The organism is Winogradskyella psychrotolerans RS-3, assembly GCF_000427335.1.
Lineage (GTDB): Bacteria > Bacteroidota > Bacteroidia > Flavobacteriales > Flavobacteriaceae > Winogradskyella > Winogradskyella psychrotolerans.
This window is the reverse complement of record NZ_ATMR01000124.1, coordinates 1-57,671: the sequence shown is the minus strand read 5'-3', so window position 1 is coordinate 57,671 and position 57,671 is coordinate 1. Positions and strand designations below refer to the sequence as shown.

The 57,671-nt window shown below is 33.6% G+C and carries 51 protein-coding genes, 1 tRNA gene and 3 pseudogenes (1 of these 55 running past the window's edge); 33 read left to right on the top strand and 22 right to left on the bottom strand.

Features of this window, described 5'->3' with window-relative positions:
* A protein-coding gene (locus ADIWIN_RS12035; protein ID WP_020897447.1) for a hybrid sensor histidine kinase/response regulator transcription factor crosses the window boundary here: on the bottom strand, positions 1-1,776 show its 5' end (the start). It extends 2,310 nt beyond the left edge of the window; 1,776 of the gene's 4,086 nt are visible here — the first part of the coding sequence; it begins with the start codon at positions 1,774-1,776; its stop codon lies beyond the left edge, outside the window.
* Between the two features lie 371 nt (positions 1,777-2,147).
* Here ADIWIN_RS12035 and ADIWIN_RS19655 point away from each other — a divergent pair, with 371 nt between their 5' ends.
* From ADIWIN_RS19655 to ADIWIN_RS12020, 3 genes are all read left to right on the top strand, one after another.
* A complete protein-coding gene (locus tag ADIWIN_RS19655; protein ID WP_051155457.1) occupies positions 2,148-3,848 on the top strand; it encodes a PKD domain-containing protein in 1,701 nt (566 codons plus the stop codon).
* Between the two features lie 111 nt (positions 3,849-3,959).
* Positions 3,960-6,161: a glycoside hydrolase family 3 N-terminal domain-containing protein gene (locus tag ADIWIN_RS12025; RefSeq protein WP_040757256.1), complete on the top strand. Its 2,202-nt coding sequence runs from the start codon at positions 3,960-3,962 to the stop codon at positions 6,159-6,161.
* A gap of 151 nt (positions 6,162-6,312) precedes the next feature.
* Complete coding sequence (locus ADIWIN_RS12020; protein ID WP_020897444.1) at positions 6,313-7,146, top strand: T9SS type A sorting domain-containing protein; 834 nt, start codon at positions 6,313-6,315, stop codon at positions 7,144-7,146.
* A 119-nt stretch (positions 7,147-7,265) separates the two neighbouring features.
* On the opposite strand, the gene ADIWIN_RS12015 is transcribed toward ADIWIN_RS12020, so the two are convergent.
* Complete coding sequence (locus ADIWIN_RS12015) at positions 7,266-8,327, bottom strand: LacI family DNA-binding transcriptional regulator (protein WP_020897443.1); 1,062 nt, start codon at positions 8,325-8,327, stop codon at positions 7,266-7,268.
* A 175-nt stretch (positions 8,328-8,502) separates the two neighbouring features.
* Here ADIWIN_RS12015 and ADIWIN_RS12010 point away from each other — a divergent pair, with 175 nt between their 5' ends.
* The 20 genes and pseudogenes from ADIWIN_RS12010 to ADIWIN_RS21400 form a co-directional block, all read left to right on the top strand.
* Entirely contained in the window at positions 8,503-9,330 is an 828-nt protein-coding gene (locus ADIWIN_RS12010; protein ID WP_020897442.1) for an SDR family oxidoreductase, read from the top strand.
* A gap of 11 nt (positions 9,331-9,341) precedes the next feature.
* The gene (uxuA, locus tag ADIWIN_RS12005) at positions 9,342-10,529 is read left to right on the top strand and encodes a mannonate dehydratase (protein WP_020897441.1); all 1,188 of its coding nucleotides are present in this window, start codon (positions 9,342-9,344) and stop codon (positions 10,527-10,529) included.
* 18 nt (positions 10,530-10,547) lie between these two features.
* The gene (gene uxaC, locus ADIWIN_RS12000) at positions 10,548-11,957 is read left to right on the top strand and encodes a glucuronate isomerase (RefSeq protein ID WP_020897440.1); all 1,410 of its coding nucleotides are present in this window, start codon (positions 10,548-10,550) and stop codon (positions 11,955-11,957) included.
* 4 nt (positions 11,958-11,961) lie between these two features.
* Positions 11,962-12,936, top strand: coding sequence for a TRAP transporter substrate-binding protein (locus tag ADIWIN_RS11995; protein ID WP_020897439.1), 975 nt, complete (start codon positions 11,962-11,964; stop codon positions 12,934-12,936).
* Between the two features lie 2 nt (positions 12,937-12,938).
* Positions 12,939-13,430 (top strand): TRAP transporter small permease, encoded by a 492-nt coding sequence (locus ADIWIN_RS11990; protein WP_020897438.1) that lies wholly within the window; start codon positions 12,939-12,941, stop codon positions 13,428-13,430.
* Positions 13,431-13,432: 2 nt separating this feature from the next.
* Positions 13,433-14,737: a TRAP transporter large permease gene (locus ADIWIN_RS11985; protein ID WP_020897437.1), complete on the top strand. Its 1,305-nt coding sequence runs from the start codon at positions 13,433-13,435 to the stop codon at positions 14,735-14,737.
* 86 nt (positions 14,738-14,823) lie between these two features.
* Positions 14,824-15,591, top strand: a complete 768-nt coding sequence (locus ADIWIN_RS11980) for a patatin-like phospholipase family protein (protein WP_020897436.1) — start codon at positions 14,824-14,826, stop codon at positions 15,589-15,591.
* A gap of 127 nt (positions 15,592-15,718) precedes the next feature.
* Positions 15,719-16,378, top strand: a complete 660-nt coding sequence (locus ADIWIN_RS11975) for a DUF6796 family protein (RefSeq protein ID WP_020897435.1) — start codon at positions 15,719-15,721, stop codon at positions 16,376-16,378.
* Positions 16,365-18,023, top strand: a complete 1,659-nt coding sequence (locus ADIWIN_RS11970; RefSeq protein WP_051155456.1) for an FG-GAP repeat domain-containing protein — start codon at positions 16,365-16,367, stop codon at positions 18,021-18,023. The genes ADIWIN_RS11975 and ADIWIN_RS11970 overlap by 14 nt, the downstream gene beginning before the upstream one ends.
* 198 nt (positions 18,024-18,221) lie before the next feature.
* Positions 18,222-18,602 carry a hypothetical protein gene (locus ADIWIN_RS11965; protein ID WP_040757195.1) on the top strand — a complete coding sequence of 127 codons (381 nt, stop codon included), beginning with the start codon at positions 18,222-18,224 and terminating at the stop codon, positions 18,600-18,602.
* Positions 18,599-20,209, top strand: coding sequence for a glutamate synthase-related protein (locus ADIWIN_RS11960; RefSeq protein ID WP_020897432.1), 1,611 nt, complete (start codon positions 18,599-18,601; stop codon positions 20,207-20,209). Before ADIWIN_RS11965 ends, ADIWIN_RS11960 begins: the two co-directional genes overlap by 4 nt.
* Before the next feature lie 10 nt (positions 20,210-20,219).
* The gene (locus ADIWIN_RS11955) at positions 20,220-20,963 is read left to right on the top strand and encodes a hypothetical protein (RefSeq protein ID WP_020897431.1); all 744 of its coding nucleotides are present in this window, start codon (positions 20,220-20,222) and stop codon (positions 20,961-20,963) included.
* A 208-nt stretch (positions 20,964-21,171) separates the two neighbouring features.
* Positions 21,172-23,115, top strand: coding sequence for a thiamine pyrophosphate-binding protein (locus ADIWIN_RS11950; protein WP_020897430.1), 1,944 nt, complete (start codon positions 21,172-21,174; stop codon positions 23,113-23,115).
* Between the two features lie 27 nt (positions 23,116-23,142).
* Entirely contained in the window at positions 23,143-23,520 is a 378-nt protein-coding gene (locus ADIWIN_RS11945) for a DoxX family protein (protein WP_020897429.1), read from the top strand.
* A gap of 477 nt (positions 23,521-23,997) precedes the next feature.
* Positions 23,998-25,035, top strand: coding sequence for a cation:proton antiporter (locus ADIWIN_RS11940; protein ID WP_262507764.1), 1,038 nt, complete (start codon positions 23,998-24,000; stop codon positions 25,033-25,035).
* A 163-nt stretch (positions 25,036-25,198) separates the two neighbouring features.
* A complete protein-coding gene (locus tag ADIWIN_RS20545; protein WP_020897427.1) occupies positions 25,199-25,342 on the top strand; it encodes a hypothetical protein in 144 nt (47 codons plus the stop codon).
* 76 nt (positions 25,343-25,418) lie between these two features.
* Positions 25,419-27,179, top strand: a complete 1,761-nt coding sequence (locus tag ADIWIN_RS11935) for a thiamine pyrophosphate-dependent enzyme (RefSeq protein WP_020897426.1) — start codon at positions 25,419-25,421, stop codon at positions 27,177-27,179.
* Between the two features lie 10 nt (positions 27,180-27,189).
* Positions 27,190-27,624: a DUF6789 family protein gene (locus tag ADIWIN_RS11930; protein ID WP_020897425.1), complete on the top strand. Its 435-nt coding sequence runs from the start codon at positions 27,190-27,192 to the stop codon at positions 27,622-27,624.
* 742 nt (positions 27,625-28,366) lie between these two features.
* Entirely contained in the window at positions 28,367-28,993 is a 627-nt protein-coding gene (locus ADIWIN_RS11925; RefSeq protein ID WP_020897423.1) for a Pycsar system effector family protein, read from the top strand.
* A 389-nt stretch (positions 28,994-29,382) separates the two neighbouring features.
* Positions 29,383-29,487 (top strand): annotated as a pseudogene (locus tag ADIWIN_RS21400) (thiol reductase thioredoxin); the annotation flags it as partial.
* 154 nt (positions 29,488-29,641) lie between these two features.
* Here the strand turns inward: ADIWIN_RS21400 and ADIWIN_RS21395 are convergent.
* Together ADIWIN_RS21395 and ADIWIN_RS11915 are read right to left on the bottom strand one after the other, a co-directional pair.
* Entirely contained in the window at positions 29,642-29,863 is a 222-nt protein-coding gene (locus tag ADIWIN_RS21395) for a hypothetical protein (RefSeq protein WP_020897422.1), read from the bottom strand.
* Between the two features lie 29 nt (positions 29,864-29,892).
* Positions 29,893-31,428, bottom strand: coding sequence for an APC family permease (locus ADIWIN_RS11915; protein ID WP_020897421.1), 1,536 nt, complete (start codon positions 31,426-31,428; stop codon positions 29,893-29,895).
* Positions 31,429-31,782: 354 nt separating this feature from the next.
* Between ADIWIN_RS11915 and ADIWIN_RS11910 the strand changes: the two genes are divergently transcribed.
* Positions 31,783-33,123: a dicarboxylate/amino acid:cation symporter gene (locus tag ADIWIN_RS11910; RefSeq protein ID WP_020897420.1), complete on the top strand. Its 1,341-nt coding sequence runs from the start codon at positions 31,783-31,785 to the stop codon at positions 33,121-33,123.
* Positions 33,124-33,293: 170 nt separating this feature from the next.
* On the opposite strand, the gene ADIWIN_RS11905 is transcribed toward ADIWIN_RS11910, so the two are convergent.
* The gene (locus ADIWIN_RS11905) at positions 33,294-33,584 is read right to left on the bottom strand and encodes a LapA family protein (protein WP_161624672.1); all 291 of its coding nucleotides are present in this window, start codon (positions 33,582-33,584) and stop codon (positions 33,294-33,296) included.
* Positions 33,585-33,874: 290 nt separating this feature from the next.
* Between ADIWIN_RS11905 and ADIWIN_RS19650 the strand changes: the two genes are divergently transcribed.
* The 3 genes from ADIWIN_RS19650 to ADIWIN_RS11890 all read left to right on the top strand — a co-directional run bounded on the left by ADIWIN_RS19650 (position 33,875) and on the right by ADIWIN_RS11890 (position 37,168).
* Positions 33,875-35,512 (top strand): sensor histidine kinase, encoded by a 1,638-nt coding sequence (locus ADIWIN_RS19650; protein ID WP_020897418.1) that lies wholly within the window; start codon positions 33,875-33,877, stop codon positions 35,510-35,512.
* Between the two features lie 6 nt (positions 35,513-35,518).
* Entirely contained in the window at positions 35,519-36,589 is a 1,071-nt protein-coding gene (locus ADIWIN_RS11895) for a response regulator (protein WP_020897417.1), read from the top strand.
* A gap of 87 nt (positions 36,590-36,676) precedes the next feature.
* Positions 36,677-37,168, top strand: a complete 492-nt coding sequence (locus ADIWIN_RS11890; RefSeq protein ID WP_020897416.1) for a hypothetical protein — start codon at positions 36,677-36,679, stop codon at positions 37,166-37,168.
* Between the two features lie 194 nt (positions 37,169-37,362).
* Here the strand turns inward: ADIWIN_RS11890 and ADIWIN_RS11885 are convergent, their stop codons facing one another.
* The 12 genes and pseudogenes from ADIWIN_RS11885 to ADIWIN_RS11835 all read right to left on the bottom strand — a co-directional run bounded on the left by ADIWIN_RS11885 (position 37,363) and on the right by ADIWIN_RS11835 (position 44,032).
* Positions 37,363-38,241, bottom strand: a complete 879-nt coding sequence (locus ADIWIN_RS11885) for an OmpA/MotB family protein (RefSeq protein WP_020897415.1) — start codon at positions 38,239-38,241, stop codon at positions 37,363-37,365.
* A 114-nt stretch (positions 38,242-38,355) separates the two neighbouring features.
* Positions 38,356-39,251: pseudogene (locus ADIWIN_RS11880) on the bottom strand (3-hydroxyacyl-CoA dehydrogenase).
* Positions 39,252-39,289: 38 nt separating this feature from the next.
* Entirely contained in the window at positions 39,290-39,766 is a 477-nt protein-coding gene (locus ADIWIN_RS11875; RefSeq protein ID WP_020897412.1) for a Dps family protein, read from the bottom strand.
* A gap of 143 nt (positions 39,767-39,909) precedes the next feature.
* The gene (locus ADIWIN_RS11870; RefSeq protein WP_020897411.1) at positions 39,910-40,509 is read right to left on the bottom strand and encodes a DUF2238 domain-containing protein; all 600 of its coding nucleotides are present in this window, start codon (positions 40,507-40,509) and stop codon (positions 39,910-39,912) included.
* 61 nt (positions 40,510-40,570) lie between these two features.
* Positions 40,571-40,879 (bottom strand): HdeD family acid-resistance protein, encoded by a 309-nt coding sequence (locus ADIWIN_RS20885; protein ID WP_200859807.1) that lies wholly within the window; start codon positions 40,877-40,879, stop codon positions 40,571-40,573.
* A 68-nt stretch (positions 40,880-40,947) separates the two neighbouring features.
* Complete coding sequence (locus ADIWIN_RS20880) at positions 40,948-41,121, bottom strand: hypothetical protein (RefSeq protein WP_200859806.1); 174 nt, start codon at positions 41,119-41,121, stop codon at positions 40,948-40,950.
* Positions 41,122-41,133: 12 nt separating this feature from the next.
* Complete coding sequence (locus ADIWIN_RS11860; RefSeq protein WP_040757192.1) at positions 41,134-41,679, bottom strand: hypothetical protein; 546 nt, start codon at positions 41,677-41,679, stop codon at positions 41,134-41,136.
* Positions 41,676-42,404: a 2,3-bisphosphoglycerate-dependent phosphoglycerate mutase gene (locus tag ADIWIN_RS11855; protein WP_020897408.1), complete on the bottom strand. Its 729-nt coding sequence runs from the start codon at positions 42,402-42,404 to the stop codon at positions 41,676-41,678. The genes ADIWIN_RS11860 and ADIWIN_RS11855 overlap by 4 nt, the downstream gene beginning before the upstream one ends.
* Positions 42,405-42,430: 26 nt before the next feature.
* Complete coding sequence (locus ADIWIN_RS11850; RefSeq protein WP_020897407.1) at positions 42,431-42,796, bottom strand: arsenate reductase family protein; 366 nt, start codon at positions 42,794-42,796, stop codon at positions 42,431-42,433.
* Between the two features lie 4 nt (positions 42,797-42,800).
* Positions 42,801-43,022: a hypothetical protein gene (locus ADIWIN_RS11845; RefSeq protein WP_020897406.1), complete on the bottom strand. Its 222-nt coding sequence runs from the start codon at positions 43,020-43,022 to the stop codon at positions 42,801-42,803.
* A gap of 41 nt (positions 43,023-43,063) precedes the next feature.
* Positions 43,064-43,522, bottom strand: a complete 459-nt coding sequence (locus ADIWIN_RS11840) for a hypothetical protein (RefSeq protein WP_020897405.1) — start codon at positions 43,520-43,522, stop codon at positions 43,064-43,066.
* A gap of 51 nt (positions 43,523-43,573) precedes the next feature.
* Positions 43,574-44,032 (bottom strand): OsmC family protein, encoded by a 459-nt coding sequence (locus ADIWIN_RS11835; RefSeq protein ID WP_020897404.1) that lies wholly within the window; start codon positions 44,030-44,032, stop codon positions 43,574-43,576.
* Positions 44,033-44,270: 238 nt separating this feature from the next.
* Between ADIWIN_RS11835 and ADIWIN_RS11830 the strand changes: the two genes are divergently transcribed.
* On the top strand, positions 44,271-45,089 hold the full coding sequence (locus ADIWIN_RS11830; protein ID WP_020897403.1) for a universal stress protein: 819 nt from the start codon (positions 44,271-44,273) through the stop codon (positions 45,087-45,089).
* 748 nt (positions 45,090-45,837) lie between these two features.
* On the opposite strand, the gene ADIWIN_RS11825 is transcribed toward ADIWIN_RS11830, so the two are convergent.
* Together ADIWIN_RS11825 and mce are read right to left on the bottom strand one after the other, a co-directional pair.
* Positions 45,838-45,911 (bottom strand) — tRNA-Ile (locus tag ADIWIN_RS11825).
* A 90-nt stretch (positions 45,912-46,001) separates the two neighbouring features.
* Positions 46,002-46,406, bottom strand: coding sequence for a methylmalonyl-CoA epimerase (gene mce / locus ADIWIN_RS11820; RefSeq protein ID WP_020897401.1), 405 nt, complete (start codon positions 46,404-46,406; stop codon positions 46,002-46,004).
* Between the two features lie 138 nt (positions 46,407-46,544).
* Between mce and rbfA the strand changes: the two genes are divergently transcribed.
* Together rbfA and ADIWIN_RS11810 are read left to right on the top strand one after the other, a co-directional pair.
* Positions 46,545-46,943, top strand: coding sequence for a 30S ribosome-binding factor RbfA (gene rbfA, locus ADIWIN_RS11815; RefSeq protein WP_020897400.1), 399 nt, complete (start codon positions 46,545-46,547; stop codon positions 46,941-46,943).
* Positions 46,944-48,146, top strand: a complete 1,203-nt coding sequence (locus tag ADIWIN_RS11810) for an ABC transporter permease (RefSeq protein ID WP_020897399.1) — start codon at positions 46,944-46,946, stop codon at positions 48,144-48,146.
* A 551-nt stretch (positions 48,147-48,697) separates the two neighbouring features.
* On the opposite strand, the gene dusB is transcribed toward ADIWIN_RS11810, so the two are convergent.
* Positions 48,698-49,690 carry a tRNA dihydrouridine synthase DusB gene (gene dusB / locus ADIWIN_RS11805; RefSeq protein WP_020897397.1) on the bottom strand — a complete coding sequence of 331 codons (993 nt, stop codon included), beginning with the start codon at positions 49,688-49,690 and terminating at the stop codon, positions 48,698-48,700.
* Positions 49,691-49,805: 115 nt separating this feature from the next.
* Between dusB and ADIWIN_RS11800 the strand changes: the two genes are divergently transcribed.
* The gene (locus ADIWIN_RS11800; protein ID WP_020897396.1) at positions 49,806-50,339 is read left to right on the top strand and encodes a hypothetical protein; all 534 of its coding nucleotides are present in this window, start codon (positions 49,806-49,808) and stop codon (positions 50,337-50,339) included.
* 116 nt (positions 50,340-50,455) lie between these two features.
* Here ADIWIN_RS11800 and ADIWIN_RS11795 read toward each other — a convergent pair whose 3' ends face one another.
* Positions 50,456-51,700 carry a M28 family peptidase gene (locus ADIWIN_RS11795; RefSeq protein ID WP_040757241.1) on the bottom strand — a complete coding sequence of 415 codons (1,245 nt, stop codon included), beginning with the start codon at positions 51,698-51,700 and terminating at the stop codon, positions 50,456-50,458.
* Between the two features lie 152 nt (positions 51,701-51,852).
* On the opposite strand from ADIWIN_RS11795, the gene ADIWIN_RS11790 reads away from it, so the two are divergent.
* Entirely contained in the window at positions 51,853-52,956 is a 1,104-nt protein-coding gene (locus tag ADIWIN_RS11790) for a TolB family protein (RefSeq protein ID WP_020897394.1), read from the top strand.
* A gap of 57 nt (positions 52,957-53,013) precedes the next feature.
* Here ADIWIN_RS11790 and ADIWIN_RS11785 read toward each other — a convergent pair whose 3' ends face one another.
* The gene (locus tag ADIWIN_RS11785; protein WP_040757189.1) at positions 53,014-55,431 is read right to left on the bottom strand and encodes a TonB-dependent receptor domain-containing protein; all 2,418 of its coding nucleotides are present in this window, start codon (positions 55,429-55,431) and stop codon (positions 53,014-53,016) included.
* Positions 55,432-55,580: 149 nt separating this feature from the next.
* On the opposite strand from ADIWIN_RS11785, the pseudogene lepA reads away from it, so the two are divergent.
* Positions 55,581-57,376, top strand: a pseudogene (gene lepA, locus ADIWIN_RS11780) (translation elongation factor 4).
* Positions 57,377-57,671: the final 295 nt, after the last annotated feature.

The following is a 57,671-nucleotide window of genomic DNA, read 5'->3' as shown; positions in this document are numbered from 1 at the left end:
AAAATCTTCTGAACTGACCCAAAGGTCCCCTTCCGAATCCTCAGAAATACTTTGAATAGTAGCATTAGTAAACCCTTTATCCTTATTAATAACACTAAAGCTTTCTGAAGATTCGTCAAAACAAAATAAGCCGTCAAAATCACCACCTATCCATAATCTACCCTTCGAGTCCGTAAATAGTGCCGTTAAGCTATTGTTGCCTATTGCTGGATTAGTTGATGTTTTATATAACTTAGTGACCTTTTTAAGAGATTTGTCAAAATAATTTAATCCATTTTGAGTTGTAATCCAAATACCATCTTTTCGGTTTTCAAGATCCATGATAAAATTATCTGACAATGAGGATGGTGATTTGTCAGCCATGTAATTTTCAATAGTGCCATCCGCAAGTACTTTTATCAAACCATTTCCATCCGTTCCTACCCATATGCTACCATTATCAACGATTAGAGATGTAATAGGGCGTTCATCTTCAGTGGAACCTTTGGCGGACAACTGAATAGGTGTGAATTTTTTATTGTTTTTATCAAAATCAAACAAGCCATTAAATGTGCCACATATAAGATGATGCTTATCTTTTTCAACTAAGGCAGTAACCAGATTTTTTGTTTTTCTTTCATCTCTCTCGTCAACCATATAATGGTTAGAAATATTTAAACTAAAATTGAGATGTGTTAATCCGCCTCCATACGTTCCGACCCATAATTCATTATCATTCTCTGGAAGCATAGCTGTGGCTAAAGGATGATTTAACCCAAAATTAGGAGCAATCGTCTCACCAATATTTGTAAAATTTGAATTTGCCTTATTATAAAAATTTATCTCGCCAGACATGGTACCTATCCAAACACAGTCATTTCTGTCTTTTAAAAAACATTGTAGATTATTATCCGTTAAGCTATAATTATTTAGGGCATTATGTTTATACCTATTAAATGTTTTGGTGTTTTTGTCATAAACATCTAGTCCATTTTGGGTGGCAAACCAAACGGTATCATCGTCTACTGTAATTATATCATTTATCCAATTAGAAGATATAGAATTAATATCTTCATAATTATGTTTAAATTGAGCTAAAGAATCATTACTCTTAGAATATAAAAAGACACCCATAGTCTCTGTTCCGAACCATAGGTCTCCATTAGCTTCTTTAACAATTTTCCAGATTTTAGCTTTTAAAAAATCTGGATGGTCCTCAAATACTTTTGGTAGTTTATTAAGTTCTTTTGTATCCGGATTAAAGGATTGTAAACCTTGAGCTGTTCCTGTTAAAATCCCGTAATCTTTATCGTAAAACAAAGACAACACTCTACTTTGGTTTAATTTAAAATTCAAATCATTTGAGATGTTTTCCAAAAGGTTTTCATTTTTATTCAACCGCTTCACTCCCCCAAAGGTACCAACCCACACATTGTTGTTGCTGTCCTCTGCAAATGAACTAATATAATTACGACCTCCTTTTGTCTGTGAAACATCGATAGCAGTAAAGGTGTTTGAGTTTTTATTAAATCGATTAACACCGTGATTTGTACCAATCCACAGATCACCTTCGTTATCCTCAAAAATGACATTAACATGATTATTACTTAGGCTTCCTTCAGTTTTATTTCTGACATACCTATAAAAGCTATAACCATCATACCTGAATAATCCATTTTCTGTACCTATCCAAATAAACCCTTTTTTGGTTTGCACCAAACTAGAAATCATGCTTGGAGAGAAATCTTCATCATAATTAATTTGTTCAAAATTTAATCTAGAAATCTGCGCTTGCACAAAAGATTGAAGGCAAATTAAAATGAAAAGACTTATTATATATTTTATAAAACGGTGCATAAATTGAAAAAAACGCAATTATTATTTTTTATTTAATTAAGATTAACAGCAAAGTAATATTATAATCATAAATAGTGTTCCTTAAAAATATCCTTTTAGGGGCATGAATGTACGCGACTTATAAGCGAACAACACATTACGCAATTAACTGACTCAAAAACAGTAAATTAAACGATTCTCTAATAATTTTTGAAATAATTTTATTTGTTAAATTAACACAAATGTACATTCAAACCCCTAAAGAGAAACAATTATAATCATTGGAGTGCATGTAATTTACAATCTTTGTAGCACCTTAATTATGGATTATTATGATGTTTAAAAAATTAAAATTCAGCAAACTCTATTATTTTATTATATGTTTCACAGTACTTAATCTATCTTGTGAAGATGATATTAGGGAAGTAACATTATACGATGCAGGAGAAACTACAGCTAGTGTTTCTAATTCTAGTTTAGAATTTGGTGCCTCTACTAATTTTACAAGTTCTTCTACCAAATCAATTACAACAGATTGGACATTTGAAGGTGGTACACCAGCAACATCAATAAATCCAAATGTAACGGTGACTTACAATTCTTCCGGAACATTTGAAGCACAACTTCTTGTTAAATATGTTGACAATACCACAGAGATATTTACATTTTCAATATTTGTTGAAGAAGATCCCAATTCAGGACCTGTGGATGTGCCTTGTGGCGAGTATGGAAATTTTGATGTTGTTTTGGTAACAGATAATATTAGTGCAGATCAAGGATTTATTTCGGTACTCGAAGACGCTGGGCACTCAGTGCAAGCCATAGAAGGGCAATATAATAACCTAACCTCTACGGGAGCCAACCAATTAAATAACTTCGATTTGGTTATTATCTCTAGAAACACAAACAGTGTAAGTATTGGTGGAGATAATAGTGCGTTAGCAACAATATGGGCAACCGTTGAAACTCCTGTATTAAATATGAATGCTTTTACAGCTAGAAGTTCTAGGCTACAACTCTTTAATAGTACTGAAGTAGATGAAAGTGGAGGCAACAGTTTGGATGCAAATATCCCTGAACACCCTATATTTAGTGGAATTACTTTAACAGGAAATAATACCGGAACCATTCTTACTGGTAGTGGACTTCATACCGTTATAGTTTCTGACGTTGGTAACGGCACATTAATCGCTTCTGATGGCAGCAAAGTTGCAATCGTTGAATGGGAGGCAAATGTTGAATTTTATGATGGTGCCATTCCTGCATTAGGAAAAAGAATGTTTATGTCTTCACCAACAGGTTATATGTTAAACGAAGTCGGAGACGCCATCTTATTAAATGCGGTACAATACCTTGTTGCTGGTGCGATACCAGAACCGTGTAATTCTGGAGGACCTTTTGATGTGGTTTTAGTTACTGATAGTGTGGATGGAGATCAAGGTTTTATCACTATTCTTGAAGAAGCTGGACATACTGTACAAGCCATAAACGGACAATTTAATAATCTAGATGCTGGTGGCGCCAATCAATTAAATAATTTTGATGTTGTTATAATCACCAGAAACACAAACAGTGTTAATATTGGTGGAGACAACAGTGCTCTTGCAAACGTTTGGGCAACCGTGTCAACACCTGTACTTAACATGAATGCCTATACGGCCAGAAGTTCTAGGTTACAACTCTTTAATAGTACAGATGTCGATGAAGGTGGAGGTAATAGTTTAGATGCTAATTTACCTGAACACCCAATTTTTACAGATGTAACCTTAACATCAGACAACACGGGATCTATTCTTACTGCTGGTGGTTTTCATTCTGTTTTAGTCTCTGATGTAGGGAATGGTACGCTTTTAGCTTCTGACGGAACAAAGGTTGCCATTGTAGAATGGGAAGCAAATACAGAATGCTATGATGGAGCGATTCCTGCCTCAGGAAAAAGAATGTTTATGTCTTCTCCAACCGGTTATATGCTTAACGAAACAGGTAATACCATATTTGTTAATGCGGTTGAATATCTCGGCGCTGGTAATTAATAACTAATGATAAAACCATTATTAAAACCTATGAAAATAAAACTTCATAGGTTTTTCAATTATAGGTTAAACATCTTAGACCCTATATCTAAATCTATAAAAATTACTCAAATGAAAAAAATAATTTTTGCTTTATCGGCAATAATAATGATCACTTGTGCTGAAAATACTAAAAATAACACCTCTGATTATAAAGATAAAAACGCACCTATAGAAGACCGTATTGAACACCTTATTAGTCTAATGACCTTAGACGAAAAGATTATGCAAATGAATCAGTGGACATACGGTAAAAACGCAAACCCAAATAATATTGGGGAAAAAATGCGAGAAGTTAGCCCTGAGATTGGCTCTTTACTTTATAGAAGTACGAATCCTGAATACCGAAATCAAATTCAGAAAAAAGCCATGACAGAATCCCGATTAGGAATTCCTATCATATTTGGTTTTGACGCTATCCACGGTTACCGTACCATCTTTCCGATTCCGTTAGCACAAGCGTCTTCTTGGAATACAGAACTCGTTAGAGAATCTAGTGCCATAACAGCTAAAGAAAGTTGGCTTTCTGGCTTAGATTGGACCTTTTCACCTATGGTAGATGTTGCTAGAGATGCACGTTGGGGACGCGTCTCAGAAGGTTATGGCGAAGATACGTATGCCAATTCTGCATTCGCTGTTGCTGCAGTTCAAGGCTATCAAGGTTCTAATTTGAATGAAAAATATACAATAGCAGCTTGCTTAAAACATTTTATAGGCTACAGTTTATCTGAAGGAGGACGCGATTATCATTATAGCGACGTTTCAAATCAAACCTTATGGGAAACTTTTATGCCACCTTTTGAAGCAGGAGTTAATGCTGGTGCAGCCACTTTAATGAGTGGTTTTAATGATATTTCTGGTATTCCGGCTTCTGCAAATCATTATACTTTAACAGAAGTATTAAAAGAAAAATGGAAACATGATGGATTTGTGGTTTCGGATTGGGGTTCGGTACGTAACCTCGTAGAACAAAGTGTTGCTAAAGATTTAAAAGAAGCAACGCAAAAGGCATTTATGGCAGGAATAGAAATGGATATGGTAGATAATGCCTATGTAGACTATTTACCAGAACTTGTTGCAGAAGGAAAAGTACCAATGGAGTCCATCGATGAGGCTGTAAGACGCATATTAAGAGTGAAGATGAAACTAGGCTTGTTTGAAAACCCTTACGTCGATGTGGTTTCAGAAGAAGAGCGTTACCTTCTTCCTGAATATTTAGAAGTGGCAGAAGAACTCGCCTCTGAATCTTTTGTATTACTTAAGAATGAAAATGAAACACTTCCTATTACATCTAAGTATAAAAATTTGGCCATAATAGGCCCAATGGTTAAAGACTCTGTTCATATTATGGGATTTTGGGAAGGTATGGGACGACCAGAAGATGTAAAAACCATATATGAAGGCTTAGAAAAAGAGTTTAAAAATAAAGCTACTTTAAACTACGCCTTAGGTTGTGATTACGATGGAGATGACACAAGTGGTTTCGATGCTGCACTACAAGCCGCAAATAATTCGGATGCTATCGTTTTATTTTTAGGAGAAAAAAGACATTGGAGTGGAGAAAATGGTTCTCGTTCTACAATTGCTCTGCCTAAAATTCAAGAAGATTTAGTTGCAGCACTGCGCAAAACAAACAAACCCATTATTCTAATGCTTTCTAGCGGAAGACCTTTAGAATTAATTCGGTTAGAGAAAATGGCAGATGCTATTGTCGAAATTTGGCAACCAGGAACAATGGCAGGACCTGCTGTTGCTGGTCTACTTTCAGGACGACACAATCCATCAGGAAAACTCCCGATGACGTTTCCACAAACAACAGGTCAAATTCCTATTTATTATAATATGCGTCAAGCTGCTAGACCAACATTAGGGCATTATCAAGATATTCCTAGAGATCCATTGTATTGGTTTGGCCATGGTCTAAGTTATACAACATACGATTATAGTGCTATTAAATTATCTTCTAAAAAAATCACTAAAGACCAAACTCTAATAGCCGAAGTCGAAGTTACTAATTCTGGAAATCTTGATGGAAAAGAATCCGTATTATGGTTTTTAAAAGATCCTTTTGCATCTATTTCTAGACCTATAAAAGAGTTAAAGCATTTTGAAAAAAAGAGTATTAAGGCTGGCGAAAAAGTAGTCTATCGTTTTGAAATTAAACCTGAAAGAGATTTGAGTTTTGTAGATAGCCAAGGAAATAGACATTTAGAGTCTGGTGATTTCTATGTTATTATTAATGATCAAAAAGTTCATTTTGAACTTGTAGAATAATAAATGACTTGATTATAAATTGATATTAATCACATTTATAAATTTAAAAAGAGAAACACATAAGACACCCCAAAGACGTATAATTAGAAGACCAAATAGTAATTTTAAAGGCTAATTTTCAGGATATAAATAATCAATAAAAATATTCATTATGAAAAAAATTACATTTATTACAATCCTTTTAATCTCTGCATTTTTACATGCTCAAAGTACGTATGCAATTTACACTGAAGACGGAAGTATTGGTGCCGGTGTTAACTCTTTAAGGTATGTTAATGCATCTGGTGCATTATCTGTATCGCAGCCGACAACAGCACCTTATGAAGGCACTGAAAACTATCTACTTTCTTATGACGGGAGCACGAGCTATTTACATAGTATTTTCTTTCCAAGAAATGCAGCTAATACAGATGATACCATAGTTGATCTCTCTGCTTTTACTCATTATAATATTGCAATGAAAACTACTTCTGGTACTTCTTTTTATTTAAGAATGAGAGGTAACGGAGTAACATCAAAAGTACTTATAGATCCGGCATCTAATATCTATGGTTTTAGTAATGATGGTCAATGGCATTTCATGTCTATTCCATTTGCTGATTTTGTACCAGACTCAGGGAGTTTTAGTTTAACAACTATTAGTGAAATCTTTGTATTTAGAAGCGTAGACCCTTTACCTGACTCAGAAAATGATTTCGAGTTAGACAACATCTACGTATCAGACTCAGAAGTACTTAGTGTTTCTCAAAATAATTTTGCAGATTTTAAACTCTATCCAAATCCTGCGACTAATAATCTAACCGTTAAATCTTCTGAAATTTTAGATTCAATAAAGTTCTATAATGTTTTAGGACAAGAGGTTTTATTTGTTACCCCTAACAGAAATGACCAAACAATTGATATTACTGATTTAAAAAGTGGTGTATATATTGTTAAGTTGAAAGCAAATGGAAAAACGACTAGCACTAAATTTATAAAGGAATAAGTCTAGTGTAAGATTTAAAAGATTGTTTGAATAATAGTTATCATTATTCAAACAATCTTTTATCATTAAATCCACTATTCAATGTAGAATAGTAAGATCTTTTTTATTGAGATGTCATCTTAAGAAATAAATTCATCACGCCCATTATATTCAACATTTTCCTTGATTAAAATATCTATGGGAAGATAAATTTTCTGCTCTGGTAGGTTATTCTGAACTAAATACTCCGTTAATAATCTTACAGATTTATAACCTTGGTCAAACGGCTTTTGAGAGATTAAAAACGAAACCGAATCATTCAGTAAACACGCTGTATTTTGAGGTGTATTATCAAACCCTATAAGTTCTAAATGCTGTAAACGATTTTTTTGAATACAATCTACTACTTTATAAATTCTACTCGATGGTACAAATACACCCTTAATTTGAGGATGCGTTTGCAAATATGAATTAATGACTTCCTTTGCCTCAAGCACGTTATTGATATCTTCAATTTTTAAAGTCTGCGGAATTGAATTAATTTCATTTTTCAAAAAATAATCGTTAAAGCCTTTAACCCTATTAGATATCGCGTTGTTTTTAGTGATATTTTGGCTCGATTGAATAATTAAAAACCCACAAGGTTGCGGATTATTAAAATGCATTAATTTTCCGGCAATATAACCAGCAGTATAAGAATCTTGACCAACATAAGCCATATTATTAAAGCCCTCTATATCAATATTTAGAAATAGATATGGAATATTAAGTGCTTCTAATCGGTTTATAATTTGCTTCGTTTCATCAGAAAAATTAGGTACCATAATAACAGCTGAAGGCTCTGTTTCTAATACATCTTCAAATGCGCTTAAATAAGATTTCGCGTCAGATTGATTAAATGTGAAACTATTTACCTGAACACCAAAATTCTTAACATCATCAGCAGCCTTAATTACCCCTAAGTATGGTGATTTCCAAAATAAATCAGAATCATTATGCTCAGGAATTAACACTGAAATTTGATGCTTCTTTTTCATGGCAAGCGCACTTGCTACAGGATTTACTTTAAAATTATGACGCTCTAAAACCTTTTTAACCTTGGCCTCGGTTTTTTTAGAAACACCACTTCTGTTATGTATAACGCGATCCACAGTTCCCTCTGAAACATTGGCCTCTTTCGCTATATCCTTAATTGTAATCATATTTTAAAATATCTCAATCTATCTGATGCAAACTTATACATTAAATATGCTGCTTTAAATCATGGCAATTTAATAAAAACAAATACATTTTTGTGTACGCACACAAAATACTATCATTATATTTGTGTGTGCGTACACGAAAAAATAATTTAAGAACAAACTAAGACGTTTAATAATGAATAAAGTAATCGTATTAACAGGAGCAGGCGGTGTGTTATGTAGCACTTTAGCTATGGCTCTTGCAAAACAAGGAAACAGAATTGCTGTTTTAGATTTAAGAAAAGAGGCAGCGGATAAAGTAGCAGATGAAATTAATGCTTCTGGAGGAACAGCTATTGGAGTTATGGCTAATGTTTTAGAGAAAGACTCTTTAGAAGCCGCCAAGAAAATTGTGAATGATACTTTTGGTAAAGTTGACATCTTATTAAATGGAGCAGGTGGAAATCATCCTTTAGGAACAACTTCTAATCCCTTTTTAGAATTAGAAGATTTAGCAAATAAAACAGAAGGCTTTAAAACTTTTTTCGATTTAGATCCAAAAGGAATAGAATTTACATTCAACCTTAACTTCTTAGGAACTTTAATTCCTACACAAGTTTTTGCAACAGATATGGTTGGCAGAGACGAGTGTTCTGTTTTAAATATTTCTTCTATGAATGCGTTTACACCCTTAACAAAAATACCTGCTTACAGTGGAGCAAAAGCCGCTGTATCTAACTTTACGCAATGGTTAGCGGTGCACTTTTCTAAAGTTGGCATCCGCGTTAACGCCTTAGCACCAGGATTTTTCTTAACCGATCAAAACAGAACATTACTAACCAATACAGACGGAAGTTTAACACAACGAGGGCAACAAATTATTGACCAAACACCAATGGGTCGCTACGGAGAACCTGAAGATTTAATAGGCACAACATTGTGGCTATGTGGTGAAGGTGCAAAGTTTGTAACAGGAGTTGTAGTACCAATTGACGGTGGATTTTTAGCCTATAGTGGCGTTTAAAAAATAATAAAATGAGACAAAATTTAGAACAAACATGGCGTTGGTACGGACCAAATGACCCTGTTTCTTTAGCAGACATAAAACAAGCAGGAGCCACAGGAATTGTTTCGGCATTACATCATATTCCAAATGGAGAGGTTTGGACGGTTAAAGAGATCAACAAAAGAAAAGAAGTTATAGAAAACATTGGACTTACATGGTCTGTTGTAGAGTCTGTGCCTATCCACGAAAACATTAAAACAAAGTCGGGCGATTATCAGTTATATTTTGATAATTACAAACAAACCTTATTAAATTTAGGTGCCTGTGGCATTGATACCGTATGCTATAATTTTATGCCCGTTTTAGATTGGACACGTACCAATTTAGATTATGAAGTTTCTGATGGTTCTACTGCCCTACGTTTTGAAGCAGCAGCTTTTGCAGCTTTTGAATTGTATTTATTAAAAAGACCTGGTGCAGAACATGACTATTCGGATGTTCAAAAACAAACTGCTGCTGAATTTTTGAAGCAGGCTTCTGCTGATGAACAAAAAACTTTAATCCGGAATATTATTGCAGGTTTACCTGGTGCTGAAGAAGGTTATACTTTAGAAGAATTCAATGCTATTTTAGCGACCTACAATAACATCGGTCCGAAAGAATTAAAAGCAAATCTGTTTTCATTTCTTTCAGAAATTATTCCGGCTGCAGAACAAGCTGGTGTGCTAATGTGTATTCACCCAGATGATCCACCGTTTCCAATTTTAGGCTTACCAAGAGTGGTTTCAACAGAACAAGATATCGTGGATTTATACGAGGCGGTTCCTTCTCACAACAACGGACTAACATTCTGTACAGGTTCTTTCGGTGTAAGAGCTGATAATGATTTAGCAGGAATGGTAGAACGCCTTGGTGAGCGTATTCACTTTATTCATTTACGGGCTACTAAACGTGATGCTGAAGGTAATTTTCATGAAGCCGATCATTTAGATGGCGATGTAGATATGTATGCCGTGATGAAAGCGCTAATTAAAGAACAACAAAAGCGTATTGAGGAAGGACGAACAGACCTTAGAATGCCGTTTAGACCCGATCATGGTCATAAAATGTTAGATGATTTAAAAAAGAAAACCAATCCAGGATATTCAGGCATTGGGCGTTTACGTGGTTTGGCTGAATTACGTGGTTTAGAACTCGGTATTAGACGTTCGTTATAACATAGAAAACTTTTCAAAATGACTAGTAAATCACCTTTTATAGGAGCTAATTTCCTATTACAATCTGACATTGCAGAAACGCTATATCATCAGTATGCTAAAGACTTACCGATTATTGATTATCATAATCATTTATCGCCACAACGCATTGCTGAAGACCAACCTATAAAAAATATAACGGAAGCTTGGTTAAATGGCGACCATTACAAATGGCGTGGTATGCGTGCTAATGGTATTGGAGAAGCTTTTATAACAGGTGATAAAACAACACAGAAAGAAAAATTTTTAAAATGGGCAGAAACGGTTCCTTACACCTTAAGGAACCCTCTGTTTCATTGGACGCATTTAGAACTCAAACGGTATTTTAATATTGTTAATCTTTTACAACCATCGACAGCAGAAGCTATTTATGAAAAAGCAAATTCAATCTTAGAAAATAAAACTCCTGCACAGTTATTAGAACAAATGAACGTTGAGGTTATCTGTACTACTGATGATCCTACAGATAACTTAGAACATCATAAAACAATTAGAAAAAAAGAATTCTTTACCAAAGTTTTACCAACTTTTAGACCCGATAATTTAATTTTAATTGAAGCGGATAGCTATATCAGTTATATTGAAAAACTAGCCTCAACAGTTGGATTTCCAATTTCAAACTTAACTGAATTATTAGAAGCTATTCAACATCGCGTTGACTTTTTTAACACCTTAGGATGTCGACTTTCAGATTATGGCTTAGAGCAAATTTATGCTTTCGATTTTACGAATGAAGCTGCAGATGCAATCTTTCAAAAACGTTTATCTCAAACAGAAATCACTAAAGACGAAGCCAATGTTTTTGCATCGTGTATCTTATTTGAATTGTGTAAAATGTATCATGCCAAAGGTTGGGTACAACAGTTTCATTTAGGCGCATTGAGAAACAATAACAGTAAATTATTAGATCAAATAGGCTTAGATGCAGGTGTCGATTCTATTGGCGATTTTAATCAGGCACAAGCCATGTCTAAATTATTTAATCAATTAGATGCTGAAAATTCATTATCAAAAACCATTACCTATAACTTAAATCCCTCTCAAAACGAAGTATTTGCCACCATGATGGGAAATTATAGCGAAGCAGGCATTCCCGGAAAAATGCAATGGGGTTCTGGTTGGTGGTTTTTAGACCAGAAAGATGGTATGGAAAAACAGTTAAACACACTTTCAAATATGGGCTTATTAAGTCGGTTTGTGGGTATGTTAACGGATAGTCGTAGCTTTTTATCTTTCCCAAGACACGAATATTTTAGACGAATTCTATGTAACTTAATTGCAGAGGATGTTAAAAACGGACTTGTCCCTAATGATATTGAATTTCTTGGTAAAATGATTCAAGATATCTGTTATTACAACGCTGTCAACTATTTCAATTTTGAAAATTAACACCATGAAAAACCGTCTGTTTTTTATCTTAACATTCTTCTTCTTTCTACAAAGTTGTAAAGATGATAAAGCTATTGCAACCTTGTATTTGGCGCATAATATGCCACAGACCCATTCTGTACATAAAGGTATTTTAGAATTTCAAAAATCATTACGATTAAAATCTGGCGGCAAATTAGATGTCAAGATATTTCCAGATGGTCAACTCGGTTCAGAACGAGAAGTGCTGGAATTATTACAAATAGGAAGTGTGGCTATTACCAAAGTGAGCGCAGCTACCTTATCTAACTTTGTACCAGAATATCACGTATTTGGCATTCCTTATTTATTTGAAGACAAACAACATCAATTTGATATTTTAGAAGGTGACGTTGGAAAATCGATTTTAGAAAAAGGAAGTCAATTTTGGTTACGAGGCTTATGTTATTACGATGCAGGAAGCCGGAATTTTTACACAACAAAAAAAGCCATTAGAACACCTGAAGATTTAGAAGGATTGAAAATACGGGTGATGAACAATCAAATGGCTATAAATATGATAAATAGTATGGGAGGCTCTGCAACACCAATGGCTTTTGGAGAACTCTATACTGCCATGCAACAAGGAGTGGTTGATGGTGCCGAAAATAATGCGCCATCCTTTGTGTCTTCTAATCATTATGAAGTTAGCAAATATTATACAATAGACCAACACGCTTCTATTCCTGATGTGTTACTTATTGGCACTAAGTTTTGGAACAAATTATCGGACCAAGAAAAGCAATGGGTTCAAGAAGCTGCTGAAGTATCGGCTCAAGCTCAAAAAGTATTTTGGAATGCATCAGTTGAAGAATCTATGGCCATTGCAAAAGCCGCTGGCGTAGAAATTATAATTCCAGAAAAATCGTTGTTTCAAGTACATTCAAAATCGGTTTTAGAAAACTTTATGAAAGACCATCCTGAAATGCGTTCCATTGTAAATAACATTCAAAAGCAATAAGTATGAAAACAGCAGATATTCTTTTCACTAAAGTATGCAAATTCATAGAAATTGTATTGATTTCTATTTTCGGATTATTAGTTGTTGATGTGCTACTACAAGTGTTTTCACGCTATATTTTAAATACCTCATTTACATTTACGGAAGAATTGGCGCGCTTTTCACTGATTTGGATATCTATATTAGGTGCCGCTTATCTCAGTGCAAAACGAGAGCACTTATCCATGGATTTTCTTTATCAGAAAATGGGCGTTAAATCTCAAAAGAAAACGCTCATATTTATTGAAATCTGCGTCTTCTTATTTGCGCTTTTTATTATGGTTATCGGTGGTTTAAATTTAGTTTACACCACTTTGCATTTAGGACAATTATCAGGAACCTTACGCATTCCCCTAGGCTACATTTACGCCATTTTACCTCTAAGCGGCATGCTTATGATGTGTTTTTCAATTTATCATTTTGCAAAAATCAGAACTAACGACATAACCGATTAATTATGAGTATAGAAGTCATCAGCATCCTCGTTTTATTTGTCAGCTTTTTTGTGTTGTTAATGTTAAAAGTTCCTGTGGCTTACAGTATTGGTATTTCCACGACATTGAGTTTATTGCTTAATATTGATAAAATGCCAGGCTTAACAACTATTGCCCAACGAATGACTACCGGAATTGATAGTTTTGCGTTATTAGCAATCCCATTCTTTGTACTTGCAGGTGAAATAATGAAACAAGGAGGTATTGCCAACCGACTTATTAATTTTGCGAAGTCTTTAGTAGCCAGTTTACCTGGTGGTTTAGCTTATGTTAATGTTTTATCATCTATGTTATTTGGTGCCATTTCGGGCTCAGCCATTGCTGCAACCTCAGCCATAGGAAGTATTATGACAGATAGTATGGAAGAGGAAGGTTATCCGAGAGAATTTAGTGCCGCTGTAAACATCACCTCATCGACCACAGGATTATTGATACCACCTAGTAATATTCTAATTGTTTATGCTTTAGCAAGTGGAGGAACAGCTTCTGTAGCTGCGTTATTTATAGCCGGATATTTACCTGGTATTTTGCTAGGTGTAGCCTTGATGGCTTACATTGCTTTTGTAGCCATAACAAGAAAATTCGCTAAGGGTGAGCGTGTGCCTTTAGCTTTAATTTGGACCTATTTTAGAAAAGCTTTTTTTAGTTTACTGTTATTGGTTATTGTAGTAGGTGGCATTGTTTCAGGCATATTCACTGCTACTGAAGCTTCTGCTATTGCCGTTTTATATGCTGGTGTATTAGCCTTAATTTATGGTGACGTTAACTTAAAAGATTTCCCAGCCATATTGTTAACAAGCGCAAAAACAACAGCTGTTATTATGTTCTTAATTTGCACGTCTATGGCGATGTCTTGGTTGTTCTCTTTTGAAGGGATTCCAGAGCTAATAAGTGGTTTTTTAATAGAGTCATTCAGTAATAAAATCGTCATTTTTTTAGTCATTAACCTCGTCTTATTAATCATAGGAACTTTTATGGATATGACACCCGCTGTACTCATATTTACCCCTATTTTTTTACCTGTAGTTGTTGCGTTAGGAATGGATCCTGTGCATTTTGGAATTATTTTAGTATTAAATCTTTGTATTGGTTTATGTACACCACCCGTAGGAACTATACTTTTTGTAGGTAGTGGTGTCGCCAAAGTCTCAGTTTCTAAAGTTATAAAACCGCTACTTCCATTTTTATTAATAATGATTATTGTTTTGCTATTAATAACCTATATCCCAGAAATATCAATGTTTTTACCTAATTTATTTGATTTGTAATAAGACGTTATCCCTAACATTCTCTGTTTTATATTGAAATAACAAAAATCACTATACATTTACAACCAACCGTGTACCTTTGTAACATGAATATAGGATTAGTACTTTCTGGTGGTGGTGCTCGTGGAGCAGCACATATAGGCGTCATTAAGGCACTAGAAGAACACGGCATCTTTCCTACACATATTGCAGGCACAAGTTCTGGTGCTATTGTAGGAGCCCTTTATGCCGCTGGTGTACCTTGGTCAGAAATATTAACGTTCTTTAAAACTATACCGCTTTTTCACACTAAAAGGTATGCGCGAAATAAGCCTGGATTTTTAAATTCTGACAATTTTTATGAAGACCTCAAAACATATTTTCCGAAAGATAATTTTAATGATTTAAAAAAGCCTTTATTCATTCCTGCAGCAAATATTATTGATGGAACGTCTAAGATGTTTAGCAAAGGACAACTCATAAAACCTATTATAGCTTCCGCCTCATTTCCGGGTGTTTTTACACCAACCGAAATTAATGGACAATTTTATGTCGATGGAGGAACTTTAAATAATTTTCCTGTAGAACCCTTAAAAAAAGACTGTGATAGAATTATAGGTGTATTTGTTAATCCTTTAAAAGAGATTAGCATAAAGGACTTAAAACACTCTTACTCAGTAATAGAACGCGCTTATAAAATTAAAGTTACAGCAGAATCTACGAGTAAATTTACAGATTGTGATTTGGTAATAAGTCCTAAAGACTTAGTGAATTATGGCACTTTTGGAATGAGCAATGTAGATGCTATTTTTAATTTAGGATACACGTCCACACTTACAGCACTGAAAGACAACCCAAGTCTTTTTACACCATAAATTAAAAGTACTTCTTCTACCGTGGATTAAAACTACCCACAACCAACTTATATACAGACATTTATTTTTTTTGAAAGGAATTTTAACAGTTCTCGACAAATTCAAAAACCAACCCATTAAAAACTAAATGCAACTAACCAAAATTTTAGGCTACCTAGGTCTTATCGCCTCTATTCTTGTAGGATTAGGCGAATATTTTCTACACTATTCACCTTCCATTTTAGAACATTCTGAGGATTATGAGTTTTTCAAATTTGTAGCTTTAGAGCATCTTACCACTGGACATTTCTTAGCGGTTATTGGACTGCCTTTCTATTTTGCTGGATACATACATATATATAGAATGCTAAAATCGGGTAACGAAACCTTAGCAAGACTGGTTTTAGCTATTGGTTTTATTGCTTTTGCTGTTGGTGGAGTTTGGATAGGCTCTAGAGCCTCAATAGGTAATATTGTGCAATTAAAGGATACTATAGATCCTTCAACATACCAAAACCTATTAGCACATTACACGGATCATATGGAAGTATTAGTAAAAGCGCTTCGTATAATTATAGCTACACTTTCTGTTGTTTTTGCTATTGCTATTCTAAAAGGTGGCACGTATTATAAAAAATGGATGGCCATTTTCAACCCCATTGTCATACTTGTTTTATTGGTAGTTATAGGAAAACTAATCCCTTCAGTAGGTAAGCATATGTTACCCATACTAATGAATGTAACTCACTTTATTTTATTTGCACTATCACTCTACCAACTAAAAACTATATCAAATGAAACTCATTAAGAAATTTTTAAAACTATTAAGTATTGTCATACTACTGCTCCTTCTAGTGTTGGTTGGTTTTTTCTGGAGAGATTCAGTTTCTGATAAATACGATATAACTATTGCGGAAAATGAAATCCCAAAATTCACATCAATTCCTTTAGATTTTGTGCATCAATATAATGGCAAAAAATCATTGCCTATTGCTCCTTCTGCGTTAATTGATATTAATAATGATAATATAGATGAAGTATTTTTTGGAGGTGGTATGGAACAAGAAGATGCAATTTTTGCGTATAGGAATAATGAATTTGTAGATATTTCTTCGGAAGTCAATTTGCCTAAAAAAGGAACTACAACGACGACCGTTGGTGTGGTTTCTGCCGATTTTGATAATAACGGATTTACGGATATTATTTTAGGCCGAGAAGACGGACTTCACATTTATTATAATAGTAATGGAACGTTTACAGAAACTATTATTGATACTCCAATTAATGAAAAATCTAATCCTGCCGGAATTACAGTAAGCGACATCGATAAAGATGGAGATTTAGACATATTTCTAGCTACCTACCTTAAAAAAGAATTTATGGAAGGGCAAAATATTTTTGAAGATTATAATTACGGTTCTACAAGCGAATTGTTACTTAATAATGGAGATAACACTTTTAAAAGTATTACTAAATCTGCTGGTTTAGAATATGTGCATAATACATTTCAAGGTGTTTTTGTTGATATCGATGATGATAGTTGGCAAGATTTAGTGGTGGTACATGATACTGGTGAGGTACGTACCTATAAAAACAATGGAGACTTAACTTTTACCATGAAAGCCAATCCTTTGACTAAGAAATTTGCGTATCCAATGGGACTCGCTGTGGGTGATTACAACAATGATGGTTTGGTAGATTTTATGTTCTCTAATACAGGAAGTACACTTCCAAATATGATTGCACAAGGAGATATAAAAGACACCTCTTTATTTACTGATAAATGGATGTTATTTGAAAACGAAGGCGATTTTAAATTTACTGATGTAGCAGAAAAAGCTAAAATAGCAGATTACGAATTTGCTTGGGGTTGTACTTTTGCAGACCTTAATAACGACGGTTTACAAGATTTAATGGTCGCCGAAAATTATGTAGACTTCCCTCCAAGTAAATTATTCAAATTACCGAGTCGTGTTCTTATTCAAAAAGAAAACGGAACATTTGCACCTACCGAAGAAGCGAGTGGACTTACAAATCCCCACTTTGCTATTACGTCATTAGTAAGTGACTTTAATCAAGATGGCTATTTAGATATGATTTGGGTAAATATTGATACACCAGCATTAGCCTATATAAATAAAGGTGGAACTAATAATTATCTACAAGTAGATTTAGGAGAGTCTGTTAACGTACAAGGTGCTAAAGTAACCGTAACTACTCCAACAAAAACGCTGACCGAATGGTTAGTAACAGGAGAAGGTTTGGCCAGTGATCAAACCGCATTACTTCAATTTGGATTAGGTAAAGAATCGAGAGTTTTAAACATAAAAGTTTGGTTGGCTAACGATAATGAGATTAGTATCGATAATCCAAAAATCAATACAATTATCAATTTAAAAGCCGAAGTTGAAAAGCAAAAGTCAACTTTACAGACGCTTAAAGAAGAGTTATAAGATATAAGTAACGCAGAAATTTTGTAGCACGCCTTACCTAATAACTACTTGATATTTAAGTTTTTTCTGTATTTTACAGAAGATTTAACTTACCTATTATAACTATTATCAATAACCTTAAATAGTATTAACACTATTTTGAAGGCTAATATGCTTTTGTTTTTTTAACGAAAACAGTATCGTATCAATTAAAAACTAATGTCAAACAAAATCACATATTACAGTATTCTGGGGATCCTTATAATAGGATTATTTGGTGCTGGAGGATTAGTAATTGAAGAATTTAAAACAGGGGAAGGTTGTCCTAAAATAATGCATATACCAATGTGTTTAGTTGTTCTAATCTGTTTTATTATTCCACTAATATCACATCTCTTTAAAAAGGGTAATGTCTTGTATTTTTTATTTACAGGGCTTGCTGGTAGCATTGCTTTAGTGGCTTCAATCATGCAATTCACAGGACATGCCGAATGCCCAAAAACAGCTTCAGGTACACCAATGTGTTACTACTCCTTATTGCTCTTTAGCAGTTTAATTATTCTAAAAATATTATACATTAAATCAAAACCTAAATCATGAAAAAACCAGTAGTCATTGCTCAAGTCAGTACTTTAGAAAATAAGCAACCAGAACACGCACTCGTTAACGGATTAGACTTAGTCATCGTGAAATTTGATGATGATATTTCTGTACTCTACGGAAGGTGTTTGCACAGAGGAGCACTAATGTCCGACGGTCATGTAGATGGTCATAATTTAATTTGCGGAGTTCATGGATGGGATTATCGTGTAGATTCTGGAGTTTCAGAATATAATAATAAAGAAGTTCTTCATAAGTTTTCTACCAAAATTGAAGGTGATGATTTATTTGTAGATGCCTTCGAAATTGATGCTTATTTAGTAAATAGTCCACAACCTTTTAATCGCGATGCCTATTTAGGAGCTTACGCAGATACGCATCCAGAAGACACAGAACCCTACACAGGTTATATAAAAGAATTGGCTCAAAATGGTTTAAAAAATATTGGACATCATGGGTTTTCTGCTTCTATGGGAGTCGATAGAGATACACTTCCTAAATGGAACGATATTCAGTTTTTACCGGCACAATTAGCATCAAGACCTTTATTAGATCATGAAGCGGTTGCTACTAAAGTAGTGATTGGGCCAAAGGCAAAAAAGCCATTAGAACTAGATATGCCTCTTTTTGTAAGTGATATGAGTTTTGGAGCCTTATCTCGTGAAGCTAAAATAGCCTTATCAAAAGGAGCACAATTAGCAGGAACAGGAATTTGCTCTGGTGAAGGCGGCATGTTACCCGAGGAACAAGCGAGTAATTCTAAATATTTTTACGAATTAGCATCCGCTCAATTTGGTTTCTCTTGGGATAAATTAGATAACGTACAAGCCTTTCATTTTAAAGGCGGTCAAGGAGCAAAAACAGGAACAGGAGGACATTTACCAGGCAATAAAGTAAGTGCTGAAATTGCAGCAGTTCGCGGACTTAAAGAAGGAGAAACAGCAATTTCACCAGCTGCAAACCCAAATTTTCATACCGTTGAAGATTTTAAAGTATTTGCAGATAAAGTAAGAGCACGTACAGGAGGCATTCCTATCGGGTTTAAAATTGCAGCAAGTCATATTGAAAAAGACATTCAATTTGCACTCGATGTTGGTGTCGATTATATTATTCTCGATGGTCGTGGTGGAGGAACAGGCTCTGCTCCTACAATTTTAAGAGATCATATTAACGTCCCAACCATCCCGGCATTAGCGAGAGCAAGAGCTTATATGGATAAAGTTGGTGCAACGGATGTCACTTTAGTTATTACAGGAGGTCTACGTGTAGCTGAAGATTTTGCAAAAGCCATGATGTTGGGAGCAGATGCCATTGCAGTATCTAATTCGGCGTTACAGGCTATTGGGTGTTTAGGGATGCGTGCTTGTGGCAGTAATAACTGTCCTGTCGGGATTGCGACTCAAAAAGAATCTTTACGTAGCAGATTGATTATCGATTCTTCAGCTAAACAATTACAAAACTACTTTGAAGCAAGCAACGATTTAATTAGAGTTATTGCACGTGCTTGTGGTTATGATAATGTTACAAAATTTAACCAAGAAGATTTGTCAACATACGATAGAGATTTACATCAACTTACAGGAATTAATTACGCAGGAATAAAATAAAAAACAGACTATGGAAAAACAAATGCATTTAGCGGCTCAATATTTAGCTGCAGCAGGAATAAGCTTTTTAGAAAAACAACCAGACGATAGCCATACTAACTTAGGGTTTGATAAAGAGAATGGAAGTCTTTGTACACATATACTTTCAGACAAAGGCGATCAATTATGTTTAGATTATGAAAAGTTCGCATTACAATGGAAATCTAATAAAGGAACTACAACTTTTGAGTTAGATGGTGCTATGCATGCTGAAGTTTTAAGTTGGCTGACGGACACGTCTAAAGCCCATTTAAATAAAACATATCACTATGGGTTTCACTACGATTTACCTTACACCATAGACAATTCTTTTACGTTTGAATTGTTAGATTCTGACCAATTGAATGCACTCAAAAACCTACGTGTTTTAGCGCAATCAGTTCTTGAAAAAATAAATCAAAACTATAATCTTAATACATCAATTAGAGTTTGGCCACATCACTTTGATTCTGGCATTTATAATGCATTACCTGATTCTGATGTTACTATTGGATTAGGTTTGGCAATTCCTGATGCTATTAGCGACAAACATTATTTATATATCTCTGGATACAAAAATGGTGGTACAATAGACACTTCACAATTACCGAAATTACCATCTGGAGAATGGAAATCTGGTGACTTTAAAGGTGCGGTTCTTAATGCAGATACAATCGTAGAATCTGAAGGTGTCGCATTTTTTGAAGAAGCAATAAATGTGCTAAAAAACAGCTAACGATAAATACAAAAGTAGTACCGGTTATAACTCTCAATAGGAGTAATAACCGGTAGTAATGACATTTACAATATTTCAACATCTTTGGAAATTTCAGTCATAGTTGTATCCATGTTTGGGCTTATTTTATTGATTATATATTCCGTTAGATCTGTGAATATTCATCAAATTCAGTTTTAAAATCAGATCTAATTAAATCAATTTTATTATGAAAAAACAAAAATGGTATAAGGTTCTAGACGACAGAAAAATGCTTCCAGACGGTCGTGTACAAACAGTAACTGCTGGTCACCAAGGTATTTGTTTAACACATTATAAAGGAAAATTTTCAGCATTAGATAATAAATGTCCACATCAAGGAGGACCTCTAGGCGAAGGTTCTATTGAAAACGGCATGTTGCGTTGTCCTTGGCACGGTTGGGATTTTGACCCTTGCAACGGACAGTCACCTGGAGGGTTTGATGATGGAATTAAAAACTTTGAAGTAAAGGAAGAAGGAGAGGCTATTTACGTAGCGATTCCAGAAGAGGAGCCACACAAAGAAACGATCTCAGATGTAATGATAGAGACAATGGTGAATTGGGGAGTCGATACCGTTTTTGGAATGGTAGGTCATAGTAATCTAGCAGTAGCAGATGCCATGAGAAGGCAAGAGGAAAAAGGAAAACTACAATTTTTTGGAATTAGGCACGAAGGTGCAGCTGCATTTGCAGCATCTGGCTATGCTAAGTTAACTGGGAAGCCCGCAGCCTGCTTTGGTATCGCTGGTCCAGGTGCGACAAATATGTTTACAGGAATGTGGGATGCAAAGGTTGACAGAGCACCACTCTTAGCACTTTCAGGACAAATTAATACGCAAGTAGTAGGAACAGGCGCTTTTCAAGAAGTAGACTTAGTAAAAGCTTTTGATAGTGTTACCCAATTTAATCACGCGGTGCATTTAAACTCTAACCATAGTGAATTGATGTCTCTTGCCATTAAAACTGCTTTAATAAAAAGAGATGTGGTTCATTTAACATTTCCAGATGAGGTAGCCTTTACTGAAAAACCAGAAAATGCGAAAGCACAAACACCGGAAAATAGAATCACACCTTTCAATATTTCACCTCCAAAAGAGATGGTTGATGAGGCAGTGAATTTATTAAACAAAGCCAAACGCCCTGTCATTATTGTAGGTCACGGAGCCCGTTTTCAAATGGATGCTATAATCGCTTACGCCGAATTATTAAACTGCCCAATTATTACAACATTTAAAGGAAAAGGATTAATAGCAGATAATCACCCTTTAGGCTGTGGTGTACTCGGAAGAAGCGGAACACCAATAGCTTCTTGGTTTATGAATGAAAGTGATTTATTGTTAGTTTTTGGCGCATCCTTCTCTAACCATACAGGTATAACACCCAAAAAACCAATTATTCAAGTTGATTTTGATCCAATGGCGTTAAGCAAGCACCATAAAGTTGATGTTGCACTTTGGGGTGAAATTTCAGAAACGCTTAAGGTAATTATAGCGCAAACAAAGCATACGATTAATACTACAAACCAACGTATAGAAATTGAAGAAAGATGGTCCCTTTGGAAAGAAGAAAAAGTGAGTAGACTGAAAGATTGTGGTGATGGACTAAGTTCAATTTCTGTGTTTGATGCAATGAATAAAATTACACCTAAAGATGCAGTTATCGCTGTAGATGTAGGAAACAATACCTATTCCTTCGGAAGATATTTTGAGCCTACAAGTCAATCCATATTAATGTCTGGATATTTAGGATCTATTGGTTTCGCTTTGCCTGCGGCAATGGGTGCCTGGGCAGCAGAAGGTGATAAAAGACCTATTTGGTCTGTTTCTGGAGATGCTGGATTAGGTCAGTATTTAGCTGAAATAAATACGCTCGTAAAATACAATATGAATATTAAACACATTGTACTTAATAATTCTGAACTAGGAAAAATTTCAAAAGAGCAACGTGCAGCAGAAGTTGACGTGTGGCAAACATCACTAACCAATCCAAGCTTTGCAAAATATGCAGAAAATTGTGGTGCTTTAGGAATTCGTGTAGAAAAGCTGGAAGATTTAATACCAGCAATGAAAAAACTCAATGAACATAATGGACCTGCACTTTTAGAGGTCATTACAGATGTAAATTTAATTTAAGAATAAAACATATTAAACAAACTAAAAATGAAAACAATGAATAAAGCAAGTAATTTAATAGCCGCTGCGCTTATGCTATTTTTTGCAATTCCAAAATTAGTAGGAATTGAAAAAAGCGTCAAAGGATTTGAACAGTTTAAATCGTTAGTACCGATAGATCCAGATATTTTTAGAGTATTTACAGGTAGCGTGGAACTCGTAATTGCGATTCTTCTCATCATATATACTATTAAGAACACAAATAACTTAGGAAAATTGGCCTATTTTTTATTATTGGCAACAATGATTGGCGGTTTAACAATGGAGTTCTTTGCAAGACCAGAACCAGTAATGATGCTTGTTGTTATTGCAGTACTTCTTTCTGTACTTTCTATATATAAACTCAAAATATTAGTCAAAAAGTAGTACAAGTATCCAAAATAAAATACAGCACTTTTAAAATGAAAGTGTTTTAATTTAAACAATAGATAGATACAGTAAATAAGGTTAATGCGGAATTACAAATAGTTAATCTCCCTTTTAAATATTTGTAATTTTCTCTTAACGCCTATTCATTTTATGTTAAGTGATTTTAACTCTGCTTATGTTGCAGTTATAAATTAACATCATAGGCAATTTTACCTTGCCATTGTTATCGGTGTTTTTGTTGGGAAATATATTAATACAAAATCAAAATAACATGTTCGAATCTTTCAGTATTGTATTTACAATCGCAGCACTTTTTAACTACATCAATTATAAGTGGTTAAAACTTCCAACAACTATTGGGTTGATGATTTTAAGCTTACTCTTAATCATTCCTATAATGTTAAGCGAATCTATTTTTCCGGAATTTTATAGATTCTTTTGTGATATTATTGTTAACGCCGATTTTAAAACACTATTACTCAATGGTATTTTAAGTTTTTATTGTTCGCAGGTGCACTGCATGTTAACCTCGCCGCACTCGAAAAAGAGAAAAAATCAATTTTGTTGTTTGCAACGTTAGGTGTTCTCATATCTACATTTATAGTTGGTGGTTTAGTATTTTTTGGCGCACAATGGATTGGTTTAGAATTACCTTTTCTACACGCACTTTTATTTGGTGCTTTAATTTCACCTACCGATCCAATTGCCGTGATGGCTATTTTGAAAGAAGCTAATATCGCTGAAAGTTTAGGTATAAAAATAGAAGGAGAATCCTTGTTCAATGATGGCATTGGTGTTGTTGTTTTTTCTGGTATATTATTAATTGCTACAGCAACAGGCGAACACAGTTCAGCTGAAATAGGGACAGAAATAGGAACATTATTTCTAGAAGAAGCAGTAGGCGGATTACTTTACGGATTACTCATCGGTTTTCTAGGCTTAAAATGCATTCAATCATTGAACGAAAACCCACAGTTAGCAGTAATGATCACACTTGCTGTAGTAATGGGAGGAACAGCAGGCACATTTATGCTGCATATATCGGCACCGTTAGCGATGGTTGTTGCCGGTTTATTAATAGGAAACAAAATCCACGTCAATGAAGATAAAAACGCTGTACAAAAAGCCATCAATTCTTTTTGGGAAATTTTAGATGATGTTTTTAACGGCATCTTATTCGTACTTATCGGATTGGCTATTCATTTGCTGAAATTTGACCTCACACATTTGCTATTGGGTGTTCTTACTATTGTCATTGTATTGGTAGCCCGTTTTATTTCTGTTTTACTTCCTTATTCACTTCTGAAACACAACGCAGAGAAGCCAATAAAAACAGTCGCTGTATTAACATGGGGAGGATTACGTGGAGGAATATCAATTGCCCTTGCCTTAAGCTTATCAAATGATCTATCAAGCGAGCTGATTTTATATATTACTTATGTAGTCGTCTTATTTTCAATAATTATTCAAGGCTTAAGCATAGGTGCATTTGTAAAGAAATTGTATCGATAGAGATGCTGTTTGAATCATTTAATGAGGACAATGCAATACAGCTCTTTTCTTTCTGATATGCGTCAATAAGATGAGTTACTAAACATTACATTGATTTGATATAATTTTAAACAAATCAATTCTATAAAATTTATTAGATAATCTAACAGTAAAAAGTCGCATTATGGAACTAATAGATGTCACCTTTTTAAGTCCTGTAGCACTTTCATTACTTCGAATTAGTGTTGGAGTGGTGTTTTTTAGTAGCGGCAAGAGCCACGCAACCAATCCTAAAGAACGTGGAGAAAGGTTTTGGTTGGCCTTATGACGTTATATTTTTTATTGCAGCCTTTATAATATTAACTACAAATGGTGGCTTGTATACCATTTATTAAAATAAAACTATGTCTAAAAACGTATCAGAACAATTATTGGAAATATTAATAGCTACTGGAGTTAAGAACATCTATGGTGTTACTGGCGATGCCCTCAACTTTTTTGTGAAAGCTATCGAAAAAAGGGATGATGTTAATTGGATTGGCTTTAAACATGAAGGCAATGCATCATTTGCAGCGTTTGGAGATAGTGAATCTACAGGTTCGCTTGCTGTCTGTGCCGGAACCGTAGGACCTGGAGCCTTACATCTAATTAATGGACTTTATAATGCTAAAAAAGCACGAACACCAGTAATTGCCATCACAGGACAAGTTCCCCAAATACAACAGGGAACAAATTATTTCCAAGAAGTCGATCTTACAAAAGTATATGACGATGTTTGTGATTATCAAGCGATTATTAAAACACCAGAAATGGCACCACGTGTCATTTTACGTGCTATTCAGATTGCGGTTTCCCGGAAAACAGTTTGCCGAATTGAGCTTCCTGCAGATGTTGCTGGAATGGAAGCAGAAAACGAACAAATGTTGCGCCCTATTTATAATTCTGATGCTATTTTAATGCCTGGTAACGACTCCATCAAGAAAGCCGTAGAAGCCATTAATAATGCCAAGACGGTTGCTATTCTTGCAGGTCATGGTTGTAGAGAAGCCAGAAGCGAAATCCTTGAACTTTCTAGAAAATTAAAAGCACCCATTACACATACGCTAAAAGCAACCGACATATTTGACCACGATACCGAAAATACGGTTGGACTTACAGGACTAATTGGTAACCCAACGGGCTATAATGCGGTGATGAAATGCGATTTGTTACTCATGCTCGCTACTGATTTTCCGTACACTGATTTTTTACCTCACGATACAGAGACTATTCAGGTTGACATAAGAGAAGAAAATATAGGAAATAGAACAAGTGTAAACATTGGTGTACACAGTGATGTAAATACTTTTGTGAAAGCAATAACTCCATTAGTTGAAGAAAAAACTGATTACCTATTCCTTTCAACATTAAACGAAAAATTCACCAAATGGAAAAAGAGTAAATTAGAGGAAGCTTCGCCAGACCGCAATAACGAACCGTTACATCCACAAATATTTACACGTTATATTAATGAATATGCTTCAGACGATGCCATTTTTACTGTTGAAACAGGCACCTCGGCCATTTGGGCTGCACACCACATTTCATTTCATACCAATAGAAGAATTATGGGCTCATTTAATCATGGCTCTATGGCTGTCGGACTTCCTGCAGCTATGGGCGCTTCCATGGCCAATCCTGGCAGAGAAGTATGGTGTATCTCCGGAGATGGCGCCTTCAATATGGCAATGCAAGATTTTATTACGGCTGTAAGATATAATCTTCCTGTTAAAATCCTTATTCTCAATAATTCTCAGTTAAGTTTTGTGAAATTGGAAATGGAAGAAGTTGGACTCGCACCTGCTTTGGATGCTCTAGAGCAACAGAATGTCAATTTTGCAGACTACGCTCGTTTGTGCGGTGGTGAAGGCGTCCGAGTAGAAAAAGCTAAAGACATAGAAAATGCCATAAAGATGGCAAAAGTAAGTACCAAGCCATTTATTATTGATGCAGTTGTAAGTAGTGGAGACTTATCTCTACCACCACATATCGGACTGAAGGAAGCTGTTGGCTTTGGAACTTCAAAATTAAAAGAAGTTAGCCAAATCATTTCTGGAGATGCTGACCAATGGGACAACCTTAAAAAGAACTTAAGGCCTTTTTCGATTAATATTTTAACCTTTTAAAACTAAAATTATGAATAACAAATTTTTAATAAGTATTGTTGCCGGAATAGTAGCAACAATAGCAATGACCGCTATGATGATGATAGCAGCACAACTAGGAATGCCTAAAATGGAACCTCCAAAAATGTTAGCGACAACAATGGGCGCTTCGGTGGCCATCGGTTGGATTATGCATTTTATGATTGGAATTATTTTTGCCTTAATATATAGTTTTATTATCAAAGACTGGCTAACGAAAATCTCTTCAAGTTTAGGAAAAGGGGTTGTATTTGGAATAATTGCCTTTGTCATGGCTCAAATTAGTATGGGTCTAATGATGCAAATATTCCCTACAATGCCAACTCCTTCTGGTAATATGATATTGATACTAATGGGAGGTTTAATAGGGCATATTCTTTTCGGAATTGTAGTTGCTGCAATAGTGAATAAGAAAATTACGTCATAATCATACATAGATAACAGATTGGTGTTTACAAATCCAAAGTAAAAATAATTTGAGGCTTTAGATAAATAGAGTAGAATCGGTTCCTACGCTCAAAGTTCTCTACCCTAGTTTTATAATCCCTTCACCTTTATCTAAGGACTAGTTTGTACTTTTTCATCATGGCCATTTTGCAGAAAACACCTATCATTTTGTTATAAAAGTCGTGAAGGCCTTGTGTCCAGAACTGAAATCACCAGATAGCACCTGCGCACTTGAGCATCAGAATGGTAGTTGAATTGATTTTGCGTTTAGTTAATTAGGAAGAAGTGGAGACGTAGCAAGCTCTTTTGAAGAGTTTATGGCAACGATGAGCAGGAAAGAAAAGTTAGAAAAGCATCACGATGAATTAACTCATAACATTGCTGAAAATGTTGATTTTCTTTATTTACTTTTTATTGGATGGAAAAGTACTTATCCAAAAAATTGATTACTAATATTGCAGATAAAGTAATTCTGCAGTTTGAAAAGGATAAGAAAATTAGGTAAATGAACTTAGGTTTGAATCATTCAATATCACTTTTACTAAAATAATTGTACCGATTTTACGCTTTATTTATGTTTTGCTTTCTTATCCATTATAAAAATTATACATCATATAACTGAGCAATTCTGTTATTTCAATTATTGATTAAGAATTAAGTAGTGGTAAATTTGTAAAAAGACTATATTCATAAATATGGTTTAAATTATAACACATCCAACTATGGGAGATAAATCAAAAGTAAAGGCAGAGGATAAATATTTAATGGAAGAATTAAATATTGATAAAGACGCCTTAAAGCAATTAAAAAAGAAATTGGCAAAAGTTGCACCAAGGTCTGAAAGAGGAGTAGAAACATTATTTAGATTATTATCTAAAAATCAGTATACTCTAAACACGATGATAGATACTAAATCAAATATTTTAATATCTATAAACGCTTTAATTTTATCATTAATTCTAGGTACGGTAATGAGTCAATTAAGTACAGACCCTCACCTAATCTTTCCGGTAGTAATGATTTTGTTCACGAATTTAGCTTCAATCGCCTTTGCAATTTTTGCAACACGCCCAGAATTAGTGCATGGAAAAAGTGAGACAAAAAACTTAATGTTTTATGGGAATTTTCATGAGATGGAAGAAGATGAGTACGTAAATAACATTACCAACTTAATGAATGAAGGAGATGAGTTATATAAAACAATTGCAACAGACACTTACCATTTAGGTAAAACAATTGACCGTAAATTTAAGTTACTTCGTAAATCCTTTAATATTTTTTTAGTGGGTATTATTTTATCCGTAATCGCATTTATAGGGTGTCATGTTTTATTTGGAGGGATGATTTAGTTTTTAAGCAAAGCCTTTACTTTTGAAGTAATTTATAATCTATAGAAAAAGCCCTACATCTCTGTAAGGCTTTATTTTACTAATGGTCTCACTTGGAATACTGTAAAGTATCGCAATAAATTGTTATACAGAGTTTAAATGTCGATTTATTATTCATAATACAGCCATATGGATTACAAAGAGTGTATAAAGGTTTGAGCATTGATTAATATTTTGCTTATTTAAAATTTTTAATAATCTCATCTTATTCAACAATAGTCTTCAAAAGTCTGATATTGCTAAGCTTCTATAAGAATCTACAACAGTCACTCTACTTCACTTCCCTGTGGCTTTTGAAAAAAAAACAGCATCAAACCCAATATTTATCAGTTGATCTTCAATACAATTTAAAATGTGTCCCTACACTACTATTATTTAAAAATGGACCGCAAGTTTGGCGTCAATCTGGTGTACTGCAAAAACAGGATATTATTACTAAAATTAAAAGTATGTAATAATTGAACTGACCTTCATCATTTTGAAAAATGAAAATGCGTCACAGCTTTACTTAAACAAATAATTAAATTATGAGAAACTTAAGTTGGTTATTTATTCAGTAGTAATCTGCAAAAATTACTTTTTATAATTTAGTTCAATGTCGATTTTTTATCAAATTATTAATCGTACACCACCCAGTTCTTGTAACTTATAAGGAAAATGATCACCAGGTGAACCCATAAACATAAAGTTGATAGGAATACTCCATTCATTTGATAATCTATTAATTAGTTCAGGTCCAAAATAATCATCTACTTCAATAAAATCAATTTTAATGGAAGGGTACTCTCTATCAATTACATTTATATCGTTCCTAAATTGTTCTGTAATCACATTTCCATTTTTACTTGCAGTTACAACTTTTATTTTTTAGTATGCTCATTTCTTTGAATATACAACAACACCTTATTCAAGGTTTCAACATTATCATCTTTGGTGAAATAGACAAATTCTTGAGAATTAATAGCATCGATAACAGAAAGAATTTTCTTGTCAGTTTTCATTACAAAACTTCTAAAAGGATCAAAAACAGAGTGAATTAATTTCAGTAAAAATTTTAATAATACCGTCCTGTTTAGCATTACGGTAATAAAAACAATGGCAGGAACAAAATATTCTAGAAAGACCGTAAAATTACTTGGAAAACCTACTCTTTGTTCCATTATAATATTTCCTATTAAAGCAATAATTACAGCAATGATTGCAAATAATATAGCCAACCAACTTGCTTTTTCAGGTCTTGGTAAACTATTTCGTTTAACTTTTAGGAGTACATTTCCGATACCGAACAGTATCATGACTAATAAAAAGGATATGGTATAAACGCCTGCTAGGAGTTTAACATCCCCTCTTGTTATTAGTAATACAGATATAGTTAGGACTAAAAAAATTAGAATGATACGGTAAGAACTTCCACGATTGTTTTTCTTTAAAAAATATTGAGGCAATATTCTATCTAAAGCCATTCGCTCCAATAAACCTGAAACCCCAATAAAACTTGTTAGTACTGCTCCACTCAATACTAAGAAAGCATCAATTCCAATTAATATAGCCAACCAATTGCCCCCTACATGCGACGCCATTTCTATTAAAAGCGTGTTTTGATAAGAATCACTTTGTAACAAAGGCAATGCAAATAGCGAAAGGGCAAATAAGGCTGTTAATGGATTAATAATACTAACTACAACCCACATGTTTTTAAGTGTTTTAGGAAAAACACCTTTTTGTTGTTCTTCTACAAAGTTTGCAGAACTTTCAAAACCAGAAACGCCTAACATTGAAGCAGCAAAGCCAAGAAAAATAGCATTTGTTATACTTCCGCCTTCGGTAGGCATGTGCCAGTTCTCAATAAACAATCCAATGCCATTATTAAAAAGAAAATAGGTGATAAATACGCTTAATATTACAAAAGAAGATAAATGAAAAAGAAAGATCGCGATGGCAACTTTTGATGATTCTGAAACACCTCCAATAGTTAAAGCACTAAAAAATACAAGCAGAATTATGGTTGTAATTATAATAGGAATTGCTGGTACTATATGATGAAGATAATGAATGGCTTCATTAGCAGAAATAACAGCAGTAGCCATGTAAGACAATATAGTTAGTGTAGCAGCAAAAGAGGCCACAGATTTACTGGTAGTATTTAGTAATGCATTATAAGCACCACCATTTAATGGTAAAGCACCTACTACTTCTCCGTATATTTTTCTAAATAGAAATAAAACAAGAGATACAATAAGCAACGTAATCCATGCGTATTGACCTGCAAAAGCTATAGCTAAAGCCGAGACGTATAATACAGATGAACTGATATCATTCCCACAGATTGCAGTAGCGGCTAAAACGGACAGTTTTTTACTGTCTTTAATTGTTGTTTTGACTTTGTTTTGTTTCAATTTTTTCTTTATAAAAAGTAACTAAGCATGTGATTGTAAAGTCCTTATATTTCTACGTCAATTTTCATAGAATTAAATGATCTAACAACAAAATTATGTGAGAAGAAATAAATAACAGATGACTTGGGTCATTCATAGATAAGATTAAACAACTAACCTTTATCCTTAGGTTTATTAGAGATAACGTTTATTAAAGCGCATAGAAAATAAAATCATCAAAATGATATTAATCAAACTATTTTCTCAACAACTTCAAAAATTCTAGAAAAATATCCTGAATTAATGAAACATTGAAAGACTATCTAGATTCCTTAAACAATTTATTAGAAACTTATGCAAAAGGCATAAAAAACTATGATAGAATTCAAATCTCTTAATAGGTTATCAGTTCATTTAGACCACCTTATCAAAGGTCGCTTATGGCTTAAAGTAATTATTGGGCTTCTTTTGGGTGCTGGAATAGGAGTATTGTTGAATCCATCTACAGGATTACTTTCAGAAAGTATGAGTTTAAAAATTGCGGATTGGCTTGATCTACCAGGTCAAATTTTTATGAGGTTGGTTCAAATGATTATGATTCCATTGATATTCACATCGATTATTACAGGAATTGTAGGAAACACATCTGAAAACCTAAAAACCTTTGGACTTAAGCTATTATTATATTTTGTTTTTACAACAACTGTTGCCATAGCAATTGGTTTGGTCGTTACACTAATTTTAAAACCTGGTCAATATATTTTTGAGTTAGGAGGATTTCCTAATAGTAGTGAAAGCCAAATAGTACCAGATGAGCAAACTGACCTTATAGGAAACATTCCAAATTCAATATCAAACCTTATCCCTAATAATCCGCTAGAGTCTATTTTAACAGGGGAAATGTTAGGCGTGGTCATTTTCACAATCATCATTGGTGTTGCAATTACACAACTCAATCAGAAAACAGCAACTCCTATTATTCGTTTTTCTGAAGCCATTCAAAAAATCTGTATGATCGTTGTCTCGTGGGCAATGATACTTGTTCCTTATGCCGTATTTGGCTTAATGGCAGCATTATTATCCAGAACAAGCATTGAAGTATTTCTCGGTTTAGGCTATTATATGGCGGTCGTTATTCTAGGCCTCATTCTATTATTGACATTTTATTTAATTATAGTCTTTGTCATTACTAGGAGAAATCCTTTCAAATTTCTAAAAGCAATTAGAGACCCTCAATTATTAGCTTTTTCTACTGCCAGTTCAGCAGCCGTTATGCCACTTTCTATGAAAACAGCAGATGAAAAATTAGGAGTATCTTCCAATATTAGTGATTTTGTTATTCCAGTAGGAGCTACCATCAATATGGACGGAACAGCATTATTTCAATGCGTAACTACTTTATTTATGGCACAAGCCTACGGTATTGACTTATCTATAATGAGTATTCTTCTAATTACATTTACGGTTGTAGCTGCTTCTATAGGAACACCTGCTATTCCTGGAGGTGGTGTTATTATTCTTACATCTGTATTGCAAAGCTCAGGAATTCCTATTGAAGGTCTGATTATTATTATAGGCATAGACCGTATTCTCGGAATGTTTAGAACTGCAGTGAATGTTACAGGAGATTTAACAGCATGTGTTGTATTTAATAAATTTTATGGAAGCAAAGCAAAACCCGAGACACTTGCTGATAATAGCAAAAGTTCATTCTGATAAATTCTTTCATTTGAGATAATTCTTAGAAGGATAGGTTTTTATTAGTTCATAAATTTTCGATAGGTAGGCATAGTCAATCCCGTTCTTAAACTTGAATTGACAATCATATAATAATGCACTTACTCACTTATCTAGAAAATTAATTACATCACGTCTTGCACTAATCACTATTCGGTTTCTACTTTCCTATCAGGATTTAAGTCATTAGGTTCTTGCAATGCAGAAATAATTTTTTCATCTTTTCTTAATGTAGATTTAAGCGCAATAATTATTAGTGTTAGGATAAAAATGGCAGTTAGAACACCTAAAGCGAATAAAGAAAAAATTAATAGAGCTAAGGATGTTTTAATATCCCAAAATAATAGAGAAATACGTACTTCGCTAGTGTTTTGAAGCGTGAATACAACAATAAATATAAGTGTTACAATTGTTAATATGATATAAGTAGTTTGTTTCATTTTTAAGTCAATTTCATTAGTAGGTGATTCTTTCTTCTGCGACACCATAAGATTCAGAGGATTAAGCACTTATATCATCACTAGGATGTCGATGTACTAGTGTGGTTATTTTATTTACATCAGTAGTTTGTATGGCAATAAGTGATTTATAAATCTTATCTAGGTTAAGGGAGCAAACTATATATTAAAAGGACTTAAATCATGATTATTAAATAATTAAAAGATGACCCAAGTCCGTTTAAATAGGTTACATTGTTATTTAATTTATATAGTGTAACTACATACCAATATTGAGTAAAGAATTACAAGACATAGAACTCTTTCAGGGCATTTTTCAATCCTCTGTGGAAGGTATTATAGTGGTTGATGCTAATGGCATCATTATAAAAGCCAACCCAGCAAGCGAACAATTGTTTGGCTATCAATCAGGTAAGCTTATAACTCAAAAAGTAGAACACCTTATCCCTAATAAATTCAAAAAAAAACATAAAGGTCATAGAGAAGGATACATCGTAAAACCTAAAGCACGACGAATGGGTCGTAATTTAGATCTGTGGGGATTAAAAAAAGATGGTTCTCAATTTCCAATTGAAATAAGCTTAAGTCCAACGACCATAGAGCAAAAACAGGTTGTAATAGCTTTTATTATAGATATCTCAGAGCGCGAAAACATAGAAAAGCAACTAAACATTAGTCAAGTCAAACTAAAAAGCTACGCTGAAGAATTAGAGAATGAAGTAGCCCGTAGAACGAGTGAACTAACCACTACAGTTCAAAAATTGGTGGCATCTAATTTAAGTCTCGAAGATCAAATACAAGAAACGCAAGAAGCAGAGAAAAGGGCTATTGCAAATAAATCCTTATCCTCGGCAATTGCTAAAAATTTCCCTAATGGATTTATCATTGTTTTTGACCCAAATTTTGAAATGCAACTTATAGAAGGTGAGGCTATAATAAAATTAGGACTAGATAAATTGATTTTTGAAGATACCACAGTTGATGACATCACCATATTTTCCGAAAGACAAAAAATAAAACTAAAAAAGGATATATTGAAAACTATTGCTGGAAAACACCTTGGTTTTGAAATAATCTACAAAGACCAATACTTCTCGGTAAATACAATTCCATTACTCGATGAAAACACTATTATTTCTAGTGCATTATTTGTGTACAGTGATATCACGATACAAAAGAAAATTGAAAGGGTTGCAAAAAGTGCATTAAAAAAAGAACAAGAGCTTAACGAATTAAAATCAAGATTTGTTTCCATGGCATCGCACGAATTTAGAACACCTTTGAGCGCCATACAAACCTCAGCTATCCTTATTGGCAAACAAAATGAAGCTGGGAAGGAAGAAAAACGTAAAAAGTATGTGGCTCAAATCAAGAAGAATGTAAAGCATTTGGTTGTTATTTTGAATGATTTCTTATCTCTTAGTAAGCTAGAAGAAGGAAAGGTTAAAGCAGATAAGGAACTGTTTGATTTTGTTCACTTTTCTAAACTATTGGTTAAAGAAGTGTCCACAACTAAAAAAACAGGAAAGAACATCATTTTAGTAGCACCAAACCACGCTATTTTACTCAACCTTGATTCTAAACTAGTACGTACCATCCTGATGAATTTATTATCTAATGCCATTAAGTATTCCCCAAAAAATACAGATATCCATATTAAAATTGAAGAAAGTGACGCATTTTTTACGCTTCAAGTCCAAGACCAAGGTATAGGCATTCCGGAAGACGAGCAGGAAAAACTATTCGAGCGTTTTTTTAGAGCAAAAAATGCACAGAATATTCAGGGAACAGGATTGGGTCTTAATATTGTAAAACAATATGTAGAACTAATGGATGGCACCATTGATTTCAAGAGTGAAATCAATAAAGGCACAACGTTTTTAATAAAGTGGCCAAAACCCAATAATTAAAAAATGATGACAAAAATACTTTTAATAGAAGACAATCAAGATGTTAGAGAAAACACCGCAGAAATCTTAGAATTAGCAAACTATGAGGTTGTCAAAGCAGAGGATGGTAAAAAAGGTGTTGAACTAGCAAAACTTTCAAAACCAGATATTATTATTTGTGATATTATGATGCCAGAACTAAATGGATATGATGTTTTACTGCATTTAAGTAAAGATAAAACGACAGCAAGTACACCTTTTATTTTCCTAACTGCTAAAACAGAAAAAATAGATGTCAGAAAAGGGATGAACCTAGGAGCCGATGATTATCTCACCAAACCTTTTGAAGAAAGCGAATTATTAGATGCCATTGCCTCAAGACTTCATAAACATAGCTTTCTTAAAAAGGAATTCTCAAAGGATATTGAAGGTATTAATCAATTTTTTAATGATGTATCGATACAACGCGGTATGGAAAGCCTTTCCGAGGATCGTAAGTGCTTAACATTTCATAAAAAAGAGTTTGTTTTTATGGAAGGAGACACTGCACATACGCTATACTTTATACAAAAAGGTGCTATAAAAACATATAAGACTACGGAGTCTGGCAAATCTTTGGTAACAGGCCTATTTGGACCTGGACAATTTGTAGGTCAACTATCATTACTAAGTAATAAAGGCACTTATAAAGATACTGCAACAGTTCTAGAACAAGCAGAAGTTATTAAGATTCCTAAAGCTGATTTTACAACCTTGCTATTTGGTGATAAGTTGATTTCAACTAAATTCATTACTATGATTTCTAATGATTTAATTGATCTTCAAGAAAAACTAGTAAGTATGGCGTTTTCAACAGTTAGACAACGTTTAGCAAAAGTACTATTGGATTTATCTAAAAATGAAATACTTCATAATTCAAAAAATCAAGGTATTAGTATCTCAAGAGAAGACCTAGCAAGTCTTATGGGTACAGCTACAGAAACTGCTATTAGAATGCTAACCGATTTTAAAGATGAAGCATTATTAAGTATTGGTACTCATAGAGAAATCATTATTGAAGACAAAAAAAGTTTAAAAGATATTGCCCTTTTTGGATAAAACTAGACAGACTGACCCTAGTCATTGAAGAAAAGTCATATTACAGTTAATTTAGCGATACGTTGAAACTAAATTACGATTTGTATAATGTCTGTTAAAAAACATAACACACCCCTAAAATTATTTGTTATAAGAACATATCAAAGCTTATCGCAAATAGAGACAGTAATAAGCCATATTACTCAGCAAAATAATATACCATTTCAATTATCTATCTTAGGCAAACTTACGACCAATAAGACCATTGCTAAAAAAGAGCTTAAAAAAATAATGCCCGATACAAAACAGCAATTAAGCGCTGTATTAGGCAAGAAATTTCAAGTAGGATATTTCAATAATCCTGAGATTGGCACCTTATTTATTGCCGGTCATTTAACCCCAACATTCCTTAATAAAATTGATGAAAGAGAGCTTGCATCATTACCCACAGGTCTTATCGGAATATTTAAAGGATTGGGAATTAATACCGAAGAGATTAATAGCTATCTAAATGAGTTGAAAAACGATAATTACTGTTTAATTATTCGAGGAGAAAGTAGCGTGCTAGCTGGTATTGAGCCTATGTTAAGTGGCTATTGATTTATACGTTCTAAGTTTAATTATATTTTAAATATTTATAGATTATATAGATAACTAATTTTTGAAATAATAAGACATTAGTTATTGATTTAAAACACAAAAACGGGAAGCCTATAAACCTTCCCGTTTTCCATGAAGACAATATTATTTAAAAAAATTAATAACAGGACTCCTATTCGTTTTGTAAGATCTTATTAATCAACAGAGACTGCTGCTGGAGGCGTTAAGAGATTGAAAAATTGATCTAGTTTTGGAAGGATAATAATTTCAGTTCTACGATTGGATGCTCTACCTTCTGACGTTTCATTTGTTGCTTTAGGCACATATTCTGAACGTCCACCAGCTGTCATTCGTTCTGGTTGCACTTTAAAATTAGTTTGCATCAAACGCACTATAGCTGTTGCTCGCTTTGTACTTAAATCCCAATTATCTTCTATACAATCTGTATGCATGGGAACTGTATCTGTATGTCCCTCAACAAGAATATCTAACTCTTTGTGATCGTTCACAATCTTTGCTATTTTACCTATTACTGCTTGCGCAGATTCATTAATACTATAGCTTCCAGATCTAAAAAGCATTCGGTCCGATATGGAAACATACACGACTCCTTTCTTTACCTCAATGCTAATATCTTCATCATCGAAATCATCTAAGGATCGTTTCAAATTCATCACCAATGCAAGGTTGAGAGAATCTTTTCGTTGCATAGAGCCCGTTAGATCTTTGATGTATGTGTTTTGTTCGTTTAAAGCCTCTAAAGACTTCTTAATACTCTCAGCTCCATACTTGCTTACAACGGAAAGATCAGAAAGTCTATCTAACAGGTTGGTGTTTGTACTTTTAAAATAATCGCCTTGTTTTTCGAGCGCCTTCGATTTGTTTTTCTCGTTTGCCAGGTTATTTTCAAGTACTAAAACTTCGTTAGAAGTGGTTCTAAGTTCGGCGGAAGTGTTTGCAAGTTCGTCTTCGCAAAGTTCTGCTTTATTTTGAAGGGCTGTATACTTTTTTTGACTTACACAGGATGTCAATAGTGCAAATATTAAAATACTAATAAACGTTGTAATTTTCATTTTTAAATAGTTTTAATTAAACAATCAATACTTGATTTAATTCTTGATTCGGATAAGAAATAAGAATTATATAAATCCTTTATTTGACATGAATGAATCAAAATAAAATCATATCTATTTCAAAAAATCCGAATTTTTATATGCTGGATGTGGATACTTATAAAATCCTTCTCCTGTAGTTGAACCTAATTTATTTTTATCAATAAAATTTTCTTTAAGGTAGGCTACAGATTTAATTTTAATGGGATCTTTGGTTGTGTCTGCTTCCATTTTAAGTATATTGTATGCCGTTGTTATTCCCACCATATCAAGTATTGCAAAAGGTCCCAATGGTGTCATCATAGCCTTCATCCATGTCTTATCTATGGTTTCTACATCGCTAACACCATTTACTAAAAGGTTAAGCGACAAACTTAAAACAGGAACCAATAATGTATTAAGAATATAGCCTGGTTGTTCCTTATACAATGGAAGCGCAATCATACCAATTGCTTTAGCAAAAGCTATCACTTCATCAAAAACTTGTGGGTCTGTCCCTGAATGCATCATTACTTCTGCTGTATTACGGACCTTAATATCATTTGCAAAATGTAATGCTAAAAATTTAGCAGGTCTGCCTGTTGCTTCAGCAAATTTACTAGGTAATAGTGTTGAAGAATTGGTAGCAAAAACAGTTTTTTCAGGGGCAACTTTCGCTAACTTTTTATAAAAATCTGTCTTTATTTGGGGTTTTCGGGTATGGCCTCAATTAATAAATCAGCATTTTTGACCGATGCAGCCAAATCTGAAGTATAACTGAGATTTTGCTTTGTTTTATCTAGTTGTTGCTGCGTTGCATTTAAATCTTTTTTATACCCTTCACTTAAGCTACTGAACTTTGATTTCGCTTTATCTAAAACGGCATCATTGATGTCATAAACGGTTACATGAAAACCATGAAATGCTGTTTGAAATGCGATTTGATAGCCTAAAACACCGCTTCCTGCTATGGTTATGTTTTTATAATTCATTTTATAGTTTTTTTATCAATATGTATTTAATACTTAATTTACTTTAAATGTGAGCGCAACATCCAAGCGGTTTTCTCGTGTTGTTCCATAAGTCCGGTAATATAATCGCTAATACCATCAGCCTTCCATTTGTCTGCTATAGGCTTAATCTCTTCGCGAAGAAATACAATAATGCTTTCGTGGTCTTCTAGCAATTCTGCGAATATACTTTGGCTATCATTTTTACCTTTTGTTTTTTCGGTAAGATGCGTCAATTGAGAATAGTCCTTTAAGGTTGCAGGTACATAATGACCTATTGCGCGTATTTTTTCTGCTACGGTATCAACAACCACTTGTTGCTCTTGGTACAAGGTTTCAAGATAAAGATGTACTGAATAAAAATCTGGACCTTCAATATTCCAATGAAAATTTAGGGTTCTTGAATAGAGTACAAATTCATCCGCTAATATTTTTGATAACTGATCTGCGATAGCCTGTCTGTTTTCTGCTGAAATTCCTATGTTTGGTGTTTTCATTTTTTGAGGTTTTATAATTAATAATACTTCAAAGGTAGATTGCTTTTCATATGCTGACACTGACCTACATCAGTATAGATATTTTTTTGAAAACTTTAACAGGATAAGGATGTTATTGCTATTAAAACGAGCAAAACAGTGCTCTATAAAGTATCAAGCTTTGATTCAGACGATTTGGTGCGTCTATAGATATAAGAAATCATAGCAGCGAGCATAACACCAAGAAAAGCAACAGACATATCTTTTTGCGCGTCCCAAACGTCTCCCTGAATTCCCAAATATGAAATCCCTTCTTCCACGAAAAACACATCTGCGACCAGCCATTCTATAATTTCATATAAAGCGCTTGCCGATAAAATTATTAATACAGGTATTATCAATGCTAAGGACTTCGGAATTCTAAACCATCTTAAAAGGCATTCGTGCAAAGGATAATACAGCAAAAAGCCAAAATTGAAATGCACCAATCTGTCATATTGGTTTCTTGATGAATGAAAGACATCTTGAAGCTTATACCCAAACAGATTTCCAGCGTAGGTGTATTTAGAACCATAGACGTGCAAGCAGAGAAAAATACAAATCAAAAAATAACTAAAATCACTGAAGCGATATTTGTTATAGGTGAGAATTAAAAAAAGCAGCGCAATAACCGTCAAGGTATTTTCTATAAGCCAATTTTTTATATCAGTAGTGCCTATTAAAGAATTGATCCATACGATGACGAATAGAAGAGAAAACCTCATGACAACCTTGTCTACTTTGAACGTAACGCACTGCTTCAAATTAATCTAATTAGCAATGTTTTTAATTCTTTTTAATAAAACCCCAAAACAGTCTAAAGAGTCCTATCATTATAAATGCCAAGGCGGTCATATAAACAATGCTTAAACCACCAAAAACAGGATTGGCTAATATTAAAATTGCAAAAATGATGGTTGCGATTCCTGATACTAGCATCCAACCCCACTGAGAGACACCAAATGATTTTGACTGGATTGAGATTCCTAATGCCATAATCCCCCTAAACAATAACCAAAAGCCAATGTATAATGGTAAAATTGTCATGGTCATTACTGGATGAGATATTAAAAGTACACCTATAATAAGATCCAAAATACCTCCTGCTAAATACCAAGCCCAATTATCTATTTCTTTTCTGTTTGAAATTGAAAAAATAATTTCTAGTAGTCCTGAAATAAAATAAAAATACTAAAGATGACGCTTAATGAGATGTAACTCGCCAATGGTGTTCTAAAAACCCATACACCTAAAATAATGTACACTAGGCCTATTAAGATGGATAGCCACCAGTTTTTTGTAACTAACAGAGTTGAATTTAATACTGTGGTTTCCATAATTTCTAATTTTTAATCCTCATTATTTTTAAACAGATCTTTTAAAGCTGTACCCATCTCTTTCATATCGTGATTAAATTCACGTTCAAACCTTTTTTCACTTTCTATTGTAGATTCGTTAAACTCAACTATATCTTGTTTAAACTCAACAGCTCGTTCTGCTAGTTTCTCTTTAAGCTCTTTGTTTTTAAGTTCTAATTTATCAAGTTGAACCGTTAATCGTGTTTTTTCATTTTGACTTGCTTTTGCTATTTTTTCTCGTAAGTCCTTTATGTTGTTTTCTGTGTTTTCAACTGCAGTTTCAGATGCCGTTTTAAAATTTTCCCAATCTGCTTTTACAGTGGTTTTAATTTCTTCACTGGTGTCTTTTGCACCTTGCTCTAAATCTTTATTAAGTTCTTTTGTGTCTTCTTTAACAGTTTTGGCATCTTTTTTAGATGTCTCACCACAACTTGTTAAAATGGTTCCTGCCATAAATGTCATTATGGTAAAGGCTAAAATTTTTGTTTTACCTATTGTAAAAAAATTGTTATGGTATTCTTGAATCTTGGATTTCATAATTTCTCGTTATTTTCAATTAATAGTTCTTGTTTTGGTTTTAATATGTAATTCTCTTTTAAAGTCATAGCGCTATCAAAATCATAAATATTTAAGACTCCTGTTAGTACTTCGACTTTTGAAATTTCGTTTGCAGGAATATTTAAAATCTGTATCATTAATGCCCTAATGGAATTTCCGTGAGCAGAAACAAGTACGGTTTTACCTTTTACTAATTCTGGTACAATGACTTCAAAATAATATTTAACAGCTCTTTGCTTTGTGTCTTTTAAAGATTCTGTTACTGGCAAATCTACACTATTAAGCTTCTTGTATTTAGGTTCGAATTTTGGATATCTTTTATCATTTGTCGATAGCGCAGGTGCAGCAGCATCGTAACCACGTCTTACCTTCCAAAAAAGATCCTCTCCAACTTCCTTTCTTACTACATCCTTGTTCCTTCCTTGCCAAGCACCATAATGTCGTTCATTTAGTTTCCAACTTTTAATAAAATCTATGTACGCTATATCTGCTATTTCCATAATAATCGAAGCGGTTTTAATAGCTCTTTTTAGATAAGATGAAAAGCAGATGTCTATAGTTATGTTTTCGTCTCTAATAAGTTTTCCTGCTAACTTTGCCTCTTCAACTCCCTTTGGTGCAAGGCCTACATCTGTCCAACCTGTAAATATGTTTTCTACATTCCATACGCTTTTTCCGTGTCTAACGAGTACTAGCCTTCCCATTATTGGTTTGTTTTAAATTGAATTATTTAAATATTAATGATATCTGTAGGTGTCTCAACCAAAATTGTCTTGTCGCCTCTTAATGCAATAGGTTGTTTCATAATCTCTGGGTTATGTTGTATTAATTTAATCCAGTCGTCGGTAGAAAAATTTTGAGGTTCGCAATAAGAGGTATATACTGGATGCTCCTGATTTACTAAATCTGCTACCACCATATTCAGTCTGCCTGCTAATTCTACGAGTTGGGTTCCTGTTAACTTTGTTTTTAGAACATCGATTTCTTGAATTTTTAATCCTTCTGCTTTGGCGTATGCTAAGGTCTGTTTTGCTCTTTCTGATTTAGAACTATAAAACAGTGTTATTTGTCTATTTGATGTGGCTATTTCTCCCATAATATTACAGGCTATTCTTTATCTTTTCTTCATCTACATAACTTTCTAGTAATTCCTTTAAGCTGTCTAAATACTCTTGCATGACTACTTTACCCATTTGCGGATTTTGGCTAACAGGCAGCGTCATAGGATTTTCATCTAAAGAACGGTATAGTTCAGGATAATTGGTTTCTATATTCGTTATGAGCTCCGTAATCTCATTTAATATTTTATGTAGTTTTTTCATAGTGCTTATTATTTACAGATTACAATTTTGTGGTTATGAAACTATTTAGAAATGCTATTAAATTGACGTATCAATCCTCCTCGTTTAATTATATGTTCTGTAAGTAAAAAAACTTCTTTCCGGTTATTTCTAAAGTCTTTTACAAATTGAGCTAGGTCATCTTCTAAAAGTTCGTGCTCATTTCTAAAGGTATCTGCAACAAATACGAAAGGGTCATCTATCAACTCTGCAAGGTGGTGCAAATGTTTATCTAGTCTTTCTACTAATGCATCACTTTGTTTATCTACTAGAAGTAACTTCACTTCAATTTCCTGCACCAAATCAATATTTTCTCTCTTTGAAAGCCACAAAAAATAATTGTCGATAAGATGATGTAGAAACCTTAAATCATCTTTGTAAAACAAAATATCGGATTTCCAATGTTCTGTAAGTACATATAATTGTTCCCAATTAGCCTCGTGGATATAATTGTCTTTTGGTCTATTTCTGAAATTGTTCATCTGCTATTTTTTTGGTAGTTCTATTTAAAATCATCCTAAACATTCAAGATTTTAATTTTGCACCGTAATTTTAGTTTCCATGGTAATTTTTGAAGTAATAGAATTTGAAATTAAACAGGCTTTTTTTGCTTTTTCCACAACGCGTTCCATACGATCGCTTTTGGATGCGTCTGAGATAACAACTTCGGGAAACAATAACACTTCACTTACTATAAATTTACCTTCTACTTTTTCTACAATTCCTTTAGAAGCGCACTTAAAACTTACATAATCTAACTTTGAAAATCCGGCAATTGCTAAAAATGTAGTCATTAAGCAACTACTTACAGCTGCAGTAAATAAGTGTTCTGGTGACCAAATGTTTGGCATTCCTCCAGGAAATTCTGGTGGTGTTGCAACTTCTAAACAATTGGTTTCATTAGTTTCATTATTCTTTAATTCTGGTGAACACATCATTCCTTTTCGATCTTGTGTCCAATTGATATTAACATTATAGGTGTGTTTTTCCATGATCCTTTGTTTTAAATAATTTTCAGTGGTATTGGTTCTTAAAAACTAGATATGTAAAATTAAAAGAAAGCGCATCTAAAAAATATGACCTGGGTCAGCCAGATCCTTAAACGCTATGTTCTTTCTGTTTTGATTCTAAACTTTCCAATCATTTAGCATTTACTCTAAATGAAAATGTCCTGACGTAGGTCATTTTATCATACCTCATCTATTCGCATCTTTCTTAAAAAAACATAAGATGAAAAACATAATCATACCTGTCGATTTTTCAAAACAATCTGAATTTGCTTCAAAGGCTGGTGCCATTTTAGCTAAAAAACATAATGCTGTAATCCATGTATTGCATATGTTAGAATTATCCGATAGTATTTTTACACATTCCGAAACAGAGAACGAAAATGAAATGCTGTTTATGCTCGCTATAGCCAATAAAAAAATTGAACTTTTTTTAGAAAAGGACTATCTAGAAGGTGTAAAAGTTGAGCCTATGATTAAGCATCATAAGGTGTACAAAGAGGTAGATACCGTAGCGAAAGAAACAAATGCAGATTTAATTATTATGGGATCCCATGGTTTAACCGATTATGATGGCGTATTTACAGGATCAAACGCAGAAAAAATGGTACGTTATAGTAACACACCTGTGTTAATTATAAAGTCAGAACCGAAAAATTTTGACTTAAAAACTGTCGTAATAGCCACAGATCTGAATCCAGAAAACGTGTCTGCATACAAGAATAATTTAGCAATGTTCTCAAATCTAGGCAGTAGGATACATCTTGTATATGTCAATCTACCTTATAGTAATTTTATCAGCTCAAAAGAATTTAATGAGAAAGTAACGTTGTTTGCAGCTGCAGGAGGATCAGATAATGTGGAGTTTATTGCAGGTTATACGGTTGAAGATGGATTAATACAATATGCCGAAGAAACAAGCGCAGATCTCATCGCTATAAGCACACACGCTCATAAAGGCTTAAGTCATTTTTTAGAAGGCAGTATTTCTGAAGATTTAGCAAACCACGCAAAACTACCTGTGATGACTTTTAAATTGTAAATAGGTATCCATTTATTTTCATTAACCGTTAAATCAGTAGGTCATTCACAGATTGTAGCGTCAATGTATTAATAATTAGCTTATTGGGTACTGACTCAAATCATTATAATATTAAGTATCTATTTGCATCTTTAGATGTGATAACGCAAAAAAACATTTTATGCCAGTTTATAGTGCTCTAAATTAAGAAATCATTGAGGGTTGTAAACTTTCGCATTTTGGATATGGATTGGTATTGATGACTGCAAATCCAAATCTATCAGTTGTAGGGGATTTTAAAGTGAATGTCTTGAAGAAGTCTTCTAATGTTTAGATGTAACCACTATCCATATTTAAACTGAAATCTCATTTTATAGCGCCTAATTGTAGCCTTACTTATTAGCCAAAATAATGTTCAATGAAAAACTATAAGCCAATTTTTAACCAAAGTCATAATCCTGAAAAATATCAGGAATTAGTATATGACAGAAGAAAATGCCGAATGATAGCTATAAAAAAAGACAATTTACCAACACCGTATTTAATTTAGTGCTAGGTTCTCTTCTAAATGTTCAGTCAGGTTTGAAATAAACAACTACAAATTTTAGTTCTTTTTCAATAATTACCACTTCATTTTTACTTTAATAATTGTCGTAAACTATTCTATCATAACTTCAAGAATAATATAAAAAAAAGCAATTAACCGTACATTTTATAAAACAAAAAATCCGTAATCATTTTATAATTAATGAATTACGGATTCTTAAAGTGGTCCCACTTGGGCTCGAACCAAGGACCACCTGATTATGAGTCAGGTGCTCTAACCAACTGAGCTATGGGACCAATTAACATTGCTGTTAATCTTTACTCTTATTTAAAAGAGAGTGCAATATTACTACATATTTTAAAACTCTACAAGAAAAATAAATCGTTTTAGTTCTTTATCTCTTGACAAAGCTCAATTAAAACACCATTAGTGGATTTTGGGTGTAAAAAAGCAATTAATTTATTGTCCGCTCCTTGTTTTGGTTCTTTGTGTATCATGGTGAAGCCTTCTTTCGTTAAGCGTTCAATTTCCTCCTCAATATCATCAACAGCAAAAGCAATATGATGCATGCCTTCCCCCTTTTTCTCAATGAATTTAGCAATCGGACTCTCTTCATTGGTAGCCTGTAATAATTCAATTTTATTAGGACCACATTTAAAAAAAGATGTTTTTACACCCTCACTTTCTACATCTTCAATCTTATAATGGTCTTCTCCAAATAAGGCTTTAAAAAGCGTATTAGATTTTTCTATATCCTTAACAGCGATTCCTATATGTTCTATTTTTTTCATCCTTTATGCCTGCGAAAGCAGGTATCTCTTTATTTAATTCTTAAAATTATCATTAGTAATAATCATTTTCTACACTCAAAAATAAGATAATCCTTAAATAACCTCTACTTTTGCAGACGATTAGTTATAATAATCATCATGGAAGAATTTACACAAAGACAGAAAAAAATAGGAGGTATCCTCCAACAAGATTTAGCAGAGGTTTTACAAAAAGCAGCTACCGATGGTGGTTTGCGAGGTGTTATTATCTCAGTGAGCAAAGTAAATGTAACTACAGATCTCTCTGTAGCAAAGGTTTACTTAAGTATTTTCCCTAATAAAGAAGCAAAACCTTTACTCGAAGGAATTACATCTAATAAGCCTCTTATTAGGCACGAGTTGGCGCAACGAACACGTCACCAACTTAGACGTATGCCACAATTAGAATTTTTTATCGATGACTCTTTAGAATATATTGATGGTATTGAGCGTTCTTTAAAAGGCGAAGACAATCCATTAGAGAATCCAGACTTATTAGGCAAGCGTAAAAAATCTTAAGTGAATTTCCCTTTATATATAGCAAAACGTTATCTGTTTTCTAAAAGCAGTAATAATGCTATAAATATTATGACCTTAATTGCTTCTGGTGGAGTTATTATTGCTTCAGCAGCACTTTTTATTGTGTTATCTGTATTTGCGGGTTTAAAGGATTATAGTCTTAATTTTTCCACTTTTGTGGATCCTGATTTGAAATTAATACCTTCTGAGGGTAAATCGTTTCAATGGTCCGAAAATGATCATACCTCCCTTTTAAAAATTGAAGGTATTGAAGCCTCTTCTGAAATTATTGAAGAACGCATTTTTATTAAATCTGAAAATAAAAATCTTATTGCCACCTTAAAAGGTGTAGATAAAAACTACCAAAATGTTACGAGTATTGACTCAATGGTAACCAAAGGAAATTGGATTACTCCTAATAGTAATGAAGTTGTTTCTGGTTGGGGAATTTCTAATAATCTGTCTTTTGGTGTTCTCGATTATTTAAAGCCACTATCCTTTTATGTTCCCAAGGTTGGAAAAGGTCAAGCCACTTCTATTCAAGGGTATTATAATTCGGTTTATGTGAATAATGTTGGGCTATTTGATATCAACGAGCAGTACAATAATAATTATGTTTTTTCGGATATTGAACTGGCTAAGCAATTACTTAGTTATAAAGAGAACCAACGCAGTGCTATTGAGATTAAATTGAATCCTGACGCTAATGAAGACCTTATTAGGTCTCAAATTGAAACTGCCTTCGGAGATAAATTCAGCATAAAAAATAGAGCAGAATTAAATGATGCTTTATTCAAAATGTTGAATACCGAAAACCTTGCCATCTACCTCATCTTTACGTTAGTCATTATCATTGCATTATTCAATGTTATCGGTGCGATTATAATGATGATTCTAGACAAGAAGAAATCACTCAATACCTTATATTATTTAGGAACCGAAACCAAAACCATTAAATCCATTTTCTTTTTACAGGGTAGTTTAATGACGGTTGTAAGTGGACTTATTGGAGTGACTCTTGGATTACTAATTGTATTTACACAACAGTCTTTTGAGTTTGTAATGCTAACTCCAGATTTAGCGTATCCTGTTCGTATTAATTTTTTTAATGTCCTTATTGTTTTAGTCACCATTTTTGGACTAGGAATTGTGGCTTCTAAAATTGCCTCTCAGCGAATTACTCCTAGCTTGATAAATAGCTAAATTAGTTTAGGGTTTACACTTACCTATTCATCCAAATTTGCGCCTTTGCGACTTCGCGAGAAAATTATTACGCAGAGTTACACGGAGATTGCACAGAGATTCACAGAGAAAAATAAGTATGACACTTTCTCTAATTTACACTGATAGATTCATCGTGCTTTGCGCCTTTGCGACTTCACGAGAAAATTATTACGCAGAGTTATACGGAGATTTCGCAGAGATTCACAGAGAAATATAAGTATGACACTTTCAATAATTTACACTGAAAAACTCATCAGGATTTGCGCCTTTGCGACTTCGCGAGAAAATTATTACGCAGAGTTATACGAAGATTACACAGAGCTTCACAGAGAAAAATAAGTAGTACTCTTTCTATTATTTACACTGAAAGATTCATCATGCTTTGCGCCTTTGAGACTTCGCGAGAATTATGACTACACTGAGCTTCGCAGAGTTAACACAGAGATCCGCAAAGAAAAAAAGATAGTAGATAATAACTAGAGTTCCCTTTTTTTGGAATTTAGTTTTTGTGGCTTGGTGCTTAAGCTCTGCTAAACAAACTGATAATCAGAAAACACATCCAATACCTCATCAAAAGCTGCAAATACATCTTTAGAATCATCGCTAGTTACCATTTTCATTCGGTATTCTTTAAAATGTGGAATGCCTCTAAAATAGTTCGTATAATGTCTTCGGGTTTCAAAAACACCTAAGGTTTCCCCTTTCCAATCTATAGCCATTTGAAGATGACGTCTGGCAGCATCCACACGTTCTGCTAATGAAATAGGTCCTAAATGTTCACCTGTTTCAAAAAAGTGTTTCACTTGTTTAAAAAACCATGGATTTCCAATAGACGCTCTACCAATCATAGCACCGTCTAAACCATAAGAATCGCGCATTAACATCGCTTTTTCAGGTGTATCGATGTCTCCATTTCCAAATACAGGAATATGCATACGTGGATTATTCTTAACCTCAGCAATAGGTTTCCAATCGGCATCACCTTTATACATTTGTGCCCTTGTTCTACCATGAATTGATATTGCCTTACAACCTACATCTTGTAAACGTTCTGCAACCTCAACAATTTTAATAGAATCGTGATCCCAACCTAGTCTGGTTTTCACAGTGACAGGTAAATTAGTACGCTTTACCATTTCGGCAGTCAATTGCTCCATTAAACAGATATCTTTCAGGATTCCTGCTCCTGCTCCTTTAGAAACGACTTTTTTAACCGGACAACCAAAATTAATATCAATAATATCTGGATTCGATTTTTCGACGATATCAATAGTTTGCAGCATGCTTTCCATATTGGCTCCAAAAATTTGAATACCAACTGGTCTTTCTTTTTCGTAGATATCTAATTTCATAACGCTTTTTGCCGCATTACGAATTAAACCTTCACTAGACACAAACTCTGTATAAACCACATCTGCTCCTTGCTCCTTGCATAATGCACGGAATGGAGGATCGCTTACATCTTCCATAGGTGCTAAAAGCAATGGAAAGTCTGGTAATTCTATGTCGCCTATTTTAACCAAGAGTTATGATTTTAGTGCAAAATTAAGGATTTTATTAGTCATTATTTATTCTTTCCTGAAATATACCTTAAACGCTTTAAATCTTAATGCTGTATCTTTAAATCAAAATTTTAACATGAAAAAGAACCTATGTATAGCTTTTGTGATGCTCATTGCGCTTTCAAGTTGTGATGCAATTGATGAGTTAACCAAATTTGATTTAGATTATGAAATCAATTTTACTATCCCACCAACAACAATTATTAACACTCCATTTGACCTTATTACACCAGATATTACAACAAATTCTGACGCTTCATTTGAAAGTAATAACACACGAGAAAATTTAATAGAGAGTATAAAATTGAAGCAACTAAAACTTTTACTCAATGCTCCTGATGATGGTGACTTTAATTTTTTAAAGGAAGTCCATGTTTATATTGAAGCAGAAGGCATTGATGAAGTTGAAATTGCAAATGTTTATGATTTGGAAAACAATAATTTAAGCACTTTAGAATTAGATGTTTTGGATGAAGAATTGAAGGAGTTTATTAAAAAAGATAATTATAACCTACGTATTACAACCATCACCGACGAGACCATCAACGAAACTCACGATATTACAGTAAGCACAATATTTAGAGTAGATGCCGAAATATTTGGTATTTAATTTCTGTTTATATTAATGTCATATTGTACTTTACAGTATAGAAAAGCCTCTACATAATGTAAAGGCTTTTCTATATTTAATAACGAACTACTGGTCTTTAATTAAATAGCGTGCCGCTAAAACTGCACCTTAGTGTCAATGGTTTCTTCTCCACGTTTCACGGTAATACCAGCTTCATCACCATTATCAAAAACAGATAATGCGCGCATATAACTCATCATATCTGTAATGGTGCTATCGCCTAATTTAAGAACCACATCGCCTTTTTGTAAACCAGCAGCGTATGCAGGAGTGTCTTCTCGCGTACCATCGATTCGCATGCCTTTTCCATCGTATAAATAATCTGGCACAACTCCTAGTCCGACTTTAAAACGTGGTGTTTCTTCGCTTTCATTCTTTGTTTTACGAAACGCTAATTCTCCATTATCATCTAAATCAGTAATAATATCGAAGATGTAATCTGAAATTAGATTCATGCCGTCATAGTTCAATTTATCAGAATCATCACCTGGTTTGTGGTAATCTTCATGCTGACCTGTAAAGAAATGTAACACCGGAATGTCTATTAAATAAAAAGACGTGTGATCGCTAGGTCCTACTCCACTTTCATTTTCTACAATTTTGAATTTATCATTATTAGACTTCAAAGTTTGTTTAAACATCGGAGACGTTCCTGTACCGTAAACAGCCAAAGTGCTATCGGCTTTCATTCTACCAACCATATCCATATTTATCATATAGTTAATAGATTCGGCATCAATAGTTGGGTTTTTAGAAAAGTAATTAGAGCCTAATAAGCCCATTTCTTCCCCTGAAAATGCCATGAACAAATAATTGTTTGTGTCTTTAATTTCAGCCTGGTCATTTTTTACTTTTAATCGACTAGCCAAATTCAACATTACCGCAACTCCACTTGCATTGTCATCTGCTCCATTATGTATGGCTTTTTCTTCACCACGAAATAAAGACCCTTCTCCACCATACCCTAAATGGTCGTAATGTGCACCAATAACAATTGTGGTTTTGGCATTATTGTCTATAAAGCCAATAACATTATGCCCTGTAATTGTACTGTCTGCATTCGTTGTAAATTCTACTTCGCTATGCGGATCTGTTTTAGGCTTAAAAGAAAAGGATTGCAAATACCCCTCCGTTCCTTTTGGTTGTACTCCAATAGCTTTAAAACGCTCTATAAGATATTCTGAAGCTAAGACTTCTCCTTGTGTTCCGGTTTGGCGACCTTCTAATTTATCATCAGCTAAATATGCAACATCCTCTTTAATGTTATTTTCAGCAATTTTAGGTTCGTTTTTACAAGATATAAATCCCGCTAATGCTAATAAAATTAGTGCTCTTTTCATTTCGAATTCTATTTTTTGATTTATTTGAGAAGCTTGTTTTGCCAACTATCACTGAATCACATATCAGCGATATTTCGTGGCTTATTTCATCTATAAATCTTACTTTTGCACAAAATTAGGTAATAAAAGCCACTTATTATAATTCTTTAATTATGAACAGAATCGTCTCAATTTTAATTCTACTCGTTACATTTTCGTCTTGTAAAAACGAGACTAACAACACCACTGAAGCGACTTCTGGTGCGACTAAAAAATACGATTCTTTAATCTACCCAGAAGAAGTACATTTTAAGTCTTTAAGACAAGTGACTTATGGTGGTGATAATGCTGAAGCGTATTGGAGTTTTGATGATAAACAATTGGTTTTTCAATCTAATAATATAAAATGGGGAGTTGAATGTGACCAAATGTTCACAATGGATGCTAACCAAACGTTTACAGATAGTATTGCGCCTCCTATGGTAAGCACAGGAAAAGGTAGAACAACTTGTTCGTATTTTATGCCAGATAATAAGCATATTATTTATGCTTCTACACATCTTGGAGATGAAGCATGCCCTGAAACTCCACTTAGAAAAAACGGAAAATACATCTGGCCAATCTATGATACCTATGATATTTTTGTTGCGGATTTAGAAGGTAATATTGTAAAACAATTAACGAATGAAGTGGGTTATGATGCTGAACCAACCGTATCTCCAAAAGGTGATAAAATTGTATTTACATCAACTAGAAGTGGTGATTTAGAATTATACACCATGAATATTGACGGTAGCGATGTAAAGCAAATTACTAACGAATTAGGTTATGATGGTGGAGCGTTCTTTTCACCAGATGGTACGAAACTAATCTTCCGCTCATCGCGTCCTAAAACTGAAGAAGAAATTAAAAATTACAAAGATTTATTAGCTGAAGGTTTAGTTGAACCAACGGATATGGAATTGTATATCTGTAATGCTGACGGTTCTGATTTACGTCAATTAACGGATTTAGGCAACGCGAATTGGAGTCCGTTTTTTCATCCTTCTGGTGAGAAAATTTTATTCTCTTCTAATTTTGAATCTGAACGTGGTTTTCCTTTCAACTTATACTTAATTGATATCGATGGAAAGAATTTAAAACGTGTAACACATAGTGAAACCTTTGATGCGTTTCCAGTGTTTTCTAATGACGGTAAGTATTTAGTATTTTCTTCTAATCGAAATAATGGAGGTGGACGTGATACGAACTTGTTTATTGCTGAATGGCGCGATTAGCGATATTCTGAAATATACAAATTGTGATACGAACTTGTTTATTGCTGAATAGCAAGATTAGTTTAAATCTTTAAGCCTTTTGCGCTCTTCCGCACTTGTAGTGCGCTCATTAGTATTAAGCTTTGTATTACCAAAATTATAGCGGAAACCTAATTTAATGTATCTATTATCAGAATCTACAAAGCTAGAATTTGACTGGTTTAAATAACGTGTTGACGTTTCATAGTTTTGTAGATTAAAGAAATCTTCAACAGCTAGAGAAATAACTCCTTTTTTCTTAAAAACAGTTTTTGATAGACTCAACTCTGAGACCAAACGGTCTTCAACGGTTTGAAATTGTTGTAAATTTTTACCTATCCAAGTAAATGTTAGACTCGCATGTAAGCTTTGATCTTCTAAAAATGCGAAACTATTATGTAAAATACTATAATTAGACCATTGATCTTGTTTTACAAAGCCTTCCCCAAAATTAGATTCTTCGGAAATATTATAAAATGAGGTTACAAAATAGAGATTCCAAGTACTAGTTGGATAATAATCAAAAATAAAATCGAATCCATATTCCTCTTTTTTATCCAAATTTATTGGTGTAAAAGCGACTACATTGGTTTGATTATTTTGGCGAGGTAATTCTACAATATCACCATCGTAATTCATATAATACGCTTCCACAGTAAAGTGCTCTAGAAAATTACTTCCTATTTTATAATGATCTCTATACGTCGGTACTAAATTAGGATTACCCAACACAACGGTGTTCTCGTTTAAGAAAAATGTAAATGGATTTAAATCCGTATAACTCGGCCTTGTTATACTGCGTTTATATGTTGCATATAAGTTAGCCTCTTTTAAAAGCAGATGCGATAAACTGGCATTAGGAAACCAACCAAAATAATCTTGAGTATTTCTTTCTGTTAAGGATAAAGAGTTACCTTCAATATGACTTTGCTCTACTCTAAGGCCAAGATTTAATTCCCATTTGTCCCAAGATTTAGCATAGTTAGAATAGGCAGCAAACACTTCTTCATCATATCTAAACGCATCTGTATTATTAACGTCTATGACTTCTGAGTTTCCAACAATATCTGATTTTGTAATGTCACTATCAGTATTGACATTAGAATATTTTACTCCGGCACCAAAACTAGAAGTCTCATTAATTGGTAAGCTATAGTCTGTTTTACCTGTTATAATATTTGTTTTCTGATTAGAGATTGAGTTAAACTCAGAATTTCCACTAAACAGATTATTAACATCAAAATTATTAGTGAGTACATTTTGGTCGCGACTATAATCGTAAATGGTATAATGTGCATTAAATGTTAAGTTAGCGCTATTTTCAAAATCGCGTCTAAAAATTAAATCGGTACCAATATTGTACTTGTTATCTCTAGATAAATTATCTGCCGTAAACCGCTCTTGAAAAACTAAATTTTCATCCGTAATAGTCGTGTTATTTTTTATTTGATACTTATAATAAGGCGTATATAAACCTGTACTTGTTAAACTCAAGGTGTTTTTATCATCGATATAATAATCAAAATTAAGATTAAGATTATGTGTTTCTGACCAGGTATTTCTATTGATGTTAGATGTCCAGATTTCCTCAATATTTCTTGAATCATCTAAAAAATTAACGGTATCGTCTTGGTCTCTATTGATTTTATTCTTAGTGAAACTGTAATTAAGATTGAGGTTCACCTTATTATTCTTAAAATAATGACTTGTTCCTGCATTATATCTCGGAAAAACACCTTGTGTATAATTTGTAAACACACTGCCTCTATAACCTGTTACTATATTTCTACTCATAATAATATTAATCACAGCACCAGAATCTGCATCATAGCTTGCAGGCGGATTTGTTATCACCTCAACAGATTTAATACTATTTGCAGGGGCACTTTCTAAGAGCGTAATGAGTTCTTCAGAAGTTAATTGTACACGTCTATTATTAATATAAACGATTGCTGGTGTACTTTTAATATTAATAGAGCCTTCTGAAACTATAATTCCAGGTGTGTGTTTTAATACACCAAGTGTAGAGCCTTCGCTTAATGCCGTGTTTTCTACGTTAAAAATTAAGCGATCTGGCTTACGTGTTATAGTGGGTTTTTTGGCTATAACGGTGACTTCATTTAAATTTTCGGGAATACCGTTTAGTTGAATGGTTTTTAAATCTAAATCTCCTGTTAGGACGATTTTTTGTTGAAACTCTTCAAAACCTAAGTAGCTTATTTTAAGGTAAAATGTTGTTTCTGATAAATTAATTAAACTAAAAAATCCATTGTCGTCGGTGGAAGTACCTTTCAGATAATCACCATCAACTTCTGTTAAAATAACAACATTCGCAAATTCAATTGGGTTACTATCAGCGTCGACAACACGGCCTGAAACAGAATAATCTTGAGCCACCAATACATTAGAGAGCATACAAATACATACACAAAAAAAGAGGCGCAAGCGTATAATCATAAAAAAGGTTTGACTGCAAGATATAAATTGTTTTTTACATTTTACTGTGGTTTTACCGTAATTACACATGTTTTATTGTTGTATTTGATACGATAAAGCACAAGAAATCGATTATATTTGCCAATTACTTATTGCCTTAGAAAAGAGACATGAAAAATATTCGTAATTTTTGCATTATTGCACATATTGACCACGGGAAAAGCACCTTAGCAGACCGTTTATTAGACGCTACAGGTTCTGTAACTGCTCGTGAACAACAAGCCCAACTTTTAGATAGTATGGACTTGGAACGTGAGCGTGGTATTACTATTAAGTCCCACGCTATTCAAATGGACTATATGTATGAAGGCGAAAAATATGTGCTTAATCTTATCGATACTCCTGGTCACGTAGATTTTTCTTATGAAGTCTCGCGATCTATAGCTGCTTGTGAAGGAGCTTTATTAATTGTAGATGCAGCTCAGAGTATTCAGGCGCAAACGATTTCTAACCTATACTTGGCATTAGAGAATGATTTAGAGATTATTCCGGTGTTAAATAAAGTGGATTTACCAAGTGCAAACCCAGAAGAAGTTACTGATGATATTGTAGATCTTTTAGGTTGTGATCCTGAAGATGTCATTCACGCTAGTGGAAAAACAGGTTTTGGTGTAGAAAATATATTAAAAGCAATTATTGAACGAATTCCGGCTCCAAAAGGAGATGTAAATGCGCCTTTACAAGCTTTAATTTTCGATTCTGTTTATAATACGTTTAGAGGTATTGAAACCTATTTTAGAGTCTTTGATGGTGAAATTAAAAAAGGACAAAAATAAAATTCGTAGCAACAGGAAAAGAGTATTTCGCTGATGAAGTTGGAACGTTAAAATTAACTCAAGTTGCCAAACAAAGTGTAAAAGCTGGTGATGTTGGGTATTTAATTACAGGAATTAAAACGGCCAAAGAAGTAAAAGTTGGTGATACCATTACAGATTTTGCTAAGCCTACAACCAATATTGTTGCAGGTTTTGAGGATGTAAAACCAATGGTTTTTGCTGGTATTTATCCTGTAGATACTGAGGATTACGAAGAGCTTCGTAACTCTATGGAAAAGCTGCAACTAAACGATGCGTCTTTAGTGTTTATGCCAGAAAGTTCTGCTGCTTTAGGTTTTGGTTTCCGTTGTGGATTTTTAGGTATGTTACATATGGAAATCATACAAGAACGTTTAGAGCGTGAGTTTGATATGACGGTTATTACTACGGTTCCCAACGTATCGTACAATGCTTTTACAAACAAAAATCCGGATGTCCCTTTTGTAGTTAATAATCCAAGTGATTTACCAGAACCAACAACTGTAAATCGTGTTGAAGAACCTTTTATAAAAGCTACCATTATTACAAAATCTGATTTTGTGGGTAACGTAATGAGTCTTTGTATAGAAAAACGAGGCATGATTATTAATCAGACGTATTTAACAACAGAACGTGTAGAGTTAATTTTTGAAATGCCACTCGCAGAAATTGTTTTCGATTTTTACGATCGCCTTAAAACAGTATCTAAAGGTTATGCCTCATTCGATTATCATCCAATAGGAATGAGAGTATCTAAATTAGTTCGACTAGATGTGTTATTAAATGCACAACCTGTAGATGCACTTTCTGCTTTAATCCATGCAGATAATGCGCAAAATATTGGTAAAAAGATGTGTGAAAAGCTGAAGGAATTAATTCCAAGACAACAATTTGATATTCCTATTCAAGCTGCTATTGGTGCAAAAATTATTTCTAGAGAAACTGTTAAAGCACTTCGAAAAGATGTAACAGCAAAATGTTATGGTGGAGATATTTCTCGTAAACGTAAGTTGTTAGAAAAGCAGAAAAAAGGTAAGAAACGTATGAGACAAGTAGGTAATGTAGAAATACCTCAAGAAGCATTTATGGCTGTTTTAAAATTGAACGATTAACAAATTCCTTTGAAAAAAGGAATCTCAAACTTTTGAAAACAATCCTGAGCTAAGGCAAAAAAATATTTTATCTTATTTATACCTCTATATTCTATAAAATTTAATTATATAGACCATTTAAAACAATAGCTTTAAGAATTTTATACCATAATCCAAGGTTCGCGTGATGAGATTCCTGCCTTCGCAGGAATTTATGAGACAAGTAGGTAATGTAGAAATACCTCAAGAAGCATTTATGGCTGTTTTAAAGCTGAATGATTAAGCTTCATTTTAGCTTTAAGCTTATATTATAAAA

Coding starts and splice junctions, on each gene's coding strand:
- ADIWIN_RS19655 (WP_051155457.1), top strand. CDS start 2,148: ATGATGTTTAAAAAATTAAAATTCAGCAAACTCTATTATTTTATTATA.
- ADIWIN_RS12025 (WP_040757256.1), top strand. CDS start 3,960: ATGAAAAAAATAATTTTTGCTTTATCGGCAATAATAATGATCACTTGT.
- ADIWIN_RS12020 (WP_020897444.1), top strand. CDS start 6,313: ATGAAAAAAATTACATTTATTACAATCCTTTTAATCTCTGCATTTTTA.
- ADIWIN_RS12015 (WP_020897443.1), bottom strand. CDS start 8,327: ATGATTACAATTAAGGATATAGCGAAAGAGGCCAATGTTTCAGAGGGA.
- ADIWIN_RS12010 (WP_020897442.1), top strand. CDS start 8,503: ATGAATAAAGTAATCGTATTAACAGGAGCAGGCGGTGTGTTATGTAGC.
- uxuA (WP_020897441.1), top strand. CDS start 9,342: ATGAGACAAAATTTAGAACAAACATGGCGTTGGTACGGACCAAATGAC.
- uxaC (WP_020897440.1), top strand. CDS start 10,548: ATGACTAGTAAATCACCTTTTATAGGAGCTAATTTCCTATTACAATCT.
- ADIWIN_RS11995 (WP_020897439.1), top strand. CDS start 11,962: ATGAAAAACCGTCTGTTTTTTATCTTAACATTCTTCTTCTTTCTACAA.
- ADIWIN_RS11990 (WP_020897438.1), top strand. CDS start 12,939: ATGAAAACAGCAGATATTCTTTTCACTAAAGTATGCAAATTCATAGAA.
- ADIWIN_RS11985 (WP_020897437.1), top strand. CDS start 13,433: ATGAGTATAGAAGTCATCAGCATCCTCGTTTTATTTGTCAGCTTTTTT.
- ADIWIN_RS11980 (WP_020897436.1), top strand. CDS start 14,824: ATGAATATAGGATTAGTACTTTCTGGTGGTGGTGCTCGTGGAGCAGCA.
- ADIWIN_RS11975 (WP_020897435.1), top strand. CDS start 15,719: ATGCAACTAACCAAAATTTTAGGCTACCTAGGTCTTATCGCCTCTATT.
- ADIWIN_RS11970 (WP_051155456.1), top strand. CDS start 16,365: ATGAAACTCATTAAGAAATTTTTAAAACTATTAAGTATTGTCATACTA.
- ADIWIN_RS11965 (WP_040757195.1), top strand. CDS start 18,222: ATGTCAAACAAAATCACATATTACAGTATTCTGGGGATCCTTATAATA.
- ADIWIN_RS11960 (WP_020897432.1), top strand. CDS start 18,599: ATGAAAAAACCAGTAGTCATTGCTCAAGTCAGTACTTTAGAAAATAAG.
- ADIWIN_RS11955 (WP_020897431.1), top strand. CDS start 20,220: ATGGAAAAACAAATGCATTTAGCGGCTCAATATTTAGCTGCAGCAGGA.
- ADIWIN_RS11950 (WP_020897430.1), top strand. CDS start 21,172: ATGAAAAAACAAAAATGGTATAAGGTTCTAGACGACAGAAAAATGCTT.
- ADIWIN_RS11945 (WP_020897429.1), top strand. CDS start 23,143: ATGAAAACAATGAATAAAGCAAGTAATTTAATAGCCGCTGCGCTTATG.
- ADIWIN_RS20545 (WP_020897427.1), top strand. CDS start 25,199: ATGGAACTAATAGATGTCACCTTTTTAAGTCCTGTAGCACTTTCATTA.
- ADIWIN_RS11935 (WP_020897426.1), top strand. CDS start 25,419: ATGTCTAAAAACGTATCAGAACAATTATTGGAAATATTAATAGCTACT.
- ADIWIN_RS11930 (WP_020897425.1), top strand. CDS start 27,190: ATGAATAACAAATTTTTAATAAGTATTGTTGCCGGAATAGTAGCAACA.
- ADIWIN_RS11925 (WP_020897423.1), top strand. CDS start 28,367: ATGGGAGATAAATCAAAAGTAAAGGCAGAGGATAAATATTTAATGGAA.
- ADIWIN_RS11910 (WP_020897420.1), top strand. CDS start 31,783: ATGATAGAATTCAAATCTCTTAATAGGTTATCAGTTCATTTAGACCAC.
- ADIWIN_RS11905 (WP_161624672.1), bottom strand. CDS start 33,584: ATGAAACAAACTACTTATATCATATTAACAATTGTAACACTTATATTT.
- ADIWIN_RS11895 (WP_020897417.1), top strand. CDS start 35,519: ATGACAAAAATACTTTTAATAGAAGACAATCAAGATGTTAGAGAAAAC.
- ADIWIN_RS11890 (WP_020897416.1), top strand. CDS start 36,677: ATGTCTGTTAAAAAACATAACACACCCCTAAAATTATTTGTTATAAGA.
- ADIWIN_RS11885 (WP_020897415.1), bottom strand. CDS start 38,241: ATGAAAATTACAACGTTTATTAGTATTTTAATATTTGCACTATTGACA.
- ADIWIN_RS11875 (WP_020897412.1), bottom strand. CDS start 39,766: ATGAAAACACCAAACATAGGAATTTCAGCAGAAAACAGACAGGCTATC.
- ADIWIN_RS11870 (WP_020897411.1), bottom strand. CDS start 40,509: ATGAGGTTTTCTCTTCTATTCGTCATCGTATGGATCAATTCTTTAATA.
- ADIWIN_RS20880 (WP_200859806.1), bottom strand. CDS start 41,121: ATGGAAACCACAGTATTAAATTCAACTCTGTTAGTTACAAAAAACTGG.
- ADIWIN_RS11860 (WP_040757192.1), bottom strand. CDS start 41,679: ATGAAATCCAAGATTCAAGAATACCATAACAATTTTTTTACAATAGGT.
- ADIWIN_RS11855 (WP_020897408.1), bottom strand. CDS start 42,404: ATGGGAAGGCTAGTACTCGTTAGACACGGAAAAAGCGTATGGAATGTA.
- ADIWIN_RS11850 (WP_020897407.1), bottom strand. CDS start 42,796: ATGGGAGAAATAGCCACATCAAATAGACAAATAACACTGTTTTATAGT.
- ADIWIN_RS11845 (WP_020897406.1), bottom strand. CDS start 43,022: ATGAAAAAACTACATAAAATATTAAATGAGATTACGGAGCTCATAACG.
- ADIWIN_RS11840 (WP_020897405.1), bottom strand. CDS start 43,522: ATGAACAATTTCAGAAATAGACCAAAAGACAATTATATCCACGAGGCT.
- ADIWIN_RS11835 (WP_020897404.1), bottom strand. CDS start 44,032: ATGGAAAAACACACCTATAATGTTAATATCAATTGGACACAAGATCGA.
- ADIWIN_RS11830 (WP_020897403.1), top strand. CDS start 44,271: ATGAAAAACATAATCATACCTGTCGATTTTTCAAAACAATCTGAATTT.
- mce (WP_020897401.1), bottom strand. CDS start 46,406: ATGAAAAAAATAGAACATATAGGAATCGCTGTTAAGGATATAGAAAAA.
- rbfA (WP_020897400.1), top strand. CDS start 46,545: ATGGAAGAATTTACACAAAGACAGAAAAAAATAGGAGGTATCCTCCAA.
- ADIWIN_RS11800 (WP_020897396.1), top strand. CDS start 49,806: ATGAAAAAGAACCTATGTATAGCTTTTGTGATGCTCATTGCGCTTTCA.
- ADIWIN_RS11795 (WP_040757241.1), bottom strand. CDS start 51,700: ATGAAAAGAGCACTAATTTTATTAGCATTAGCGGGATTTATATCTTGT.
- ADIWIN_RS11790 (WP_020897394.1), top strand. CDS start 51,853: ATGAACAGAATCGTCTCAATTTTAATTCTACTCGTTACATTTTCGTCT.
- ADIWIN_RS11785 (WP_040757189.1), bottom strand. CDS start 55,431: ATGATTATACGCTTGCGCCTCTTTTTTTGTGTATGTATTTGTATGCTC.